The sequence below is a fragment of the Streptomyces sp. Y2F8-2 genome (assembly GCF_014905555.1).
Classification (GTDB): Bacteria; Actinomycetota; Actinomycetes; order Streptomycetales; family Streptomycetaceae; genus Streptomyces; species Streptomyces cynarae.
In genome coordinates this window covers 1-57671 of the sequence record NZ_BNGS01000007.1, presented here as the reverse complement: position 1 = coordinate 57671, position 57671 = coordinate 1, and the positions used below count along the sequence as shown (strand labels likewise).

Here is a 57671-nt window from a genome sequence, read left to right as displayed (position 1 = left end):
GCACCATCGTCAGCGGCGGCGTGGGCTTCGACGCACAGGTCCACGCCATCCGGGACGGGGTGCGCGAGGCGATCGTCACCACGATCGCCGAGGGGGCGTACGGGCGGCGCGACATCGCTGCGCTGGTGCGCACGGGACTGCTCGGCTGGGTGTGCGGCGTGGAGGGCGTGACCCTCGACTGGATCGACCGCCCGGTACTGTCCCGCGACACCATGTGCGACCTGCTCGCGAAGATGCTGGGCGGCACCCTGCGCGCGATCGAGGAACTGGACCCCGCGTACCCGGCCCCGCCTCCGGCCCGCCGACCGATCTGACCGCAACCGAAGACCGATCGACAACGGGAGGACCGGTCGACAACGGGAGGACCGATCGACCCCCGAGCGGTGCCACCCGGGGACAGGCGAAGCCGTCACGGGCTGGTCCATGGTGATTGCAGACAGTCCCGGGACGAGACCCCGTCCGTCGGATGTCGATCACGCCGCGGCACGGCATCCGCTTTCTTGAAGTAAGCGGTCGTTAACCGGTGACGCCGTGCCTCCGATCGGGCATACTCCAAGCGCCACAGCCGCTGGTCAGCCGCCTCCGCGACCCGGAGCGGCGAGCATCGGCCAGGCCCAGTGAGACCCGGCGGCGCCGCCCCACCCAAGGCGCATGTCCGCCGACGTGCCCAAGAGGGAGGAGAGCGTCGCCATGCCCGACCGCGCCCCGCAGCCGGTGGACCGACAACTGCCCACGGACGAGGCCCGGGATCTGATCTCGCTCGTCCGCGACATCGCGCAGCGCGAGATCGCCCCGAAGGCGGCCGAGGAGGAGCACTCCGGGCAGTTCCCGCGCGAGACCTTCCGCCTGCTCTCCGACTCCGGACTGCTCGGCCTGCCGTACGACTCCGAGTACGGCGGTGGCGACCAGCCCTACGAGGTCTACCTGCAGGTCCTCGAGGAGCTGGCCGCGGCACGCCTCACCGTCGGCCTCGGCGTCAGCGTCCACACCCTGGCCTGCCATGCCCTCGCGTACTACGGCACCAAGGAGCAACAGCTGGAACACCTGCCCGCGATGCTCGGCGGGGGCCTGCTGGGCGCCTACTGCCTCTCCGAGCCGTCGTCCGGGTCGGATGCCGCATCCCTGCGGACGAAGGCGGTTCGGGACGGCGACCACTGGGTGATCACCGGTACCAAGGCATGGATCACCCACGGAGGGATCGCCGACTTCTACACCGTGATGGCGCGCACCGGCGAGGAGGGTCCCCGCGGGATCACCGCGTTCCTCGTCCCCGGCGACGCCGAGGGACTGAGTGCCGCGGCGCCCGAGAAGAAGATGGGCATGAAGGGGTCGCCCACCGCACAGGTCCACTTCGACGGGGTGCGCGTGCCGGAAGCGCGGCGCATCGGCGACGAGGGACAGGGCTTCGCGATCGCGCTGTCCGCGCTCGACTCGGGGCGGCTCGGCATCGCGGCCTGCGCCATCGGCCTGGCCCAGGCGGCCCTGGACGAGGCCGTCGCGTACGCCACCGGGCGCCGGCAGTTCGGGCGGCCGATCTCGGACTTCGAGGGGCTGCGCTTCCTGCTCGCCGACATGGCGACACAGATCGAGGCGGGCCGGGCGCTGTACCTGGCGGCGGCACGGCTGCGGGACGCCGGGCGTCCGTTCGCCAAGCAGGCGGCCATGGCCAAGCTGCACTGCACCGACACGGCGATGAAGGTCACCATCGACGCCGTCCAGGTGCTCGGCGGGTACGGCTACACCGTGGACTTCCCGGTCGAGCGCTACATGCGGGAGGCCAAGGCGCTGCAGATCGTCGAGGGGACGAACCAGATCCAGCGCATGGTCATCGCCCGTCACCTCGCTGGTCCCGAGTCCCGCTGAACGACTCCTGGCCCGCCGCAAGCCGGCGCTGGCCGGCCGGGGGCGCCGCGAGCCGCACCCATTCCGGGTCGTGGCGCCCCGGGAGCGTGCGCCCGCGGTCGGCCCAGGCGCGCATCAGCGCGCGGTAGATGGGCGGATCCTGCGGCTGCGGCGGCGGCAGCGTCGCCGCCGGTACCGGAATGAACACCGGCCGCCGGGGTCCGGTCGCCGAATAAGTGGGGCTCATGCACGGAGCAACGCCGCGACGCCCGCCGAGGTCACCGACCCCGCTAATCGAGCGTGAGTTCCGCGGCGGATCGCCCGTGGAACCGCCACTGCTCGTGACGTGTCAGGCGGCCTGGCGGCGCAGTGTCGCGAGCCGCAGCGGGCGCGAGCCCGGGCCGCCGACGTGCGAGAACGGCTGCGTGCGCCAGTCGAGCCCCTGAGGGAGGGTCAGCAGCAGGGCGGTGTCCTGCTCCTGAGGCTCCAGGGACTCGTCCGCCGGGCGGGCGTCGGCCGCCGCACGGCCCGTACCGGAGCAGACCGTGAGACCGAACGGATTCCACGGCGAGGCGCACAGCGCGTGCTCGGGCAGGACCTCCTCCTCCGCCAGGAGCGCGATGGGCTGCGCGCAGTCCGGGCAGATCACCCGGTACATCTCGAAGGTGTCGTACGCGTCGAACTCATCGCCGTCGAGGGCGTCGGGTTCGACGCCCTCCGGCTCGGGCTCGATGACCGGCTGCTGCCGCTTGGGCACGGTACGACCAGGGCGCTTGGGATTCTGCATGGGTTTCTCCCCCTAGGGCTGGGCCGACAAGGCACTGCGGCCTCGACCACAGCAAGCACTTCCCGTCCCGTCTCCGGGGTAATCACGAGAGCATCACGAAGCCTGATCGGATACTGTGGCGTTCGTCACATGCCACTCGCAGGTGCCCGGCGCGGCCGCGGGTCACCCGGGCGGCTCACAGGCCGCTCTCACCAACATCACAAACCGGGTATGACCTGGGCTGCTGAGGTATCCGCGGAGTCAGGGCGCACTGTAGGTTCTAGCGCCATGGAGGAGCTGGACCGACAGATCGTGCAGCTGCTCGTCAAGGACGGGCGGATGAGCTACACCGACCTGGGCAAGGCCACGGGCCTGTCCACATCGGCCGTGCACCAGCGGGTGCGCCGGCTCGAGCAGCGGGGCGTCATCCGCGGGTATGCCGCCGTCGTCGACCCCGAGGCCGTCGGCCTGCCGCTGACCGCCTTCATCTCGGTGAAGCCGTTCGACCCCAGCGCCCCCGACGACATCGCCGAACGCCTCGCGGGCGTCCCGGAGATCGAGGCCTGCCACAGCGTCGCGGGCGACGAGAACTACATCCTCAAGGTCCGCGTGGCCACGCCGCACGAACTCGAGGAACTGCTCGCCCGGCTGCGGAGCCTCGCGGGGGTGTCGACGCGCACCACCGTGGTCCTGTCCACCCCCTACGAGGCACGGCCGCCCCGGATCTGATCGACCTCCCTGCGGGGCGTCCCCCGCCAGGGGCGACACTGTTGCCCATGAGTGAGCGCACCGCCGAGCCCCAGACCGTCCTCCTGCGCCGCGGAGAGGTCCACAGCCCCGCCGACCCCTTCGCCACCGCGATGGTCGTGGAGGCCGGACATGTCGCCTGGGTCGGTTCCGAGGGCGCGGCCGACGCCTTCGCGGAGGGCGTCGACGAAGTGATCGACCTCGACGGCGCCCTCGTCACTCCCGCGTTCACCGACGCGCACGTGCACACCACCGCCACCGGCCTCGCGCTCACCGGCCTCGACCTGTCCGGTGCCCCGTCCCTGACGGCCGCCCTCACCCTCGTACGGGACTTCGCCGCCGCCCGGCCGGCCGGCCGGGTCCTGCTCGGCCACGGGTGGGACGCGGCACGCTGGCCCGAACGGCGGGCGCCCCGACGGGAAGAGCTCGACGAGGCCACCGGTGGGCGTCCCCTGTATCTCAGCCGCATCGACGTCCACTCGGCCGCCGTCACCACCGCCCTGCTGGACCTCACCCCGGGCGTGCGCGACAAGGCCGGCTTCACGGACGGCGAGCCGCTCACCCGCGACGCCCACCACGCCGTACGAGCCGCCGCGTTCGCCGCGGTCACCCCCGCCCAGCGCGCCGAGGCCCAGCGCACCGCCCTCGCCCACGCCGCCTCCCTCGGCATCGGCTCGCTCCACGAGTGCGCGGGCCCGGAGATCTCCTCGCAGGACGACTTCACCGGGCTGCTGCGCCTCGCCGCCGAGGAACCCGGACCGCGCGTCGTCGGCTACTGGGCCGAGCAGGACGTCACCAAGGCCCGGGAGCTGGGCGCGCTCGGCGCCGCGGGCGACCTCTTCGTCGACGGCGCCCTCGGCTCGCACACCGCCTGTCTGCACCAGCCGTACGCGGACGCCGCCCACACCGGCACCGCCTACCTGGACGCCGCCGCGGTGGCCGCGCACGTCGTCGCGTGCACCGAGGCCGGGCTGCAGGCCGGGTTCCACGCCATCGGCGACGCCGCCGTCACGGCCGTGGTGGAAGGGGTGCGCGCCGCCGCCGAAAAGGTGGGCCTCGCCCGGATCCGCGCCGCCCGCCACCGCGTCGAGCACGTCGAGATGCTCACGCCCGAGACCATCGCGGCCTTCGCCGAACTGGGCCTGACCGCCTCGGTCCAGCCCGCCTTCGACGCGCTGTGGGGCGGTGAGGACGGCATGTACGCCGAGCGTCTCGGCGCCGCCCGGGCCCGCACGCTGAACCCGTTCGCGGCCCTGCTGCGCGCCGGCGTCCCGCTGGCGTTCGGCTCCGACAGCCCGGTGACCCCCCTCGACCCCTGGGGCACGGTCCGCGCGGCGGCGTTCCACCGCACCCCCGAACACCGGGTCTCCGTACGCGCCGCGTTCACCGCGCACACGCGCGGCGGCTGGCGGGCGATCGGGCGGGACGACGCGGGCGTTCTGGTGCCGGGCGCCCCCGCGGACTACGCCGTGTGGCGCACCGACGCACTCGTCGTCCAGGCCCCCGACGACCGGGTGGCCCGCTGGTCCACCGACCCCCGCTCCGGCACCCCCGGACTGCCCGATCTGACCCCCGGAACCGACCTTCCCGTCTGCCTGCGCACCGTGGTCGGAGGCCGGACCGTGTTCGTAGGGCCGGGCGAGTGATCTCCCGGGGTGGCGCCGCGGCGACGAGCCGTCAGAACCCCGTCGTGCGACCTGCGTATCCTCCGCTGCGACCAGGCCCTTCGCCGAAGACCCGCAGGTGGGGCGGCTGTTGACAGTGAGGCGCGGAGGGCCGGTAGGTTCGGCCGGGTCCACCACCGAATCGTCCGACCGGGGAACCTCCGCGCAGTCGCCCGAGCGCCGCTGGGTCAGGGATGGTGTGCCACGTCGGCGCATCACCACTGGGAGCCAGGCTCAGCGCCCGCGCCACGGCGAGGGCAACGTTCCGGTCGGTCGGCAGGGTGTGACCCGGGTGGGGCCCGGACGTCCAGTAGACAACGGCTTTCGGTCGATCCGCAGCCAGCGGGTCCCAGGTCGGCCCGAAGGGCGCCGGGCCCCGATCCGCAGCCGCCCTGGCCGTGGCGAGCAGTGGACCCGCTCTCAGCGCCGTGGGCACCAGTGCGACCGGCCGGTGCAGGCCGCCGACGCGGCGGACATTTTTACCCGGCTCTTATGGAATCGACACCTCCAAACGAACCCGCGGTGGCGGAGGCCCCTGCCGCGACCACTATGGTGGACCTCTGCGTACGGATGTGAAGGGGCAGCAGTGAACCACGGCGACGGGACCCTCGGGGCATCGGCCCAGGGCAAGCAGTTCGGTCCGCTAGGCACCGCCTTGGTGATCATTCCGACCTACAATGAGGCGGAGAACATCAAGACGATCGTCGGCCGAGTGCGGTCGGCGGTGCCCGAGGCGCATGTCCTCGTGGCCGACGACAACAGCCCCGACGGCACCGGCAAGCTCGCGGACGAACTCGCGGCCGACGACGATCACGTCCACGTCATGCACCGCAAGGGCAAGGAAGGGCTGGGCGCCGCGTACCTCGCCGGGTTCCGCTGGGGTCTGGAACACGACTACGGCGTCCTCATCGAGATGGACGCCGACGGCTCGCACCAGCCGGAGGAGCTGCCGCGCCTGCTGACCGCGCTCAAGAGCGCGGACCTGGTGCTCGGCTCCCGGTGGGTGCCGGGCGGGCGGGTCGTGAACTGGCCCAAGTCGCGCGAGTTCCTCTCCCGCGGCGGCAGCACCTACTCCCGTCTGGCCCTCGGACTCTCGCTGCGCGACATCACCGGCGGCTACCGCGCCTTCCGCCGCGAGACCCTCGAGGGCCTCGGGCTCGACGAGGTGGCCTCGCAGGGGTACTGCTTCCAGGTCGACCTGGCGCGCCGCGCGGTCAAGGCCGGGTTCCACGTCGTCGAGGTGCCGATCACGTTCGTGGAGCGGGAGCTCGGCGACTCCAAGATGAGCCGGAACATCGTCGTGGAGGCGCTGTGGCGCGTCACGGCGTGGGGCGCGGAGGAGCGCTTCGGCAAGGTCCTGGGCCGGGGCGGGAAGACGCGCCGGTAGAGGCACGGCGGCGTCACGGGCGCCGCTGAAGCCCCTTATCCCGCACTGAGCCGGGTCCGGGCACACTGGGAGCATGACGACTGGCGCTTCGACCTCTCCCCGCACCACCACCCGGCCCCGGCGCTCGAGGTTGCGCACCTTTCTACCGCTGGGCATCGCCGCGTGGCTGGTGCTGGAGATCTGGCTGCTGACCGTGGTCGCCGGTGCGACCAGCGGGTTCACGGTCTTCCTGCTGCTGGTCGCCGGCCTGGTGCTCGGCTCCGTGGTCACCAAGCGGGCGGGCCGCCGCGCCTTCCGGAACCTGAACGAGGCGCTGCAGAGGGGCGGCTCCCCGTCGAGGACCGGCGGCAACGGCCTGATGATGCTCGGCGGCCTGCTGCTGATGCTGCCGGGCTTGATCTCCGACGCTGCGGGTCTGCTCCTCCTGCTTCCGCCGGTCCAGAAGGCGGTCGGCCGTTACACGGAGCGCACGATCGACCGCAAACTCCGCCAGTCCCCGTACGGCAGCTTCGGTGACGCCTTCCAGCAGGCTCGTATGCACCGCCCCGACGGGAAGATCGTCCAGGGTGAGGTCATCAGGGACGAGCCCGAGGACACTCCGGGGGAGCCCCGCCCGCCCCTGCCCCGCTGACGTCAGGGCCGGCAGGCGGAGCTCCGCGGGGCCCGGTCCACCCGCGCCAGATATCAGTGGGCGCCGCACGTCACAGAGACGTACGGCGCCCACTGATATCTGGCGCGCGCAGTATTCCGCCCGACCCCGGAGGGGCTACGCGGACTTGCGGCTGTCCCGCGGATGCACCGCGATATTCATCGCGCCGGACCGCAGAACCGCGAGACGCTCCTCGAGGACCTCTTCGAGCTCCTCACGGGTGCGCCGCTCCATCAGCATGTCCCAGTGCGTACGCGCGGGCTTCGCCTTCTTCTCCTCCGGACCTTCGCCGTCCACGAGGAGCGCCTGGGCACCGCAGACCTTGCACTCCCACTCCGGCGGGATCTCCGCCTCGACCGAGAAGGGCATCTCGAACCGGTGCCCCTTCTCGCATGCGTACTCCACGGCCTGGCGCGGAGCCAGGTCGATGCCGCGGTCCGTCTCGTAGCTGGTCACCACGAGGCGCGTGCCGCGAAGAGCTCGCTCACTCATGAATCGTGCCTCCCGGGCTTGTCGCCCACAGGACAGGTGTCGCTGTCGTCGTCATCCGGTCAACGTCCGGTCGGCGGTAAAGATTCCCGTTCCGAGTCCCGTTCCGGGTCATGCGTCGCCGTCGTAGCCGCCCCTTGTTGTACCCACCGGCGCCCGGTTTGTCACATCTGCTAGCAGATGTCACCCAGCGTTTCGGCTCCTTTGACGCGCAGTAACGGTACGCCTGGCAGGCCAAACGCGTACACTACCGCCCTTTGCGCTCGGACGCTAAATCCTCTCGGGCACCGGATTGCCCGCGTCGCGCACCGCCTCGCGTACCGGAACCCGGGCCAGCAGCACGAACCCGAGGGCGAAGAACGCCACCAGCGAGATGATCGCCTCCCGGTAGCTCCCCGTCAGCTGGTACGTGACCCCGAACAGCAGCGGGCCCAGCCAGCTCATGCCGCGGTCGCTCATCTCGTACGCGGAGAAGTACTCGGCCTCCTTGCCGTGCGGAACCAGATGTGAGAAGAGCGACCGGGACAGCGCCTGGCTGCCGCCGAGGACCAGCCCGATGCAGGCCGCCAGCGCGAAGAACCCGGCCGGCGCGCCCGCGGGGAGGAAATAGCCGGCGGCGAGCGTCGCCGTCCAGGCGACCAGCGAGCCGAGGATCGTGCGCTTCGCGCCGTACGTCCGGGCCAGCCGGCCCATGCCCAGCGCGCCGCCCACCGCCAGCACCTGCACCAGCAGCACGGCGGCGATCAGCGTCGACTGGCCGAGGCCCAGCTCCTGGGAGCCGTACACCGACGCCTGTGAGATCACCGTCTGGATGCCGTCGTTGTAGATGAGGTACGCCAGCAGGAAGGCCAGGGTGAGCGGGGTGCGGCGCATGTCCCGGACCGTCGCGGCGAGTTGCCGCCAGCCGTGCACCGCCTCAGTCGTCGACGTCGTACGGCGGTCGCGCAGGCGTCTGAGCGGGATGATCGTGAAGGCGCCCCACCACAGGCCCGCCGAGGCCAGGCAGATGCGGACCGCCGTCGACTCCGAGACGCCGAAGGAGTCGTGTGCCGTGAACAGGACCAGGTTCGCGATCAGGACCAGCGAACCGGCCGCGTAGCCGAAGGCCCAGCCGCGCGAGGAGACCGCGTCACGCTCCTCGGGCGGGGCGATCAGCGGCAGATACGAGTTGTAGACCACCATCGAGACGGCCACCGACGCGTTCGCGACGATCAGCAGCAGGCCGCCGAGCAGATACCGGTCACCGTCCAGGAAGAACAGGCCCGTCGTGGCCGAGGCGCCCAGGTACGCGCACAGAGCGAGCAGCGGCTTCTTGCGGCCGGTGCGGTCGGCCGCCGCACCCGCGAGCGGCATCACGAGAATCGCCACGACGACCGAGGCCGAGACGCAGTAGGCGAAGAACGAGCCGGCGCGCACCGGGACCCCCAGCGGGTGGACATATCCGTGCGCGTCCGCCGCCGACTTGGCCACCGAGGTGAGATAGGGACCGAGGAACACCGTCAGCACGCTCGTCGAGTAGACCGAGCACGCCCAGTCGTAGAAGTACCAGCCGCGTTGTTCGCGCCGCCGCTCGGCGGCCTCGTCGCCGGCCTGTGCCCGCACGGTGCCGGTGCCCACCCGTGCCCTCGCTTCCCCGTGGAACGTGATCGTGCGCGGGGCGTTCAGACCCAGGTGCCCCGTTCTTCGAGGACCTTGCGCAGTGTGTCGATGTGATCGGTCATGATGCCATCCACTCCCAGGTCCAGGAGCCGGTGCATGCGATCGGGCTCGTTGATCGTCCACACGTGCACCTGCAGTCCGAGCGCGTGGGCGGTGCGCACGAAGCGGTGGTCGACCACGGGGATGCCCGACTGGGACTCCGGAACCTGGGCGGCGACCGCCGAGCGGCGCACCGCCGCCGGTACGCCCCAGGAGCGCAGCCGCAGGTTGAGGACACCGCGGGTGCCGTACGACGTCGCCAGGCGCGGTCCGGCCAGGCGCTGGGCGCGCACCACGCGTGCCTCGGAGAACGAGCCGACGCAGACCCGGTCCCAGGCATCGGTGCGCTCGATCAGGTCCAGCAGCGGCCCCAGCGCGGGCTCCGCCTTGACGTCCACGTTCCAGCGCACCTCCGGGAACTCCTCCAGCGCGTCCTCGAAGAGGGGCACCGGCTCGCTGCCCGCCACGCGCGCGTGCCGCACGTCCTCCCAGGGCAGGTCGGCGATCCGGCCCGCACCGTCGGTCACGCGGTTCAGGGTCGCGTCGTGGAACGCCACCAGCTTCCCGTCGGCCGTGGCGTGCACGTCCGTCTCGATATACCGGTAGCCCGCCGCCACCGCGCGCCGGAACTGCGCCATGGTGTTCTCCAGGCCGTGGGCCGCCCCGCCCCGGTGGGCGAAGGCGATCGGGCCGGGATGATCGAGGTAGGGGTGGCGTATGAGGGTGGTCACGGACGCAGTATCGCGCGCTCCGGTTGCCCGGCGGCAACGACCGTGCTGCGCCCCGATGCCGCGGGGGCGGCGAACACGCGCAGGAAGAACTGGGCGAGCGGTCCGATGGACAGCGCGTACACGATGGTGCCGATCCCGACGGTGCCGCCGAGGGCGAAGCCGGTCGCGACGACGGTGATCTCCACCGCTGTGCGTATCAGCCGGATGGAGCGGCCCGTGCGCCGGTGCAGTCCGGTCATCAGGCCGTCGCGTGGGCCGGGACCGAAGTCGGCGGCGATGTAGAGGCCCGTCGCCACGCCGTTCAGCACCACGCCGGCGACCAGGAGCGGCACGCGGACGGCCAGTGAGCGCACCTCGGGGAGCACGGCCAGGGTGGCGTCCATGGCGAAACCGATCACCAGCACGTTGGAGACGGTGCCGAGTCCCGGACGCTGCCTCAGCGGGATCCACAGCAGCAGGACGGTCGCGCCCAGGATCGTCAGTACGACGCCCATGCTGAGCCCGGTGAGCTCGGACAGACCCTGGTGCAGTACGTTCCACGGTTCCAGGCCGAGACCCGCCTTCACCAGGAGGGCGGAGCTCGCGCCGTAGAGGGCGAGACCGGCGTAGAGCTGGAGGAGCCGCCGTCCGCGACGGCTCCTCATGGACTTGTCAATGGACGGATCGCTCGGCGCGTCGGCAGACAAAACGTGCCCCCCTGTGGTGGTAGTGGCCTGACGCATGTCACTCTGTGGCTTGGAAAGACAACTCATCCATGGCCAATTCCGGGAAGGTGGACTGGGAATCATGGCGCAGTGGACCTCGGCGGTGGGCGCGGCACAGTTGGCCCGGCTGCTCACCTCCCAGCAGGACCGTCCCGCGGGCCCCGGCAGCCGCCGCCCGCCCGCCTATCGGGCACTGGCGGACGGCATCCGGCTGCTCGTGCTGGAGGGCCGGGTACCGGTCGCCGCCCGGCTGCCCGCCGAGCGGGAGCTGGCGCTCGCCCTGTCGGTGAGCCGTACGACGGTCGCGGCGGCGTACGAGGCGCTGCGCACCGAGGGGTTCCTGGAGTCCCGCCGCGGAGCGGGCAGCTGGACCGCCGTGCCGGCCGGGAACCCGCTGCCGGCGCGCGGCCTCGAACCCCTCCCGCCCGAGGCACTCGGCTCGATGATCGACCTGGGCTGTGCCGCGCTGCCTGCGCCCGAGCCCTGGCTCACCCGTGCGGTGCAGGGAGCCCTCGAGGAACTGCCGCCCTACGCGCACACGCACGGCGACTACCCGGCGGGCCTGCCCGCACTGCGGTCCATGCTCGCCGACCGCTACACGGCGCGCGGCATCCCGACCATGCCCGAGCAGATCATGGTGACCACCGGCGCCATGGGCGCGATCGACGCGATCTGCCACCTGTTCGCCGGGCGCGGTGAGCGCATCGCCGTCGAATCGCCGTCGTACGCCAACATCCTCCAGCTGATGCGGGAGGCGGGCGCCCGGCTCGTCCCCGTCGCCATGGCCGAGGGACTCGGCGGCTGGGACCTGGACCGCTGGCGCCAGGTGCTGCGCGAGGCCGCACCGCGGCTCGCCTACGTCGTCGCCGACTTCCACAATCCGACGGGCGCGCTCGCCGACGAGGACCAGCGCCGCCGCCTGGTGGAGGCGGCCCGCTCCGCCGGGACGGTCCTGGTCGTCGACGAGACGATGAGCGAGCTGTACCTGGAGGAGGAGCTCGAGATGCCGCGCCCGGTGAGCACCTTCGACCCCGCGGGCTCGACCGTCATCACCGTCGGCTCGGCGAGCAAGGCGTTCTGGGCGGGCATGCGCATCGGGTGGGTGCGCGCCGCCCCCGATGTCATCCGCAGCCTGGTCGCGGCCCGCGCCTACGCCGACCTCGGCACTCCGGTCCTCGAGCAGCTGGCGGTGAACTGGCTGCTGAGCACGGGCGGTTGGGAGCAGGCGGTGGACCTGCGGCGCGGCCAGGCCCGGGAGAACCGGGACGCCCTGGTCGCCGCCGTGCGCAAGGAGCTGCCGGCGTGGGAGTTCTCGGTGCCCCGGGGCGGCCTGACGCTGTGGGTGCGCACCGGCGGTCTCTCGGGCTCCCGTCTCGCGGAGGCCGGGGAACGGGTCGGGGTTCGGGTGCCGTCGGGGCCGCGCTTCGGCGTGGACGGCGCCTTCGAGGGCTATGTGCGACTGCCGTTCACGGTGGGCGGCGCGGTGGCGGAAGAGGCGGCGGTGCGTCTGGCGGCCGCGGCGCGCCTGGTCCAGACGGGCGCGTCGGGGCCGACGGAGGCTCCGCGGACGTTCGTGGCCTGATCAGGGGCCCGGTGCGGGGCTGCGGGTCAGCCCTCCACGGCCAGCGCCTCCGTCGGGACCGGCTCGACCGGTGCGCTGCGGCCAGCCGGCTTGTCGCAGTCGATCGGAGTGCTGGGGGCGATCGGTGCGCTTGGCGCGATCGGTTCGCCGGCGGCGATCGATTCGCTGCGGCGGGGGAGCAGGGCGAGGACCGCCTGCCGATGCTGTTCGTCGGCGGTGTCGTCGTACGGGTCCGGGGTGGCCGGTACCTGGAGGCGGTGGACCGGGCCCGAGCCCAGGCGGGCGTAACCGCGGCCGGGCGGCACGTCCTTGACGCGGGTGGTGTGCGGCGGCGCGCCGAGCACCGCCTCCAGCTCGCCGGGGGCCGCCGGGCCGAGCACCACACGTGCGCGGGTGTGCTGCAGGACCGCGTCGGACAGGCCGTCCAGGGCGTCCACCTGCTCGGCGACCACGACCGTGACGTTCGCGGCGCGCCCGTGCCGCAGGGGTACCTGGAGCAGGGCCTGGGGATCGGCGCGGCCGTCGGCGGCGGCGAGAGGCCCGAGGACGGTCGGCCGGTCCAGCAGAATCCACAGCGGGCGCCTGACGTCGTCCGGCGGGGGGTGCCCGGCCTGCCGGGCACGGTTGGCGGCGATCAGCCGCCGTTCCGTCTCATGGGTCGCCCACTCCAGGCTCGCCGCCGCCCCCGCGAGCCCGGACTCCACCGCCAGCACCCCGTCCCGGCCCGTCAGGAACGCGTACTCCCCGGTGCCGCCGCCCTCGACGATCAGCACGTCCCCGTGCTGCAGCGCCTGCAGGGCGATGGAGCGCACCAGCGTCGTCGTGCCGCTTGCCGGTGTGCCTGCGATCAGCAGGTGCGGCTCGGCGCACCGCGGGCCGGTGCGCCACAGCACCGGAGGCACGTCGCGTCGCTCCTCGCCGTGGGTGAGGGGGAGCGTGCGCTGGACGCCGGTCGGATCCGTGAAGCCGAGGACCGTCTCGCCCGGGGCGGTCACGAAGCGCTGCGCGGCGATGTCGGTGGGCAGGGGAGGCAGCACCGTGACCGTCAGTTCGTTGCCCTCCTCGTCCCAGGCGAAGTGGTACTCGCGGTCCCGGCCCGACTTGGCGTGCAGGAGCTGTTCGATCCGGGCCCGTGATGCGGGCTCGCCGTCGGTGAAGTAGGCGGGATAGCGGATGACGAGGCGGGAGACGCGGCCGGTGTCGTCGAACTCGCAGGAGGAGAAGGCCCGGGTGAAGTCCCCGCCGTGCGCGTACAGCGGAGCCGGGTCCTCGGCGGCCGAGAAGTACGGGACCAGAGCCTCGTACAGGGCGCCCAGCCGCTTGGTCTGCGCGGGGTCCGGGCCCGGGGGCGTCGTCGACCTGCTTTCCCGGCCCTTCCAGGCCGACGCCGCCATCAACGTGATGGCGGCGAGCAGCGGCCCGTACGGCACCAGCGCCACGACCAGGATCACGGAGGCCACCAGGAAGAGCAGCGGTCCCCGCCGGTCCTTCGGTGTGTCCGCCCACGTGCGCCGCCCGGCCGCGGCCAGCCGGCGCAGGCCGCGCGTGATGGTGATCAGCGGGTGGAGGACGTCGGTGGCGCCGCCGGCCGCCGCCCGTGCCAGCTCCCGGCTGCGGGCGATCCGGTCGCCGCCGTTGCTCAGAATGCGGGGGAGGGGACGCCGAGCCACGTCGTTCTCCTGAGGGTGTGTGCGGACGGGAGCCGGGTCAGAAGTTGAGCCCGCCGAGGAGGCCCGCGAGACTCGCCCCGCCGGCCTTGATGCTGGGGGCGATGGCGGTGCTCGAGAGGTAGAACCCGAAGAGCGAGCAGACCGTCGCGTGCGAGCCCTTCAGGCCGTCCTTGCGGAAGAAGAGGAAGACGATGGTGCCGAGCAGCACGACGCCCGAGATGTTCAGAATCATTGCTCTCTCCTGGTTCGTGGGGACAGTCACCATGAGTCCTTCCAGGCTCACAGAATGTATCCATACGATAAAAGGTGCAACTGGGTGAAATTCGCCGGATTTCCTTCGGTCGGCGGAGTCACCTCTGTCCCTTGACCAGCCCTGACGCCCGCCACGGGCCTCGTCGTGATCCTTGCCGAGTACGGTGCCGGTCATGTGACGCGGAAGCCAGTACGCTGGCGATTCACCCGTACGGGGCACCAGTACCGGGACCCGTCGGGCATCAGTACCAGCAGCCGTAGTGGAGAGGCGGTCCGGCCGATGAGTGAAGCCCCCGACCCCGAGGTCGTGGAGCTCGCGACCAAGATCTTCGATCTGGCACGCCGAGGCGAGACCGAGACGCTCGCGGCATACGTCGACGCGGGCGTTCCGGCCAACCTCACCAACGACCGCGGCGACACCCTGGTGATGCTCGCCGCCTACCACGGCCACGCCGACGCCGTCCGGGCCCTGCTCGAGCGCGGCGCGGAGGCCGACCGGGCCAACGACCGAGGCCAGACACCGCTCGCCGGAGCCGTCTTCAAGGGCGAGGCCGAGGTCATCCGGGCCCTCCTGGACGGCGGCGCCGACCCGGTCGCGGGGACGCCCTCAGCGATCGACACCGCCAGGATGTTCGGCAAGACGGACCTGCTCGAACTGTTCGGCGCACACTGATCCGAACACACTGACCAGCGGAAACGACGAAAACGGGGGAGGCGGTACCGGACCGCCCGAAATAAGGTCGCGGCAGCGCGAGAGCCCGGGTCATCATGACGTCGTGATTCACGGACGCGACGGCCGGGCAGGTGATGCCGCACCGCGCGGACCGTGATCGGTCCCCACGGGCCACCAACGAGAGGCAGAGGAAAATGGTCTTCAGCAAGCAAGAGACGGCGGGCGCCCCGACGTGTTGTCACGCGGCCAGGTAATGCATGTCCCCCGGTTGCGTCGACGCTTGATGTGAGGCTGTTTCCCATGTTCGAACCGGTCATAGCGCCCAGCGGCACGCTGCTCGGCCTGCTCCAGAGGGGCCGCGGCGACGGCACACTGCACGCGCTCACCGCCCCCCGCGCCGAGGCGCTCGCGGCTCTCGACCACTGTGTGCTGCGCGACCCCCGCCACGACTGGCAGGTGGAGAACCGCTCCCTGTACTACGCCCGGCTCTACCTCGACCTGGGCGGCGAGCTGGACGCCATCGAGGCGCACCTGTTCAGCGCCGAGGACGTCCTCGATGCCGACGAGTGCCGCACCGGACTCGCCCTCGCCGTCCTCGGGCACCTCGCCTCGTACGGCAGGCGCGACGCGCTCCACCTGCTGCGCAGGTACGCCGCCTCGGGCACCAACTGGGCCTGGGCGCTGGACGAGCTCGCCCTGCGCGACGACGACGCGGGCCTGCGCGCCCTGGCTGCTCCCGTCCTGGCCCGCTTCCCGGCCGACCGCGAGGGCGAGGCCGAACTCGCCGCCGCCGTCCGGGACGCCTTCGAGCCACGGCCCTGGCGGCTGTGGGCCGACGACCCCCGCGAATCCATCGCCTTGCGCGTGCGTGCCGCACAGGAGGCCGGCTGTTTCGACCGTTGGCAGCGGCAACTACGGCCCCAGGGGCCTCGCCCGGGGTGGAGCGTGCAGGCCGTCTTCGACTGGGCGCAGCAGGGCATCGAACGCGGTGCCGCGCTGCACGTGCCGGCCGCGCGCTGCCTCACCGCCGTCGCAGGCCCCGAGGATCGAGCCGAGATCGTCGAGGCCGCCCGCTCGGGTGGCGACGGAGCCCGCTCGACGGCTCTGCGGTACCTCGCCGACAGCAACGATCCGGACGCCCTCGAACTCATCGAGGATGCCGTGTCCACGGGTTCCGCGTTCGTCGTCGACGCGGCCGTGGACGCCTTCGAACGCATGCGCAGTCTCGCCGCCGTGGACCGCGCACGGGGCTGGGCCCGTCGGCCCGACGCCCTCGGGGCCGCCGCCGCGCGCATGCTCGCCTGCCGTGGCGGTGCCCAGGACAGCGACCTGGTCCTCGCGGCGCTTCGGGAGGCGGTTCGGGGCGAGGGCCCCGACGCGTCGACCCTGTGGACCCTCGTCGACGGCGCCGGACGGCTCGGCATCGCCTGCGCCGCACCCGTCCTGCGCCATGTCTACCGCGAGACCGCGTCCTCCCATCTCCGGGGGCGAGCCGCCCGCGCGCTGGCCGCCACCGACCCCTCCTTCGCCTCCGGGTTCGCCGTCGAATGCCTCTGGGACTGCGAGGAGTCCACCCGCGAGATCGCCGCACGGCACGCCGAGACGGGAGACGCCCGCGTCGTGGAGCGGCTGCGTCGGCTCGCCGCGGATCCCGCCGAGGAGGCCGAGGTGCAGACCGCCGTACGCAGCCGGATCGGGCCCGACATGCCTGCCGTATGAACATCCGGTGACCGGCGCGTCAGGAGTGCGTGGACACGGGCGGACCTGCTCGGCTGTGCAGCTCAACGCTCATGGGACGTTCCCCGGCCGGAAAGATCGACGTTGACGCGGCCACGTCCGGCGCGGCGAGAACACGGGTATGCGTGTCGTCATCGTGACCGAATCCTTTCCCCCCGATGTGAACGGCGTGGCCCACTGCGCGCTGCAGACCGCCCGGCACCTCGTCGATCGCGGTCATGCTCCCCTCGTCGTCGCTCCGGCCACCTCCCCCAGGTTCTCCACCGCGCTCGACCAGCAAGGCGCCCCCGCCGGCATCGGCACCGGGCCCGACGCCCTCGCGCCGTGCCCCGTCGTCCGTGTCCCCTCCCTACCGCTCCCCGGCTACCCCCAGGTGCGCGTGGCACTCCCCAGTCGACGCGTCGCCACGGCCATCACCGAACACCGCGCCGACATCGTGCACCTGGCCAGCCCCTTCATCCTCGGCGTCCGCGGCATGGCGGCCGCCGCCCGGCTCGGCATCCCCGCCGTCGCCATCTACCAGACCGATCTCGCCGGCTATGCCCGTACCTACATGGGCGCCGGTGAGGCGGCGGCCTGGCGGCGCATCCGCTCCGTGCACGCCGCCGCCGACCGCACCCTCGCGCCCTCCAGCGCGGCCCTGCACGACCTGGAGGCACACGGCGTGCCCCGGGTGCGGCTGTGGCCGCGCGGCGTCGACACCGCCCGATTCCGGCCAGGCCTGCGAGACGAGGCGATCCGCCGGGAACTCGCCCCGAACGGTGAGCTGATCGTCGGCTACGTCGGCCGGCTCGCTCCCGAGAAGCACGTCGAACTCCTCGCCGGCGCCTGCGGTCTGGACGGCGTACGCGTCGTCGTCGTGGGCGACGGGCCGAGCGAGACCACCCTGCGCGCCGCCCTGCCCGGCGCCGTCTTCCTGGGCCGCCGCACCGGCGACGAACTCGCCCGGATCTTCGCCTCCCTGGACGTCTTCGTGCACACCGGCCCCTTCGAGACGTTCTGCCAGACCGTGCAGGAGGCCATGGCGAGCGGCGTGCCGGTCGTCGCGCCCGCCGCGGGCGGCCCGCTCGACCTGGTGGCTCACGGCCGCACCGGACTGCTCGTGCCACCCGGGGACACGGCCGCCTTCCGGGACGCCGTGTGGTCCCTGGCGGCCGACCCGGCGCTGCGGGCCGCCTACGGGGCCGCCGCGCGCACTCTCGTCGAGGGCCGCACCTGGGCCGCCGTCGGCGACCAGCTCATCGGCCACTACGCGGACGTGCTCGCCGCGCGCCAGACGGTGGTGGCGGCATGAGCTTCGCCACCGAGCGGACCGGCGCCGGGCTGCGTATCGTGCGGCTCGCCAACTTCGTCGCCCCCGCATCCGGCGGTCTGCGCACCGCGCTGCGCGAGCTGGGCAAGGGCTTCAAGGAGGCCGGGCACGAGCCGGTGCTCATCGTGCCCGGCGAGCGCCACACCGACGAGACGACCGAGCAGGGGCGGGTCATCACCCTGCCGGGGCCGTTGCTGCCCGGCACCGGCGGCTACCGCGTCCTCGTGGACAAGCGCCGCGTCGCCGCCCTCCTGGAGACCCTCGACCCCGACCGTCTCGAGGTCTCCGACCGCACGACCCTGCGCTGGACCGGCAAGTGGGCCCGGCGCGCCCGGGTCCCCGCCGTGATGGTCTCCCATGAGACCGCGGACGGCGTCCTGCGCACCTGGGGCCTGTCCGAGACCATGTCCCGGCGCGCAGCCGACGCCCTCAACACCCGTACGGCACACACCTACGCGCGCGTGGTGTGCACCACCGAGTTCGCCGAGCGTGAGTTCGTGCGGATCGGCGCCCGCAACGTCGTACGGGCACCGCTGGGCGTCGACCTCGCACAGCGGCACCCGGCGCTGCGGGACGCGGGGCTGCGCGCACGGTACGCGCGCGGGGACGAGACGCTGCTCGTCATGTGCTCCCGGCTGTCCGTGGAGAAGAAGCCCGGCACGGCCCTGGACGCCCTGGAGGCCCTGCTGCACCGCGGATGGCGCGCGGTGCTGGTGGTCGCCGGGGACGGGCCGCTGCGGGCCCGGCTCGAACAGCGGGCGGAGGAGCGGCGGCTGCCCGTCACCTTCCTCGGCCACGTCACCGACCGGGACCTGCTCGGCGCGTTGCAGGCCACGGCCGACGTGTGCCTGGCCCCGGGACCCGCCGAGACCTTCGGGCTGGCCGCCCTGGAGGCGATGGCGTGCGGCACGCCCGTGGTGGCCAGCGCCCTCTCCGCGCTGCCCGAGGTGATCGGGTCGGCCGGGGCGACCGCCGTGAACACCGGTGAGACTTTCGCCGACGCGGTGGAGCTGCTCATGGAACGCTCCGAGTGCGAGCGCCGGGAGACGGCACGCGCGCGTGCCGAGTGCTTCGGCTGGAAGGCGGCGGTGGACGCGTTCCTCGCGGCCCACGACGCCCTGCCGTTCGACACTCCGACGGCGGCCGGTGACGCCCGCCCGCGGGAGGCGGCCCGGGAGGGCGTGCGATGAGACCCCTGCGGTTCGTCGCGCTCGGCGACTCGCTGACGGAAGGCGTGGGCGACCCCGTCGGGGACACCTGGCGGGGGTGGGCCGCGCTCCTCGCCGAAGGGCTCGCCCCGGCGGACAGCCCCGCGGAGTTCACCAACCTCGCCGTCAGCGGCGCCCAGACCCGGGATCTCCTGGAGCGGCAGACCCCGGCCGCGCTCGACCTGCGCGCCGATGTCGCCTCCGTGGTCATAGGCGTCAACGACACCCTGCGCTGCACCTTCGACATCCACGCCGTGGCCGCCCGTCTCGACCAGGTGTACGCCGCGTTCCGCGCGCACGGCACGGTGTTGCTCACGGCCTGCCTGCCCGACCCGGGGACGATGCTGCGGCTGCCCGGGGCCCTGGCGCGCCCGCTGGCGCGCAGGCAGCGGGCCGTCAACACGGTCGTGCACGCGCTGTCCGAACGGCACGGGGCGGTGCACCTGCACGCGGCGGACGGGGACTGGATCAGCGACCGCGCGATGTGGAGCGCGGACCGGCTGCATCCGGGGGAGCGCGGGCACCGGCAGCTCGCCCTGCGCTTCCACGAGCTGCTCGCCGAGGCGGGCCTCGCCACCGGTACCGCGCCCTCGGCGGACCCCGAGGCCCCGGCGCCGAGCCGCTCGGCGAACCTGCGGTGGCTGGCCACCGCAGGGACGGGCTGGGTGGCCAGGCGGTGCACCGATCTGCTGCCGCAGCTGCTCACACTGGCCGCCGACGAGGTCCGTCACAAGGCCAGGGGGACCAGTGCCCGGCTGGACCTGACGGCCTCGCACGCGGTGGCCTCCGCGCTGGCCGCGCTGTCGGTCGTGGAGCAGCCGGACGCGGCGTGAGCCCCGCCTACCGGCGGCTCACGGCCGTGAACCGCACGGGGGTGCCCGGGGCCGCCTGGGCGGCGGCCGCGAGGTCGGCGGTGCGGACGACCGCGATCACCGGGTACCCCCCGGTGGTCGGATGGTCGGCCAGGAAGACGACCGGGCGGCCGTCGGGCGGCACCTGCACCGCGCCCAGCACCATGCCCTCGCTGGGGAGTTCACCGTTCCGGGCACGCTCCAGGGCGGGGCCTTCGGTGCGCAGGCCGATGCGGTTGCTCGCGGCGGACACCCGGTACGCGCGCGTGACGAGCGTGCGGAGTGCGTCCCGGGTGAACCAGTCGGCGCGCGGCCCGAGCGTCACCCGCAGCACCAGCTCGGCCGGCGGGCCCGGCTGGGGAACGGCGTCCACGCGCGCGTGAGGGCCGGTCGGCACCCCCAGGGGCAGTACGGCACCGTCCGCGAGCGGGGGCGGGCCGAGCCCGGAGAGCAGGTCGGTGGAGCGGCTGCCGAGCACCGGGTCCACGGCCACTCCGCCCGCGATACCGATGTAACCGCGTACTCCGGCCCGTGCAGGCTCCATCTCCAGCAGCGCCCCGCCCGGCACGCGGACCGGCGCTCCCCACGGGGCGGGGCGGCCGTCCACGGTGACCGCGCAGGGCGCGCCGCCGACCGCGACGGTGACCGCCGAACGCGGGCGCAGTGCGCAGCCGTTGAGCGTGGTCTCCAGGACGGCGGCTTCCGGTGGGTTGCCGACCAGCCGGTTGACGAGTGCCGCCGCGGGCGCGTCGAGCGCCCCGGAACGCGGCACCCCGAGATGGGCGTGGCCGGGCCGGCCCCGGTCCTGCACGGTGGTCAGCAGCCCGGCGCGTACGACGACGAGAGCACGGTCCGCCATCAGGACCCCACCGGGACGAAGCGGACGCTGACGCCCGGGGTGAGCAGCGCGGCCGGCACGCGCGCGTGGTCCCACAGCACCGCGTCGGTCGTGCCGATGAGCTGCCAGCCCCCCGGCGACGAGCGTGGATAGACCCCGGTGTACGGGCCCGCGAGCGCCACCGAACCCGCCGGGACGGCTGTGCGCGGGGTCGCCCGGCGTGGCACGTGGTAGCGGTCCGGCAGGCCGGTGAGATAGCCGAACCCCGGCGCGAACCCGCAGAAGGCGACCCGGAATTCGGCCGCCGCGTGGATCCGCGCCGCCTCCTGCCGCGACACGCCCCACGCGGCGGCCACCTCCGGGAGATCGGGACCGTCGTACCGTACGGGGATCTCGACCGGCTTCTCCGCGCGCGTGGCGACCGGCGGGATGGCCCACCCGGCGATCCGGGCCGCGAGCCGGGCAGGGTCGGCGACGCCGTCGAGGAGGACCGTGCGGGCCGCGGGGACGACCTCACGCGCGGCCAGCTCGCCGGAGGCCCGACGGCGCAGCAGCTCGGCGTGCAGGGCCTGTGCCTCGTCGCCGCTGGAGAGCTCGACCAGCAGCGCCTCGTCCCCGACGGGCAGCACCCTCATGCGAAGGCCTCCACACGCACGCCCCAGGCCTCCAGCTCGGCGCGCACCCGGCGGGCCAGGTCGACCGCGCCCGGCGTGTCGCCGTGCAGGCACAAGGAACGTGCGCGCACCGGGATCTCGCGCCCCGAGTGGGCGGCGACGGTTCCGGAGCGGGCGAGGCCCACCGAGCGCGCGACGACCGTGTCGGGGTCGGTGATCACCGCTCCGTCCCGGCCGCGCGGCACGAGCGTGCCCTCCTCGGTGTAGGCGCGGTCCGCGAACGCCTCCGTGACGACCGGGAGCCCGGCCTTGCCGGCCACCTCCAGGAAACGCGACCCGGGCAGCCCCAGCACGGGCAGCGTCGCGTCGGCGAGCAGCACGCCGTCGACGACCGCCTGGGCCTGCCGCTCGTCGTGGACCACCCGGTTGTAGAGCGCGCCGTGCGGCTTCACGTACGCCACACGAGAGCCCGCCGCGCGCGCGAAGACCTCCAACGCGCCGATCTGGTACGCCACTTCGGCGGCCAGTTCGTCGGGCGGCACATCCATCGAGCGCCGCCCGAAACCGGCCAGGTCGCGGTAGGAGACCTGGGCGCCGATCCGTACGCCGCGCTCGGCCGCCAGTTCGCACACCCGGCGCATGGTGGCCGCGTCCCCCGCGTGGAACCCGCAGGCCACGTTGGCGCTCGTGACGACCGACAGCAGCCGCTCGTCGTCGGTGAGCTGCCAGCGGCCGAAGCCCTCGCCGAGATCGGCGTTCAGATCGATCATGGTCCCTCCTGGTGGGGCGCCGTCGGGCGACGCGGTACCGGTCGTCCTCGAACGACGTGGCACCGGTCGTCGTCAGACCACGCGGTACTGGTCGTCGCGCGCGTCGGTGATGAACATCTGTCCCGGCGCGTGGGTGATGGCGAACGGCGGGCGCGAGGCCATCACCGCGGCCTGCGGGGTCACGCCGCAGGCCCAGAACACCGGGATGTCGTCCGGTTCGGCGTCCACCGGGTCGCCGAAGTCGGGCCGGCGGAGGTCCTCGATGCCGAGGGCCGACGGATCGCCGCAGTGTACGGGGCCGCCGTGCACCGCGGGGAGCAGGCTGCTCTCCCGGATCGCGGCGGGCAGGTGCCGTGGCGGGACCGGGCGCATGGACACCACCATGGGGCCGTGCAGCCGCCCTGCCGGACGGCAGGGGCGGGCGGTGACGTACATCGGGACGTTGCGGCCCTGCTCGATGTGGCGCAGGGGCACGCCCGCCTCGCCGAGCGCCCACTCGAAGGTGAAGCTGCACCCGATGAGGAACGACACCAGGTCGTCCCGCCAGTGGGAGCGCACGTCCGTCGGTTCGTCCACCAGTACGCCGTCCCGCCACACCCGGTAGCGCGGCAGATCGGTCCGCAGGTCGGCGCCCTGCGCGAGGACGGTCGTGGGGGAGCCCGCGTCGGTGACGTCCAGGACCGGACAGGGCTTGGGGTTGCGCTGGCAGAAGAGCAGGGCGTCGTACGCCCAGTCGGCGGGCACCGAGATCAGGTTGACCTGGGTATGGCCCGCGGCGACCCCGGCGGTGGGGCCGCTCAGTCCCTCCCGGACACGGGCCCGCGCGTCCTTCGCGCTCCACGCGTGCGCGTGCTCGTCGACGAGGATCAGGGGTCGGTCTTCCGTGAGGGTCGGGGAGTGGTCTTCCGTGCGGTTCACCGCAGCTCCTTCCCGCGCGTCTCGGGCAGCCCCAGCAGCGCCAGCGCCGCGATCCCGTACCCGATCGCCCCGAAGACCAGCGCACCGCCCACGCCCCAGCTGTCGGCCAGGAAGCCCACCAGGGTCGGGAAGGCGGCGCCCACCGCGCGACCGGCGTTGTAGGTGAAGCCCTGTCCCGTGCCGCGCACCGCCGTCGGGTACAGCTCGCTCAGGTACGACCCGAAGCCGCTGAAGATGGCCGACATGCAGAACCCGAGCGGGAAACCGAGCACCAGGAGCAGGGTGTTGGCGCCGCTCGGGATGTTCGCGTACGCCAGGATGCAGATCGCCGACAGCAGGGCGAAGAGCCAGATGTTGCGCCTGCGGCCGAGCCGGTCGGTGAGGTGGCCGCCGGTGAGATAGCCGAGGAAGGCCCCCGAGATCAGGAACGTCAGGTAGGAGCCGGTGCCGACGACCGACAGGCCCCGTTCCGACTTCAGGTACGTCGGCACCCAGGTCGCCAGTGTGTAGTAGCCGCCCTGGACACCGGTGGAGAGCAGACCCGCGAAGACCGTCGTGCGCAGCAGGCCGGGCTGCCCGTCCCTGCCCGGCCTGAAGATCGCGGCGAAGGAGCCCTTCTGTGCGCTCTGTTCGCGCTGGGCCGTCGCCTCCGGGGCGTCGTGCACCCGGCGGCGCATCCAGATCACCAGCAGCGCGGGCAGCGCGCCGGTCCAGAACATCACCCGCCAGGCCAGGTCGTCGCCCAGGAACGAGAAGACCAGGGTGTAGACGACCGCGGCCAGCGCCCAGCCGACGGCCCAGGAGCTCTGGATCGCGCCGAGCGTACGGCCCCGGTGCCGGGCGCTCGCGTACTCGGCGACCAGGATCGCGCCGACCGCCCACTCGCCGCCGAAGCCGAGGCCCTGCAGGGCACGGAAGACCAGCAGGGTCTCGTAGGTCGGAGCGAAGCCGCAGGCGACCGTGAAGACGGCGTACGTCACCACGGTGATCATCAGGGCCTTCACCCGTCCGACGCGGTCGGCGACCACACCCGCGACGGCGCCGCCGACCGCCGAGACGACCAGGGTGACCGTGGTGAACAGGCCGGTCTGGCCGCTGTCCAGATGGAAGTACGCCGCCAGCGCGACCATGCTCAGCGGCAGCGTGAAGTAGTCGTACGAGTCCAGGGCATAGCCGCCGAAGGCGCCCGCGAAGGCACGGCGGCCACGCGGGCCGAGGGCGCGCAGCCAGCCCAACGCGCCGTCGTCAGCGCCGCGTTCACCTGCGTCGGAGCGGGCGTCGGCGGTCGGGGCCGGGGAGGAAGGAGTCGTGCTCATGGGCACCTCGCAGTGAGGGACGGAGGGTGCTTGCGGGATGAGCGGGAAGGTGCTTGCGGGATGAGCCGGAGGGTGCGGGAGCCGCAACGCCACGGTGAGCGGAGCGGTGCCGTGCCCAGCACGGTAGAGGATCGTTGAACGATCCTTCAATACCCATGTTGTCTCGTCCTTGTCTCTGCGCTTGAATTCCGGGCATGGCAGAGGAGCTGACGGGACTGGCCGACGACCGCGCGCTGCTGGGGCGCACCAGCACCGCCGAGCGGGTGTCGGACATCCTCAGGAGCCGTATCGCCGAGGGCTACTTCCCGCCCGGCACCCGGCTGTCGGAGGACAGCATCGGCGGTGCGCTCGGCGTCTCGCGCAACACGCTGCGCGAGGCGTTCCGGCTGCTCACACACGAGAGGCTGCTCGTCCACGAGTTGAACCGGGGCGTCTTCGTACGGGTCCTGACGGTGGACGACGTCAAGGACATCTACCGCACCCGCACGCTCGTCGAGTGCGCCGTCGTGCGGGGCCTCGGGCAGCCGCCGTACGCCCTCGAAGGTCTCGCGGCGTCGGTCGCGGAGGGGCAGCGGGCGGCGCGCGAAGGTGACTGGAAAGGCGTCTCGACGGCCAACATCCACTTCCACCGTGAACTGGTGGCGCTCGCCGGGAGCGAACGCACGGACGAACTGATGCGCAGCGTCTTCGCCGAACTGCGCCTGGCGTTCCACGTGGTGGCGGACCCGCGCCGGCTGCACGAGCCCTACCTGGCTCGCAACGAACAGATTCTCCGGACCCTGCAGGCGGGGCGGCGCGAGACGGCCGAGCAGCTGCTGGCGGCCTACCTCGACGACTCACGAGCAGGCCTGGTCGAGGTGTACGGGCGCCGGGTGGCCGACACGGGTCAGGGACGCGGGGCTTGACATCGGCGGCTCTGCCGCAGGGCGCGGCCGGCGGAGCGCACCCGGCGATTTGGGTCGTTGTCAGACCCAGGACCTAATCTGTGCACCGTGACTTCGCCTGCATCGACGGATCGTGTTCCGCCCCAGTTCAGCACGGGGCCGCGCCCCGCTTCGGGGCCGGCCGCCGACGAGGGGCTGGCCCGGCGGCTGCGCGCGCTCGCCTGCACCGCGCCGCTGCACGACCTGGATGCGCGCAAGGCCAACCTCGCGGGTGAGTACTCGGTGTACGGCATGGCGGAGATCGCCCTCGCCGCCATCGACCTGGTCACGCTGAACATGGACTTCGACACGGGCGCGGACCACGACCAGATAGTCGCCCGCCTCATCCCGCGCATCGCCGCCCAGGCACCGCAGCGCCCGCCCGCCGAACACGAGCGCGTGGCCCGCTGGGTCCTGGAGAACCTGATCAACGTCGGCAGCGTCGACCGCGGCTTCCGGGCCGTCTACGGCACGTTCGCCCCGGACGGCACGTACGTCCGCCGCGACTACGACTTCAAGCTGATCGAGGAGGTCCCGGGCTACGGCGGAGGCGTCTACCTGCGGACGACGGACGAGGCGGTCAACGTCCTCGTCGGCGCCCTCGACACCGATGTCACCAGCGCCCAGATCGCCGCCGAGGTCAAACTGGAGGTGCTGATCAGCCGGGGCCGCCTCGCCGACGCCCAGCTCGCCGCCGAGCAGGCGCGCTACCGGACCGTGCAGTACTCGGAGTCCCTGCGCAAGGCCCTGGACGCCACCCGGCGCAACGTCCGCGCGGTGGACTGGCTGAACGCGGTCCCGGACATGATCACCGAGGCCCTCGACCACGTCGCCGAGCGCTACCGCCACGAGAACGCGATCCTCACCAACATCCGCAAGGCCCGAGACGAGTCCGAGGACCCCGACCAGAAGCGGCGCGCCGCCGAACTCGTCGACATCGTCAAGGACTGCATCCGCCGGCACACGCAGCTGCAGTCCCGGCTCCTGGAAGCGGGCCCGCTGTTCCGCGCCGAGCAGGACCGGCAGGCGTTCGCCACGCCCGTCACGACGTCCGGGATCGACCTCTACGGACATCTCGTCGCGCCCGTGCTGCCCCTGGCGCTTGAGCGGGCGACCCGCGTCACGGACGCCTTCTTCACGCACGGTACGGGACTGCGTACGCCGTTCTCCGTGCGGGTCTCAGACCTCGTCGACCTGCTGCTGACGCCTCCGGTGGAGCGCGAGCACCTGGGCGCCGAGATGCCCGAGCCGGACCTGATCGCCACACCGGACGACAGCAGGTTCAGCGAGGAGCAGCTGGCCGCCGCCATGGAACTGCTCGACCTGCCGGCGGACGCGCCGCGGCGGCTGTCGGGGCTGTTGGCCGAGGCGCGCCGCAAGGACCCCGACCTGCCCTATCTGGTCGCCCTGCTGGCAGTGCACGCGGCGAGCCCGCCGGTGGGCACGGCGTACCGGCAGGGGGAGGAGAAGCTGCTGTTCGCGGTGGACGACGGCACGGAGCTGGACGACCCGGAGTTCGGCGGGGCCGACCTGATCGTGGGCACGGCCCTGCTGGACGCGGCGGGCATGGCGGCGGACCGGACGGAAGCGGCGTGATGCCGATGACCACGATGACCACGAACAAGCAGCAGTGCACCAAGGAGCCCCAACCGTGACCGAGCACGTCGAGTGGAGTGAGCCGGACGCCGCCGCCACACCGGTGAGCAGCGCCGTGACCCCCGCCGACGCCGCCGACGCGGCGCGGCTGGTCGCCTTCGGCCTGCAGCCCAAGCTGCAGCCCGCACGCGACCAGGAGTACGCCGACCTGCTGCGCCGTTACCGCGAGGACCCGCCGTTCGCGCGGCTCGCCGACGCCGTCGCCACCGGGCTGGGCCTGATCGTCCTGGAGGTGTCCCCGCGCGCGGGCATGGCCGTCACGGCGGCCGAGGACTCGGTGTTCGCGGTCCGCATGGGCGACTACGCGCGTCGCACATCGGCCGACTCCGCCGACCGCTTCCTGCACGGGCTCGCCCATCTGGCCGTCGCCGCCCTGGCGTTCCCGCGCCCCGAGGACCTCGCCGACGACGGCTACATCGGGCGCGTCACGGTCAACGGCGTCGACGCCTTCGTCCGCCAGGCCTGCCGCCGCCTCGAGGAGCGGGCCGAGGAGCAGGGGGAGAACACCGACCCGGCCACCGACGCGCCCGGCCTCGAGGCCGCCTGGCGGGTCTGGGCCAGACGCAGCGCGACCGGGGCCACCAAGGACGCGCGCCGGCCGGCCGCCTCGACCACCGGCATCGTCGCGAAGGCCGTCGCGTTCCTCACCGACTCCGGATTCCTCCAGCGCACGGGCGACGAGAACGGCGGCACGTACCGCACCACGGCCCGCTACCAGCTCCAGGTGCGCGACATGGCCGGAAGCGCCGCCATGGCCGAACTCCTCGAACTCGGCGTCGTCCCGGTCACCGACGGCACGGCGACCCTGCTGCCCGCCGAGGACACCGACGATCTGGAGCTCGTGGCCGACGCCGGACTGCCGTTCCACTCCTGAAACAACCGCACTCTTCCGCACACCAGCAAGACTTGAGACGAGAGTCCGCCGCCATGTACGAGCTGTCCCGGGTCCGCCTCTACTCCATCGGCCCGGCCGGTGCGCGCTACGCCGACACCGTGCTGGACCTGCGGGGCGTGGGTGATCCGGTGCCTGAACCCGCGCCCGCCCAGGCGGAGTTCTTCGAGGAGGAGCCCGTCGGGCCGCCGCGCAGGCCCGCCCCCGCGGGCGTGCTCTTCCTGGAGAACGGCGGCGGCAAGTCCGTCCTGCTCAAGCTGATCTTCTCCGTGATGCTCCCGGGTCACCGCAACACGCTCGGCGGTGCCAGCTCCGGTGTGCTGCGCAAGTTCCTGCTCGCCGACGACTGCGGACACGTGGCCCTGGAGTGGCAGCACGTGCAGACCGGCGAGTGCGTCGTCGTCGGCAAGGTCAGCGAGTGGCGCGGGCGCCAGGTCTCCAATGACCCGCGCAAGTTCGCCGAGGCCTGGTACTCCTTCCGCCCGGGCCCCGGACTCACCCTGGACAACCTGCCCGTCGCCGAGTCCACCGCCGTACGGCCGCCCGTCGAGGGCACCTCCGGGGCGCAAGGGCGGCGCCGCACGATGAAGGGCTTCCGGGACGCCCTCATGGAGGCGGGCAAGGCGTACCCGCACCTGGAGGTGCACTGGGAGGAGATCCACGACCGCTGGAACGAGCACCTGACGGACCTCGGCCTGGACCCCGAACTGTTCCGCTACCAGCGGGAGATGAACGCGGACGAGGGCGAGGCCGCCGGTCTCTTCGCGGTCAAGAAGGACTCCGACTTCACGGACCTGCTGCTGCGCGCCGTCACCGACACCCGGGACACCGACGGACTCGCCGACCTGGTCAGCGGTTTCGGCAACAAGCTGGGCCGACGAGCCGAGCTGATCGCCGAACGGGACTTCACCGCCGGGTCCGTGGACCTGCTCGGGCGTATCGTCGACGCCGCCGAGGCCCGCTCGCGGGCGCGCGACATCCACGCGGGCGCCGAGCGGCGAACGCGCACGCTGGCGCGGCGCCTGTCCGCGCGGGGGGTGCAGGAGCGGATGCGCGCCGCCGACCTCGCCGAGCAGGTCACCGCGGCCGCGCACGCCGTCACCCAGGCCGAGACCGCCCGCGAGCGCAGCGCGCTCGTCGCGGCCGAACTCGCCTACCGGCACGCCTCCTTGGCGCTCGCCGGTGCCGAGAAGACCGCCGCCGCGCAGAAGCGCGAACTGGCCGACGCCCGTCAGCTCCACTCCGCGTGGCAGGCCGCCGAGGCCGTGCTGCGGCACCGTGCCGCCGCCGACCGGGTGGCGCGCGTGTCGGCCGCCATCCAGGAGGCCGAACGGGACGCCGCGCCCGCGCTCGCCGCCCGCGCCAAGGCCGCCGTCGATCTCGTACGGGCGCTGCACGCGGCCGCCGAGAGCGCCGAGTCCCTCGCCAACGAGGAGGAGGAGCGGTCCGCCGCCCTGCAGGAGGTGAGCGAGTCCGCCTACCGGGACTCGACCTCCGCCGCCACCGAGGCGCAGCGCGCCCGCAGCGAGGCCGGGCATCTGCGCCAGCGGCTCACCGAGGTGGAGCAGGAGACCGCCGAGGCGGTGCGCGCGGGCTGGCTGGACGACAGCGCACCCGACGCCGACCCGGCGCGGGCGGCACTCGCTGCGAGCGACGCCGAGAAGACCGCCGTCGCCGCCTGGGACGTCGCACGTGAGGCCTCCCGCCGGGCCTCCGAGCACGCGCGCGAGGCTGCCACCGCCGAGTCCCGGGCGGAGCTGACGGCGGCCCGCGCCGCGGACGCGGCCACGGCCGCCGAGCGGGCGTACGAGGCCGAGCGGCGCACCGCCGAGGCGCTGGCGGCCGAGGAGCGTCTGGCGGAACTGCTGGGCCTGTCCGGCACCGGCGCACGCCCCCGGGTCCCCGGGCCCCGGCGCGACGAGGACACCGGCGAGGCCGACGCCCTGACGGCAGCGGACGGCGCCCTCACCGCCGAGGAACTGGATCGCTTCGCCGACGAACTGCGCCAACTGCTCGACGACTCCGTATCCTCCGCCGAGCGACAGCTCTTCGAAATGCGGACCGCGGCGGCCGACGACGCCCGCATCCTCGGCGCCCTCGGTGACGGCGGGCTGCTGCCTCCCGGCCCGGACGTGCTCGCGACCGTCGAGTACCTCGGCGAGCACGGCATTCCCGCGCTGCCCGGCTGGCGCTACCTCGCCCAGGCCGTCGACCCGGCCGACCACGCGCGCGTGCTGGCCGCCCGCCCGGAGTTGGTCGACGGCGTGATCATCACCGACCCCGACTCGCACGCCCGGGCCCGTCAGACGCTGAGCGAGGCCGCACTGCTGCCCCGCTCGGCCGTCGCCGTCGGCACCGCCGCCGCGCTGCTCGCCCCGACCCCGCCCGTCGACGAACGCGACAACAGCGGCGATGTGTTCCTCGTCCCGCCGAACCCGGCCATGCACGACGAGCACGCCGCCGACGAGGAGCGGCAGGCGCTGCGCGCCCGCGCCACCGAGCGGGACGAGGAGATCCGGACGCTCGCCGCCCGGCTCGGCAAGGACCGGGAGCTCGCGGCCCGGCTCGCCTCCTGGCGCACGGGATGCCCGGCGGGCCGGCTCGCCGAGCTGGCGCAGGCCGCCCGGGACGCCCGCGCGTTCGCCGAGGAGACCGAGGCCGAACTGGCCGAGGCACGCACCGCCCGCGCCGAGGCCGAAGAGACGGCTGCCGAGGCCGCCCAGGTGCGCGACGAGCGCCAGGAGGCGGCGCAGAAGGCCCGCCGCGCCGCCGATGCCCTCGCCGGACTCGCCTTCCGGCTGCGCGAACGCGCCGGCTGGCAGGTCAAGCTGCGCGAACTCGCCGACGAGGCGGTCGAGGCCGAGGCCCGCGCCCAGGCCTGCCTGGAGCGGGCCCGCGCCGCCGATGAGGACCGGCGCGCCGCCCAGCGCGCCGCCGACGACGCCCGCCGCACGGCGCGTGCGCTGCGCGCCGAGCGCTCCGAGATCGCGGGAGCCCCCGACGACGTACCGGAGGACGACACGGACGCGCCGAAGGCGTCCCTGCCCGCCCTCCGCGAGGCCTACCGGGCCGCCTCCCAGGTCTACGAGAAGGTCGGTGTCGGTGCCGACCTGCGCGCCGAGCAGGCGCGGGCCGAGAGCGACGAGTCCGCCGCACGCGCCGAACTGGACCGGCTCAGCAACAAGGTGCGCACCCGCGCCGAACAGCTCCTCGCCTCCCCGGACGGCTCCGACGGGCCGTCCCGGCAGGCCGCCGCCGCCCGCGCCGAGGAGCTGGTGCAGCTCCTGGAGACCCGGATGTCCTCCGCCAGCGAGCAACTCGGCCGGCTGCGCGGGGAGGCCGAGCGGCACGCACCCGAGAACGGCGAAGCCCACACCGAACTCCCCGAGGAGCTGGTGCCGCGCGACACCGAGCACGCCCAGAGCCTGTTGCGCACCGCGACGGCCGAACTCGCCTCCCGCACCGAGGCCCTGACCCAGGCCCGAGACGCCCATGCCGAACTCCTTCAGGCCCACCGGGCCGCCGAGGACGCGGCGAGCGGCTTCGAGGAGATCGCCGCGATGCTCCGCGACCTGCTGCGCGAGCACGCCTCGGAGGAGGAGCACGAGGAGCCGGAGCCCTACCCGGGCACCCTGGAGGAGGCCCGGAAGGCCGCCGCCGAGGCCCGCCGCTCCCTGCGTGGCTGCGCCGCCGACCTGTCCGCCGCGGAGGCCGCCGTACGGGAGGCGAGCGACGTACTGGTACGGCACGCCAACTCCACACGGTACGAGCAGGTCCGGACACCCGCCCGCCAGCAGATCCGCGAACTGCCCGCATCCGCGCTGCCGGAGCACGCGCAGCGCTGGGCAGAGGCCTTCGCGCCCCGACTGCGGGTTCTGACGGACGAGTTGGCCCAACTGGAACGCAACCGGGACTCCATCGTCGACCGGCTGCGCGGGCTCGTGGAGTCCGCGCTGGCGACCCTGCGCTCTGCCCAGCGACTGTCCCGGCTGCCCGAGGGACTCGGTGAGTGGTCGGGGCAGGAGTTCCTGCGGATCCGCTTCGAGGAGCCCGACCAGGCCACGCTCATCGAACGGCTGGGCGAGGTCATCGACGAAGCGACCCGCGCGGCCGTCAAGAAGAACTCCGACCTGCGCCGCGACGGCATGTCCCTTCTCCTGCGCGGCGTCAGCGCGGCACTCCAGCCCAAGGGCGTCGCCGTGGAGATCCTCAAGCCGGACGCCGTGCTGCGCGCCGAGCGGGTGCCGGTCGGGCAGATGGGAGATGTCTTCTCGGGCGGCCAGCTGCTCACCGCGGCCATCGCGCTGTACTGCACGATGGCCGCCCTGCGCTCGAACGACCGGGGTCGCGACAAGCACCGCCACGCGGGCACGCTCTTCCTGGACAACCCCATCGGACGCGCCAACGCGACGTACCTACTGGAACTCCAGCGGGCCGTCTCGGACGCGCTCGGGGTGCAACTCCTCTACACCACCGGACTGTTCGACACGACGGCGCTCGCCGAGTTCCCGCTGGTCATCCGGCTGCGCAACGACGCCGACCTGCGGGCGGGCCTGAAGTACATCCGGGTGGAGGAACACCTCCGGCCGGGACTGCCGCAGCAGCCCCAGGCCGGAGAGGCGGTGCACAGCGAGATCACGGCGACCCGGATGTTCAAGCGGCCCGCGTGACTGCCCGCGTGACCGCGGGGCGGGCCCACTTGCGGTCCGCCCCAGCGCGCGCCCTGCTGTCGCGTGCCGTCCCAGGCACGAGGGGCCCTCATTCCGTCACGGATGCGACAACTGCCCGGCCCCGCCCCGTCGGCGTATGCGCGCCTGAGCCCGCTCCGCCACACGTGCCCGGCGGCGGGCCGCGCGGCGTTCACGGCGCAGGGCGCGGGCCGTGCTGCTCGGGGCGGAGACCACTCCATAGCGCTGGTTCCACATCTGACGCGTCACCCAGACGTCCAGCGCGCCCCACGTCGCCACCACCGTGCTCGCCACACTGCTGAGCACCATGGGGAACGCCAGCCAGGAGTCGGCCAACGTGCACAGCACCGCGATCACCGCCTGGATCAGCGTCACCGCGATGATGAGGACCGCCCGGACCGCCGCCGTCCGCACGGGATCCGGCAGCCGCCGCCGACGCGCGGGCTCCTCCACCCACAACGGCCGGTAGGACGGCGCGTCCCGCTGCTCCACGCCCGCCGTGGTGTCGCGATCCGGTGCCTGGGGGCCCCGTCGCGCTGCTGTGGGCTCCGCGGCGCCCGTCCCGTGTGCCCCGCGCCGCTCCGCCGTGTCCATCAACCCGTCACTCCCCACCGCCCGCAGACCACTCGTCCCGGTGTCATCCGACACCGACTCCCCAGTGGCTGCCCGGCTTGCGCTGTTTTACGCCGCCCGAGTGCGGCATGCGGCGCCTGTGGCCGATTCCGCCCCCAATTCCCATACAGGAGGACGATCGTTGTTCCCCGAAGATTCCCAGCGAACGAAAAATTCCGGCCAAGGAGCCCCCAATTCCCGGCCGGATAGCCCGCCGCACCGCGTGCCGGTTGCGGGGAGGCGATGTGCCGTAATGGCAGGACAACTGCCCACCTGCTGCTGGCCTTCCGCGGGCGGCGCGCCCGCTCGCTCCTTCGAGATAGCCGTGGGTCGGTAGTAGGCTCACGCCGTTTGTTGACGCACATGTGTGCCCCCGGGACGGAGGGGGGCCGAGCTGGGGGAGGCCATGCGCTTTCGCGGGAAGTCCATCCGCCGGAAGATCGTGGCGCTGCTTCTCGTGCCGCTGCTGTCCCTGACCGCCATCTGGGCCTTCGCGACGGTCCTCACCGGCCGTGAGGCCCAATCGCTGTTCAACGTGTCCCATATCGTCGAAGAGGTCGGCTACCCCACCGAGGACACCGTCCGCGTCCTGCAGCAGGAGCGCCGCCAGACCCTCGTGTATCTCGCCGACCCACGCGCCTCCGACTCCCTCGCCGCGCTGCGCCGCAGCCGCGCCGCCACCGACGAGATGGTGACCAAGCTCCGTCGCAACAGCAAGGACGAGGACCTGCAGGAGGACATGGGGCAGGGCACCGCCGAGCGCCTCACCTCCATCCTGGACGCCCTGGACGGCATGACGTCGCTGCGCCGCAGCGTCGAGGACGGCACCGTCAACCGCTCCCAGGCCCTCGACCTCTACAACCGTCTCGTCGACCCCTGCTTCACGCTGCTGGCCAATCTCCACCTCCTCGACAACGTGGAGATGGACAAACAGGGCCGCGCCCTGGTCAACGTCTTCCGCGCCCGCGAACTGCTCTCCCGCGAGGACGCCCTCCTCGGTTCGGCACTCGTCGCCGGCCGGCTCACCCGCGACGACATCCACGACGTCTCCGTCCTCGTCACCCAGCGCTCCCTGATGTACGACGTCAGCCTGCCGCTGCTGCCGGCCTCGGAGAGCCAACGCTTCCAGCGCTACTGGAAGAACGCCGGCACCGCGCCGCTGCGCGTGGCCGAACAGGCCGTCGTCGACGCCGTTCCCGGCAACCCGCACGGCGTCACCGCCAAGAGCTGGGACGAGGCCGCCGGCCAAGTCCTGGACCGACTGGACCGGATGAGCACGCAGGCCGACGACCGCTACCAGGATCGCGTCCGCCCCCTCGCCGTCAACGTCGTCATCAAAGCGGCCATCCCCGGCGTCCTGGGCCTCATCGCCCTGCTGGTCTCCCTGGTCATGTCCGTCCGGATCGGTCGTGCCCTCATCCGCGACCTGCGCCGCCTGCGCCTCGAGGCCCACGAGGCGTCCGGGGTGCGGCTGCCCAGCGTCATGCGCCGCCTCTCGGCGGGCGAACAGGTCGACGTCGAGACCGAGGTGCCCCGCCTGGAGTACGACAAGAACGAGATCGGCGAGGTCGGCCAGGCCCTGAACACCCTGCAGCGCGCCGCCGTCGAGGCCGCGGTCAAGCAGGCCGAGCTGCGCGCCGGTGTCTCCGAGGTCTTCGTCAACCTCGCCCGCCGCAGCCAGGTCCTGCTGCACAAGCAGCTCACCCTGCTCGACGCCATGGAGCGCAGGACGGACGACACCGAGGAACTCGCCGACCTGTTCCGCCTCGACCACCTCACCACGCGCATGCGCCGCCACGCCGAGGGTCTCGTCATCCTCTCCGGCGCCGCCCCCTCCCGGCAGTGGCGCAAGCCCATCCAGCTCATGGACGTGGTCCGCGCGGCCGTCGCCGAGGTCGAGGACTACGAACGCATCGAGGTGCGCCGGCTGCCCCGCGTCGCCGTCACCGGGCCCGCCGTCGCCGACCTCACCCACCTGGTGGCCGAGCTTCTGGAGAACGCCACGGTGTTCTCGCCGCCGCACACCGCCGTGCAGGTCGTCGGCGAGCGCGTCGCCAACGGCTTCACCCTGGAGATCCACGACCGCGGTCTCGGCATGACCGCCGAGGCGCTCATCGACGCCAACCTGCGACTGGCCGAAACGCCGGAATTCGAGCTCTCCGACACCGACCGGCTCGGCCTCTTCGTGGTCAGCCGGCTGGCCCGGCGGCAGGGCGTCCGCGTCTCCCTCCAGCCGTCCCCGTACGGCGGCACCACGGCCGTCGTCCTCATTCCCGACACACTCCTCACCGACGACGTCCCGGACACCAACGGCATCGGCTTCCGTCTCGACCGCGCCCTGCCCGACACGGCGTCCGGCACCCGCAAGGACCGCACCTCGGCACTGCCCCACGCCCCCGTCAGACTCCCGGGTGTCCCCGCGTCGATCCTGGACGGCCCCGTCGAGCTCGAAGCCCCCATCGACCTGGACGCGATCGACGACTTCGCGGGCGCCCTCGACGACCGGGACGACGAACCCGGCGTCTTCCGGCCCCGCCGCTCCCTCGCGGACGTCCCGCGCGAGCAACACCAGCAGGCACGCGACTCACGGCGCGAGGCCGCCCGCCCCGGCGACACCGACCATCCTGGTGCCCCGGTACCGCTGCCGCGCCGCCGCGCCCCCAAGCTGGTCAGCTCCCACGGCCGCCCGGTGACCGGACAGGGACCGCGGCCGTCCGCGGCCGACGAGGAGCAGAACCCGCTCGACCGCGGTGGGAAGGAGCTCCAGGATGACCGTCGGCTGTCCGGCCACTCCGGGGAACCCAAGGCCGGTGCCGTACGTTCATACGATGATCGCGCCGAGGTGCCTGCTCTGCCCCAGCGGCGCCGCACCCGGCCCCCGTCCGGCCCGGACGGGACCACGGTCAACCGGGACGCGGCGGCCGGAGGGGCGGACACGGGCGCGGGCCCGCTGCCCCGCCGGATACGGCAGGCCAGCCTCGCCCCGCAGTTGAAGGACGGGCCCGGCCGGCGCGCCGAACGCGAGCAGTCGGGCGCCGCCGACCGGGCGGGGCGCGCCGAGCGCGACGCCGACGAGGTTCGCAGCCGTTTCGCCTCGCTCCAGCGGGGCTGGCAGCGCGGCCGCGAGGAGAACGCCGCGGGCGACGAGGCCCAGGACGGCTCAGCACGAGGAACGACAAAGGGGGACGGTCGATGACCGCACCGAAGGCCGCAGGGCCCACCGCGACCAACAAGGCGTCGGGGGAGCTGAACTGGCTCCTCGACGACCTGGTGGAGCGCGTCGCCAGCATCCGCAAGGCGCTCGTGCTCTCCAGCGACGGTCTGCCCACAGGGGTCTCCCAGGAGCTGAGCCGCGAGGACAGCGAACACCTGGCCGCGGTCGCCTCCGGATTCCACAGCCTCGCCAAGGGCGTCGGCCGCCACTTCGACGCCGGCGGGGTCCGCCAGACCATCGTCGAACTCGACGAGGCGTTCCTGTTCGTCACCGCCGCAGGCGACGGCAGCTGCCTCGCCGTCCTGTCGGACGCCGACTCCGACGTCGGGCAGGTGGCCTACGAGATGACCCTTCTCGTCAAACGGGTCGGCACGCATCTGGGGTCCGCTCCGCGCACCGATCTGCCCTCGGGCGGGTAGTGGGACGGTATGAGCCCAGACGGTCAGGGAAGCAGCCACTGGTTCGACGACGAGGCCGGACCGGTAGTCCGTCCGTACGCCATGACGCGCGGCCGCACCAGCCACGAGGTGCAGCACCGCCTCGACCTGATCGCGGTGGTCGTCACCGAGCCGCACGTGAACGATCCCGAGGGGGACCCGTCGCTGTCCCCGGAGCACGTGGACATCGTCGAACGGTGCCGTGACACCCCCCAGTCGGTCGCCGAGCTCGCCGCCGAGCTCGATCTGCCCGTCGGCGTGGTGCGGGTTCTCGTCGGGGACCTGGTGGACGAGGAACTGGTCCACGTCTCCCGTCCCGTACCGCCCGCCGAGCTGGTGGACGAGAGCATCCTGCGCGATGTGATCAACGGCCTGCGAGCCTTGTGAGCCGGGGTGCCCGCGCGCTCCGGCCGAGTGCGCGGGCACCCCGGCGGGCGGCGCCGACGTGCCCTTCCGCGCCCGGACCGGCGCCGGAACCCCCGTCCCGATATGATCCAAGTGATCGTCGGCCACCCACCGCAGCGTGCCGATCACCGACCGGCGGGCAGGGTTCCGAGCAGCGCGATCGGAGAGACGGACGTGACCACGGGCTGGCAGTTCTGGGTCGACCGCGGCGGCACCTTCACCGACGTCGTCGCGCGCCGCCCGGACGGCCGGCTGCTCACCCACAAGCTGCTGTCGGACAACCCCCACCGGTACGCTGACGCCGCTGTCGCGGGCGTACGCGCACTCCTGGAGGACGGCGGCCCCGTCGACGCCGTCCGCATGGGCACCACCGTCGCCACCAACGCCCTGCTGGAACGCAAGGGTGAACGCACCCTCCTCGTCATCACCCGCGGCTTCCGTGACGCCCTGCGCATCGCTTACCAGAACCGCCCGCACATCTTCGCCCGCGCGATCGAGTTGCCCGAGCTGCTGTACGAGCGGGCCGTCGAGGTCGACGAACGCATCACCGCCGACGGCACCGTCCTGCGCGCCCCCGACCTGGACGCCCTCGCCGGACCGCTGCGGGAGGCGTACGGCGACGGGATCCGCGCGATCGCCGTGGTCTGCATGCACAGCCATCTGCACCCGGCCCACGAGCGGGCCATCGGCGACCTCGCCGCCCGTATCGGCTTCCCGCAGATCTCGCTGTCCAGCGAGGTCAGCCCCCTGATGAAACTGGTGCCGCGCGGCGAAACGACCGTCGTCGACGCCTACCTCTCGCCCGTCCTGCGCCGCTACGTCCAGCACGTCGCCGACGAACTGCGGGGCGTGCGGCTGATGTTCATGCAGTCCAACGGCGGACTGGCGGAGGCCGGGCAGTTCCGCGGCAAGGACGCCATCCTGTCCGGGCCCGCGGGCGGCATCGTCGGCATGGCCCGGATGTCGCAGCTCGCCGGTCACGACCGTGTCATCGGCTTCGACATGGGCGGCACCTCCACGGACGTCTCGCACTTCGCCGGCGAGTACGAACGCGTCTTCACCACGCGGATCGCCGGAGTGCGGCTGCGGGCCCCCATGCTCGACATCCACACGGTCGCGGCGGGCGGCGGCTCGATCCTCCACTTCGACGGCTCCCGCTACCGCGTAGGGCCGGACTCGGCGGGCGCGGACCCAGGACCCGTCTGCTACCGCGGCGGCGGCCCGCTGACCGTCACCGACGCCAACGTGATGCTCGGGCGCATCCAGCCCGCCCACTTCCCGCGCGTGTTCGGCCCCGACGGAGACCAGTCCCTGGACGACGCGCTCGTCCGCGAGCGCTTCGCCGCCCTGGCCCGCGACATCCGCGAGCGGATCGGGGACGAACGCACTCCCGAGCAGGTCGCCGAGGGCTACCTGCAGGTCGCCGTCGCCAACATCGCGGGCGCCGTCAAGCGGATCTCGGTACAGAAGGGCCACGACGTCACCCGCTACGCGCTCACCACCTTCGGCGGGGCAGGCGGCCAGCACGCGTGCCTGGTCGCCGACTCCCTGGGCATCCGCACCGTCCTCGTACCGCCCATGGCGGGCGTGCTCTCCGCGCTCGGCATCGGGCTCGCCGACACCACCGCCATGCGTGAACAGTCCGTCGAGGCACCCCTGGAGCCCGCCTCGATGCCCGGCGTCCTGAAGACCGCCGACGACCTCGAGAGCGCCGCCCGCGCCGAACTCCTCGCCGAGGACGTGCCCGAGGACCGCATCCGGGTCACCCGCCGCGCCCAGCTGCGCTACGACGGCACCGACACCGCGCTCACCGTCGAGCTGACCGAACCCGGCACGATGCGGCACGCCTTCGAAGAACGTCATCGCGCCACGTACTCCTTCGCGCTCGACCGCCCGATCGTCGTCGAAGCCCTCTCCGTGGAAGCCACAGGCGTCACCGAACCCCCCGATCTCTCCGCCCTCGCCCCGTACGAAGGCCGCTTCGCCGCGCCCGAGACCGTCCGCCTCCACACGGGCGGCGCCTGGCGCGACGTACCTCTCCACCGCCGGGAGCATCTGCCTCCCGGCGAAGCCGTCACCGGCCCGGCGATCATCGCCGAAGCCAGTGCGACGACCGTCGTCGACGACGGCTGGCGTGCCGTCGCCCGAGACGACGGGCATCTGGTCATGGAACGCGTGGCGATTACGGAGAGTTCCCACCCGGACACGGAAGTCGATCCGGTCCTGCTCGAGGTCTTCAACAACCTGTTCATGTCGATCGCCGAACAGATGGGCGCCCGCCTCGAGTCCACCGCCCAGTCCGTCAACATCAAGGAGCGTCTGGACTTCTCCTGCGCCCTCTTCGACCCCGAGGGCAACCTGGTCGCCAACGCGCCGCACATCCCCGTGCATTTGGGCTCGATGGGGACCAGCGTCAAGGAGGTCATCCGCCGGCGCGGCGAAAGCATGCGCCCCGGCGACACCTACGCCGTCAACGACCCCTACCACGGCGGCACCCACCTGCCCGACATCACCGTCATCACGCCCGTCTTCGACACGGACGGTGACCGGATCCTCTTCCACGTCGCCTCCCGCGGTCACCACGCTGAGATCGGCGGCATCGCGCCCGGCTCCATGCCCGCGCGCAGCCGCACCATCGAGGAGGAGGGCGTCCTCTTCGACAACTGGCTGCTCGCCGAGGGCGGCCGCTTCCGCGAAGAGGAGACGCTCCGTCTGCTGACCGAGGCGCGCCACCCGTCACGCAACCCGGAGACCAACCTCGCCGACCTGCGCGCCCAGATCGCCGCCAATCGCAAAGGCGTCGACGAAGTCGGCCGCATGATCGAGGACTTCGGGCTCGACGTGGTGCAGGCGTACATGAAGCACGTCCAGGACAATGCCGAGGAGGCCGTGCGCCGCGTCATCGACGCCCTGGACGACGGCGAGTACGCCTACGAAACCGACTCCGGCGCCGTCATCCGCGTCCGGGTCCGCGTGGACCGCGAGAACCGCTGCGCGGCCATCGACTTCACCGGCACGTCCGCGCAGCTCCCGACCAACTTCAACGCACCGTTGTCGGTGGTGAATGCCGCCGTCCTGTACGTCTTCCGGACTCTGATCGCCGACGACATCCCCCTCAACGACGGCTGTCTGCGGCCCCTCGACATCATCGTCCCGCCCGGCTGCCTGCTGGCCCCCGAGTACCCGGCCGCCGTCGTCGCCGGGAACGTCGAGACCTCCCAGGCCATCACCGGGGCCCTGTACGCCGCGCTCGGGGTGCAGGCCGAGGGCTCCGGCACCATGAACAACGTCTCCTTCGGCAACGACCGGTACCAGTACTACGAGACGGTGGCCTCCGGATCCGGCGCCGGTGACGGCTTCCCGGGCGCGCCCGTGGTGCAGACCCACATGACCAACTCGCGCCTGACGGACCCGGAGGTCCTCGAGTGGCGCCTGCCGGTCCTGCTCGAGGAGTTCGCGGTGCGCCGCGGCAGCGGTGGCGCCGGACGGTGGCGCGGCGGGGACGGTGCCGTGCGCCGCATCCGCTTCCGGGACTCCATGACCGTCTCCACGCTCTCCCAGCACCGCAGGATCCCGCCCTACGGCATGGCGGGCGGCAGGCCCGGAACACTCGGCGCCAACCGGGTGGAGCGCGCGGACGGGACCGTGGTGCGCCTCGCCGGCAGTGATGCGGCGGACGTGGGCCCGGGCGACGTACTCGTCATCGAAACCCCCGGCGGCGGAGGTTACGGACCGCCGCCGTCCGATCCCCGTCGAGCAGGAGAAGAGAACGATGATCTTCGGGCGCAGTGAGCGCGGCAAGCCTCCGGTCGAGCCCGTCACGCTCAAGATCCTCGTGGCCGGCGGTTTCGGGGTGGGCAAGACGACCCTCGTCGGCGCGGTGAGCGAGATCAGGCCGCTGCGCACCGAGGAGGTGCTCACCGAGGCGGGCCGCCCGGTGGACGACACCCGTGGTGTGGAGGGCAAGCACACCACCACCGTCGCCATGGACTTCGGCCGCATCACCCTCCGCGAGGACCTGGTCCTCTACCTGTTCGGGACGCCCGGCCAGGACCGCTTCTGGTTCCTGTGGGACGAACTGGCCGCCGGTGCACTGGGCGCCGTCGTCCTCGTCGACACCCGCCGCCTGGAGGACTGCTTCGCCGCGGTCGACTACTTCGAGCGCCGCTCCATCCCGTTCGCCGTCGCCGTCAACTGCTTCGAGGGCGCCACCCGCCACCCCGCCGAGGACATACGGCAGGCCCTCGACCTGGACGACGACGTACCGGTCGTCCTCTGTGACGCCCGCGAGCGGGAGTCCGTCAAGGAGGTGCTGATCGAGGTCGTCCGGCACGCCGGGACACACGCGGCCGACGGCCGCGCGAGCGTCGCCACCTGATCCCGCGGACACGCAGGGACGGCCCGTACCCCCGCCGACCGGGGTACGAGCCGCCGTGGCGCACGCGCGCGTGGCTCAGGCGAGACGCACGCGCGCGTGGCTCATGGGAGACGCACGCGCGTGTCGACGTGCGGGTCAGTCCCCCTCGTCCTCCTGCCAGCCGAAGCTCTTCTCCACGGCCTTGCGCCAGTTGCGGTACTCCCGGTCGCGGACCGACGCCTCCATGGCGGGCGTCCACTCGACGTCCTTCTGCCAGTGCGACTTGAGCTCGTCGAGGTCGTTCCACACCCCGGTCGCGAGGCCTGCCGCGTACGCGGCGCCCAGGCAGGTCGTCTCGGAGACCTTCGGCCGGATCACCGGCACGCCGAGCACGTCCGCCTGGTGCTGCATCAGCAGGTTGTTCTTCGTCATGCCGCCGTCGACCTTCAGGGTGGTGATCGGCACCCCGGAGTCCTGGTACATGGCGTCCACGACCTCACGCGTCTGCCAGCTCGTCGCCTCCAGCACCGCCCGCGCCAGGTGTGCCTTGGTGACGTAGCGGGTCAGCCCGGTGACCACCCCGCGCGCGTCGGAGCGCCAGTAAGGGGCGAACAGGCCGGAGAAGGCGGGCACGATGTACGCCCCGCCGTTGTCGTCGACGCTCGCCGCAAGCGTCTCGATCTCGTCCGCGGTGCGGATGATGCCGAGCTGGTCGCGGAGCCACTGCACGAGCGCACCGGTGATCGCGATCGACCCCTCCAGGCAGTAGACCGGCGCTTCGTCACCGATCTTGTAGCCCATGGTCGTCAACAGCCCGTTCTTCGACGGCACCGGCCTGTTGCCGGTGTTGAGCAGCAGGAAGCTGCCCGTGCCGTAGGTGTTCTTGGCCGTCCCCACGTCGTAGCAGGCCTGCCCGAACACCGCCGCCTGCTGGTCGCCCAGCGCGGAGGCGACGGGGACGCCCGCGAGTTGGCCGACAGCGGTTCCGTACACCTCGGAGGAGGACCTGATCTCCGGGAGGATCGCCTCCGGGACGTTCATGGCGGACAGGATGGATGTATCCCACTGGAGCGTCTGGAGGTTCATCAGCATTGTGCGCCCCGCGTTGGTGACGTCGGTGACGTGCCGTCCGCCGTCCGTTCCGCCGGTCAGGTTCCAGATCAGCCAGGAGTCGATGGTGCCGAACGCGATCTCGCCGCGCTCGGCCCGTGCCCTGAGCCCGGGCACGTTGTCCAGCAGCCAGGCCGCCTTGGGCCCGGAGAAGTAACTCGCGAGCGGTAGCCCGGTCTGCTCGCGGAAACGGTCCTGCCCATCGGGGCCGCCGAGTTCGTTGCACAGCGCGGCCGTCCGGGTGTCCTGCCAGACGATCGCGTTGTGCACCGGCTTGCCCGTGGCGCGGTCCCACAGGACCGTGGTCTCGCGCTGGTTGGTGATGCCGAGCGCGGCTATCTGGTCGGCGCGCAGCCCGGCCTTGGCGATGGCGCCCGCGACCACCGCCTGCACCTTGGACCAGATCTCCGTGGCGTCGTGCTCCACCCACCCCGGCTTGGGGAAGATCTGGCGGTGTTCACGCTGGTCCACTGCGACGATCCCGCCGCTGTGGTCGAAGACGATGCAGCGGCTGGATGTGGTGCCCTGGTCGATAGCGGCGACGTACTTGCGGTCGTGGTCCGTCATGACGTCCCCTTCGTCAAAGGGTCAGAAGGCTGCTTTGTACACAAGGGCCGACAGCGCACCGCCGATCAGCGGTCCTACCACCGGGATCCAGGCGTAGCCCCAGTCCGACCCGCCCTTGTTGGGGATCGGCAGCAGGGCGTGGGTGATGCGCGGGCCGAGGTCCCGGGCGGGATTGATCGCGTATCCGGTGGGCCCGCCGAGGGAGAGGCCGATGCCGACGACGAGCAGGGAGACGAGCAGGATGCCGATGCCCGAGCCGTACGCTGTCGTGCCGGGGATGATGCCGATGCCGGTGCCGAGGTTCTTGCCGAAGAACAGGATGGGCAGCACCAGACCCACGGTCGCGATGATCTCGGTGATCAGGTTGGCGACCGGATTGCGGATCTCCGGGGCGGTGGAGAAGATCCCGAGCGTGGGCTGGGCCCTGTCCTCCTCGGCGTTCGCCTGGAACTGGGCGAAGTAGACGAGCCAGGTCAGCACGGCGCCGAGGATCGCCCCCGCCATCTGGCCCAGCAGGTAGTACGGGACGTCTTCCCACTTGGTGATGCCGGCGATGGCGAGGCCGATGGTCACCGCCGGGTTGAGGTGTCCGCCGGACTTGGGGGCGGCGGTGTAGGCGCCCGCGAGGACGCCGAAGCCCCAGCCGAAGGCGATGACGACCCAGCCCGCGCCTTTCGCCTTGGAGTAGTGCAGGGTGACGGCGGCGCAGACTCCCGCGCCGAACAGGATGAGTACGGCCGTGCCGATCAACTCGCCGATGAAGATGCTTGCATGCGTCATGGCGGCTCCTAGGCCCTCGCCCGGGGTCCGTCCGGCCCCGTGTCGGTCCTCCGTGCAGGGTTGCGTTTCCCTTGGCGACTTCAGCCGAAGGCAGGGAGGGTCCCGAACCCCGCCCGGCGTCCGCGACGAGCGTGCCTGTGCAGCGGAACCGCCCGTGGGGGGACAACCCGTTGGTACCGGTGTGGGCCTCGGGTCGCATGACCGAAGACGCCCGAATGCGGCGATGCCGACTGACATCCGGAAGTGTTCTCCCGCACCCACGGAGCGTCAAGGCAGGCGACGTAAACGGTGGGCAGGCATCCGCAGGATCGGGGAGAGCAGCCAGGCGTGGAGTGGTGTCAGCGGCCAGCCGGCACGCCCGCCGGAGCCGGAGCCGGGAGCGAGCCGCGGCGGATCTCGTGGCCCGGCAGACCGGCTCGGCCCAGGACCCAACTCGCGCCGCGCAGCGCCTTCGCCGCCTGTTTGAGGGGGGCCAGGCACGCCGCCGCCTGACGGTGGTCGGTCACGCTGCCGGGTGCGCACACGACCGTGGCCAGCGACAGCGTGACCGTGCGCCCGCCCGCCGACCAAGGTGAGTCCAGCACCGACGCCGCCAGCGGGTCGAGCCTCTCGGGATCGGCCAGCACCAGGAAGTCGTCCCCGCCGATGTGCCCCACCCTGGTGCTCCCCGACGCCGCGCCCTGCAACGCCCGCCCGACCGCACGAATGAGCTCGTCACCGGCGGCGAACCCCGCCCCGTCGTTGACCTGCTTGAAGTGGTCGACGTCCAGCCAGCTCAGCGCGAACACCCGTCCGTCCGCGATCCGCCGGTCCACCTCACCGGTGATGGCGTCCGACCCGGGCAGCCGGGTCAGCGGATTGAGCCCCGCCGCCTCCTCGACCCGGCTCTCGGCCAGCGCCCGTACGAGGTCCGCGAGCCGTACGACGCCCACACACCGCCCCTGCCGGTCGACCACCGCCACGTCGTCCGAGGTGCGGTCCCGCTCGCCGTCCGCGACCACGTCGAGCACCTCCCAGGCCGTGGCGCCGATGCCGACCGTGCGCGGCGGATCACCCAGCTTCGCGGCGGGCCGGTCGGCGTACAGCGCATGCCCGTACCGCCCCGACATGGACAGCAGGAACCGCGAACGGTGCACAGAGCGGACCGGCACCCCGCCCTGGTCCACCAGCAGCACACCGGACACCTCCGGTGACCCGGTGAGCAGCGCCCGTACCTGACCCGCCGAGGCCGTCGCGGGCAGCAGCGCGGCGGGCCGCAGGAACTGCCGCACCGACGGCCCGCCACGCGGGGTCGCGGGCACGGAAGGGGCCATCATCGGAACGTATACGTCCACGGCAGGCCGCCGGGACGGCGGCGCGAACAGATCACCCTGTGCCAACTGCGCGCCCGCCGCCCGTACCGCCGCACACTGTGTCTCGGTCTCCACACCTTCGACCGACAGCAACGCGCCCAGTTGTTCGCAGAGCGTCCCCATGGCCCGCACCGCGGCCGGTCGCGTCAGCAGGGACGCGTCGAGCTTCACCAGATCCGGCGCCATGTCCGCCAGCAGGCGCAACGGTGCATCGCCGTCGCCGACTCCGTCCGCGCAGATCCGGAAACCCTCGCCCCGCAGTACGCCCACGGCGTCCAGCAGGGCCCGGTGCGGTACGTGCGTGTAGGGCGGACCGACGTCGACCGTGACTTCCCACGGCAGCCGCCCCGCCTGGTGCACGGCCTGTCGCAGGGCCGTGAGGCCGCCGAGATCGGCGAGCGTCGCCGCGAACACGTTGACGTGCAGCGGCAGGAGAGTCTCCTTGCGCGCTGCGGCGCCGACCGCCAAGGCGGCCAGACTGCCGTCGAGTTCAGGGTCCCGGCGGGCCTGTGCGAGGACATCGCCGGTCTCCGGGCGCGCGAGGATCTCCAGTGCCGCCACCCCTCCGGTCGTCAGATTGACCACCGGCTGGAAGGCGAAGCGGATGCTGTCCGTCCAGGAGGGCACGACAGCATGATGGCGTCCTCAGCACCTGCCGAGGCCCAGTTCATGACCTGTTCACACAGCATTCCCGAGTGGTCACACAGCGTACGGATGTCGCCGGGTCACCGCACCGCGATCACCGCGGACCCGTGTCCGAACAGCCCCTGGTTCGCGGTGATCCCGATCCGTGCCCCCGCCACCTGGCGGTCGCCCGCCTCACCCCGCAACTGCCAGGTCAGCTCGCACACCTGGGCGATCGCCTGCGCCGGGACGGCCTCACCGAAGGACGCCAGGCCGCCGCTCACGTTGACGGGTATGCGCCCGCCGAGCGCCGTGGCTCCCTCTCTCAGCAGCTTGGCCCCCTCGCCCCGCGCGCACAGGCCCAGGTCTTCGTACCACTGCAGTTCCAGGGCGGTGGACAGGTCGTAGACCTCGGCGAGGGAGAGGTCCTCGGGCCCGATCCCCGCCTCCTCGTAGGCGGCTCGCGCGATCGACGCGCGGAACGTCTCGGACGCCGGCTCGACCGCCACAGCCGAGTCCGTGGCGATGTCGGGCAGGTCCAGCACGGTATTGGGATAGCGGGGCGTCACCGTGGACACCGCCCGGATACGCACCGGCCGCGCCGCTCCGTGCCGGTGTGCGAACTCCATGCTCGACAGGACGAGCGCCGCCCCGCCGTCCGAGGTCGCGCAGATGTCGAGGAGCCGCAGCGGGTCGGCCACCACCGCCGAGGCGGCGACCTCATCGGCGGTGACCCGCTTGCGGTACCGGGCGTGGGGATTGAGTGCTCCCATGGCCGCGTTCTTCACCTTGACCCGGGCGAAGTCGTCGACCGTGTCCCCGTGGACGGCCATCCGGCGGCGTGCGTACAGACCGAAGTACGCCGGGTTGGTCGCCCCGAGGATCCGGAACCGCAGCCAGTCCGGATCGTCGGGCCGGTCACCGCCCGCGGGGCGGAAGAACCCCGTGGGGGCCGCGTCGGCGCCGACCACCAGCACCACGTCCGCGAGCCCCGAAAGGATCTGAGCCCGTGCGGTGCCGACCGCCTGCGCCCCCGAAGCGCACGCCGCGTACACGCTCGTCACCCTCGCCCCCTGCCAGCCGAGCGCCTTGGCGAACGTCGCCCCCGCCACGTACCCGGGATAACCACCCCGCACCGTGTCCGCGCCCACGATCGAGCCGACGTCCCGCCAGTCGATCCCCGCGTCCGTGAGCGCCGCCCGCGCGGCCACCGTGCCGTACGCGACGAAGCCGCGTCCCCCTTTGCCCCACGGGTGCATGCCCGCGCCGAGCACCGCCACGTCGTCCGTCATCCCGTCACCCCCGTCGGCCGCCAGTGCCATGTCGTCCAGGTCGTCTCCGCGTCCTCGTGCAGCACACCGGGGACGACCTCCGCCTCCATGCCCACCGCCAGATCGGCGACGGCCACCCCCGGAACCGCCTGCCCGAGCACCACGATCCGCTCTGCTTCCAGTTCCACCGCGATCAACGCGTAGGGCCGCCAGGGAAGTTCCGGATTCGTCACATAGGGTGACGGTGGTCGGTAGCGAGTGTCGGTGTACGACCAGATTCGCCCTTGTTTGGAAAGTGACAGTTCGATGAGGTCGCCGCCCGTGCAGCCGGGGTTGCGGCAGAAGGCGTCCTCGCGCGGAAAGAACACCGACCGGCAGGCGGAGCACCTTGTGCCGACAAGACGGAAGTCTTCTCCCTCACCCGTGAACCATCCGGCCACCACAGGGGTGCGGATGTGTGCCATGGCCCCTCCCCGAGCACTGATCTGACGGAACGTCAGGAGTCTGCCACGTACTCCGGGAAATCGGCAGACGCGCCGCAGAACGGCGCAGGCGCCCTTCCCCCGCCGAACCCCGACTGATAAATGCAAGGGACATGACACGTTCCTCGGCCGTCGTACGAAGCCTCGTCACCGCGCTCGCCGCATTCCTCGCCGTCGTCTCCGCCTCGGCCACCGCTCCGGCCGCGCCGCAGCCCAAGGCGCCCCCGGACTTCGTCGCGCTGAGATCCGTGGACCCGACGATCCTCCAGGAGATCCGGTACTTCACCCCGCACAACTTCGTCGGTGAGCGCATCGACGGCTACCAACAGCCCCTGTGCCTCCTCACCCGCCCGGCCGCCGAGGCGCTCCACAAGGCACAGGCCGAGCTGGTGCGCGAGGGCTACACGCTCAAGGTCTACGACTGCTACCGGCCGCAACGCGCCGTCGACCACTTCGTGCGCTGGGCCAAGGACCTCGACGACCAGAGGATGAAGGCCGAGTTCTATCCGCGGGTCGACAAGACCCGCCTGTTCGCGGACGGCTACATCGCGGAGAAATCCGGGCACAGCCGCGGATCCACCATGGACCTGACGATCGTGCGACGGCCTGTCAGGCCGACCCGTCCCTACGTCCCCGGCCGGCCGCTCGTGCCGTGTTACGCGCCGAAGGCCGAGCGCTTTCCCGACAACTCCGTCGACATGGGTACGGGATTCGACTGCTTCGACACACTGGCCCACACGGACGACCCCCGGATCGTCGGCGAGCAGCGCGCCAACAGACAGCTCCTGAAACGCACCCTCGAGGGCCTAGGCTTCGTCAACCTCGCCGAGGAGTGGTGGCACTACACCTTCAAGCCAGAGCCCTACCCGGACACCTACTTCGACTTCCCCGTGTCCATGAAGTCGCTGACGTCCTCCCCTTGAGCCGCTCCCGGAAGACGCCGCACAGATGATCGGATACAGTCCGCCACGTGTCCGAATCCCCGATCCCGTCCGCCGTCGACTCCGTGCCGGACTCCCACTGTTCGAGCTGCGGAGCGCCCTACGGAGAGGGCATCTCCGGCTGGCCCCGCACCTGCGCCGCCTGCGGCACGGTGGCCTACCGCAACCCGCTGCCCGTCGCGGTCGCCCTCCAGCCCGTGTACGACACCAAGGGCACGTCCCTCGTCGTCATCACCCGGACCGTCCCGCCCGCACGCGGCGGCATCGCGCTGCCCGGAGGGTTCATCGACCACCGGGAGGACTGGAGGCACGCCGTCGTCCGGGAGCTGAAGGAGGAGACCGGCATCGGCGCCGTCGCCCGCGACGTGCGGCTCGTCGACGCGATGAGCTCGCCCGACGGCCACCTGCTGCTGTTCGGGCTTCTTCCGGAGCGTCCGGCCGCGGACCTGCCCCCGTCCACCGGTACGGACGAGACGGAGGGCTGGCAGCTCCTGCGCCGACCCGCCGAACTCGCCTTCCCCCTGCACACGCTGGCAGTGCAGGGGTGGTTCGAGGGCCGCTACGTGTGAGCCCACGCGGGACGCGCAGCACAGCCTCGCGCGTCCCGCCCGGGTCACGCGTGGTCCAGGCCCCGTACCCGCACCGGATACACGGGATCGCTGCGGCCTTCGTCCGTCTCCCGCCGGACCACCACCCGGCGCCCCTTCCACCGCGTCACATAACGCTCGATCTCCGGCTCCTCCCAGCCGTCGCCCGCGTCCGGCACCACGATCCCGCCCCCGGACCGCCCCCGCGCGGGCGCCCAGACCTCCAGCTCCAGGCCCCCGTCGGCACCCCGCACGGGCAGGACGGCGCCCGCACGCGCGAACACCGGGATCCGCCCCAGGGGCGCGTCGACCACCTTGTGGCTCGCCCCTTCGTACACCGCCTCGGTCACCGTGTCGTACCAGCGGCCGGGCGGCAGCAGCACCGTCCGCCGGACCGCGCCGGCCTCCAGCACCGGTGCCACCAGGAGGCTGTCGCCGAGCAGGAAGGCGTCTTCACAGTTCCTCAGTGCCCTGTTCTCGGGCGCGCCCCACCACAGGGGCCGCACATAGGGCGCACCCGTGCGGCGCGCCAGATGCGCCAGGGTGACGAAGTACGGCAGCAGCCGCCGTCGCTCGGCGAGCGCCACGCGCGCGTGCTCCAGAACGTCGTCGCCGAACTCCCAGGGCTCCCGTCGCCCGGCGCGCAGACTCGCGTGGGTGCGGAACAGCGGCAAGTAGGCGGCGAGTTGCAACCAGCGCAGATACAGCTCCGGCGACGGAGTCCCGTCGAAGCCGCCGACGTCCGGCCCGGAGTACGGCACACCGCACAGCCCGAGTCCCATCACCAGCGACAGCGAGGCGCGCAACCCCGGCCAGCCCGTGGCCACGTCCCCGGACCAGGTCCCGCCGTAGCGCTGCATGCCGACCCACCCGGAGCGGGAGAAGAGGAACGGCCGCTGATCGGGGACGAGACCGCACAGCCCCTCGTACGCGGCCCGCGCCATGCACAGGGCGTACACGTTGTGGGCCTCGCGGTGGTCACCGCCCCGGCCCTCCAACGCGTGCCGGGCCGAGCGCGGCAGGGTGTTCTCCCCGAAAGCAGTGAACGACACCGGCTCGTTCATGTCGTGCCAGAACCCCGCGAAGCCCTGGGCGAGGCGCTCCTGGTACAGCCCGCCCCACCACTCACGCACGCGCGCGTGCGTGAAGTCGGGGTAGACGCTCTCACCGGGCCACGCGACCCCTTCCACCGGTCGCCCCGACGCGTCCCGCACGAACGCGTCCCTCGCGTGCCCGCTGTCGTACACGGGATCGCCCGGCTCGGCCTTCACCGCGGGGTCGACGATCGACACCAGGCGGATCCCGTCCCGGCGCAGATCCTCGGCGAGCACCGGCAGCTTCGGGAAGCGGTCCCGGTCGACGGAGAACACCCGGTGGCCGTCGAGGTGATCGATGTCGAGATGGACGGCATCTAGTGGAAGGTCGCGCTCCGAATAGCCGGCGACGACCCGGCGCACCTCCTGCTCGCTGCCGAAGCCCCACCGCGCGTGATGGTGCCCCAGTGCCCAGGCCGGCGGCACGGCCGGCACCCCGGTCAGCGACACCCAGACGCGCAGCACGCGCGCGGGGGTGCCCACCATCACCCAGCAGCGCAGCGGCCCGCCGTCCATCCGCACCTCACAGGCTCCCGCCCGATCGTGCCCGGAGCCCGCACCCTCCTCGCCCTCGCGCAACGTCACCGTGCCGTCCCACGAGGTGTCGTGGAAGACCAGGTGCGTGCCCGCGTCGGCCACCACCATCTGGACCGGCATGGTGATGTACAGGGGGTCGTCGCCGGGCCCGAACGGCCGCCCCGGGTCCGTGTTCCACAGCCGGTACGTCCCGTCGCGCAGTCGCGGCCCCCCGACCCGTCCGCCGAGCCCGAAGAAGCGCGCGTCGGGCGCCACCTCCGCCCGCTGCATCCAGCGCGCGCCGCCCCCGCCCGCCGGCTCCCACCACCGGGGCGGCAGGTCCCGGCGCAGGGTCACGCCACCGGGGGTACACACCTCGATCGCTCCGTGCCGCGACACCACGACCGTGACGCGCTCCGCCACGACACGCCAGCCGCCATCCTTGTCCGGCTCCAGCACCGCCCGCGGATCCGGCTCCGGACAGCGGCCCGCGAGGGCGTAGGACGGCTCCGGCGCCACCCCGTCCCAGCCCCAGAACACGGCCCCGTTCACGGCGACCATGACCCGCAACTCGGTGCGCGCGAACCGGACGACACCCCCGCCCGGCCCGGGCTCCACGTCCCGCACGAGCCCCGGCACCCGCGCCCGCTCCGCGCCCCGCCGCGGCAACCCGGTGGCATCGGCACGCCGCCTGCGCCAGGCGGCCCGCACGGTGCGCAGGCCCCCTGCCGCACCCCCCGAACCGACCGCTTTCACCGAACGCACCAGGTCACGACCGTCCATGCTGCTCACCCTGCCACTGACGTCCTCGTACAGGGGTACCGTTCAACTGCCGTTCACCTGTGTTCTGAGCACAGCGTCGCGATGCCGACTATGTGGGGCACACCCTGGTGCAGAAGTCGATCACATGGCATCGTCCGTGTCAGCCGCGTGACGCGCACACCCCAGCACGTGCGCGGACCACGCACACGACGCGTACAGTCCGGGAGCCGCCCCATGACCTCAGCGAACCCCACGCCTCTCTGGCAGCCCGACGCCGACCGCATCGCCCGGGCACAGATCACCCGGTTCCAGGCCTGGGCGGCAGAACGCCACGGAGCACCCGCCGAGGGCGGCTACCCAGCGCTGCACCGCTGGTCGGTGGACGAGCTGGAGACCTTCTGGAAGGCCGTCACGGAGTGGTTCGACGTGCGGTTCTCCACGCCGTACGCGCGCGTGCTCGGCAACCGTTCCATGCCGGGCGCCGAATGGTTCCCCGGGGCGACCCTGAACTACGCCGAACACGCCCTGCGCGCGGCAGCCACCCGAGCCGACGACCCCGCCCTGCTGGCCGTCGACGAGACCCACGAGCCCCGCCTGGTCACCTGGTCCGAGCTGCGCCGCCAGGTCGGCTCGCTCGCCGCCGAACTGCGCGCTCTGGGCGTACGCCCCGGAGACCGCGTCAGCGGCTACCTGCCCAACATCCCCGAGGCCGTCGTCGCCCTCCTCGCCACGGCTGCCGTCGGTGGCGTGTGGACCTCCTGCGCACCCGACTTCGGAGCCCGCAGCGTCCTGGACCGCTTCCAGCAGGTCGAACCCGTCGTCCTGATCACGGTCGACGGCTACCGCTACGGCGGCAAGGAGCACGACCGCCGAGAGACCGTCGCCGAACTCCGCCGCGAACTGCCCACCCTGCGAGCCGTCGTCCACATCCCGCTCCTCGGCACCGACGCCCCCGAAGGCGCCCTGGAATGGTCGGCCCTGACCTCGGCGGACGTCGAGCCCGTCTTCGAGCAGGTGCCCTTCGACCACCCGCTGTGGGTGCTGTACTCCTCTGGCACCACCGGCCTGCCCAAGGCCATCGTCCAGTCCCAGGGCGGCATCCTGATCGAGCACCTCAAGCAGCTCGGCCTGCACTGCGACCTCGGCCCCGAAAGCTGCCTCTTCTGGTACACGTCCACCGGCTGGATGATGTGGAACTTCCTCGTCTCCGGCCTGCTGACGGGCACCATGATCGTCCTGTACGACGGCAGCCCCGGCCACCCCGACACCGGCGCCCAGTGGCGCGTCGCCGAACGCACCGGGGCCACGCTCTTCGGCACGTCCGCCGCGTACGTCATGGCCTGCCGCAAGGCAGGCGTCCACCCGGCCCGCGACTACGACCTCACGACGGTGCAGTGCGTGGCCACCACCGGCTCGCCGCTGCCACCGGACGGCTTCGCCTGGCTGCACGACGAGGTCCGCGACGACCTGTGGATCGCCTCCGTCAGCGGCGGCACCGACGTGTGCTCCTGCTTCGCGGGAGCCGTACCGACTCTTCCCGTGTACATCGGCGAGCTCCAGGCGCCCGGCCTCGGCACCGACCTGCAGTCCTGGGACCCCAGCGGCAAGCCCCTCATCGACGAGGTCGGGGAGCTGGTCGTCACCAACCCCATGCCCTCCATGCCGATCCGCTTCTGGAACGACCCCGACGGCAGCCGCTACCACGAAAGCTACTTCGCCATGTATCCGGGAGTGTGGCGCCACGGCGACTGGATCACCGTCACCACCCGCGGTTCCGTGATCATCCACGGCCGCTCGGACTCCACGCTCAACCGCCAGGGCGTCCGCATGGGATCTGCCGACATCTACGAAGCCGTGGAACGCCTCCCCGAGATCAGGGAGTCCCTCGTCATCGGCATCGAACAGCCCGACGGCGGCTACTGGATGCCCCTGTTCGTCCACCTGGCCCCCGGGGCCGTCCTCGACGACGCCCTGCTGAACCGCATCAAGCAGACCATCCGCGAACAGCTCTCACCGCGCCACGTCCCCGACGAGATCATCGAAGTCCCGGGCGTCCCGCACACCCTCACGGGCAAGCGCATCGAGGTCCCGGTCAAACGCCTCCTGCAGGGCGCCCCGCTGGAAAAGGCCGTCAACCCTGGCTCCATCGACAATCTCGACCTGCTCCATTTCTACGAGGACCTGGCCCGCAAACGCGCCTGACGCACCCAGTCCCGCACCCGCGACGGCCTGCCGGCCACCTCGACCGGCAGGCCGTTGTCAGCGCCACCCGCTACGTTGAGTGAGCACGAATCACTGTACGTAGGGGGAATCATGCCGCACACCGAGCAGCGGACCATGCGACGCGTCCTGCGCCGCGAGATCGCCGGCACCATCGGCCTGCTGACCGACGAACACGACTTCACCGCGATGCGGCGCTACCGCACCTTCACCTTCGATGACCACACGACCTACCTGCAGCAGGTGGAAGCCCTGCTCAGGACCCTCGCCGCGCAGGGCAGCCACACGACGGTCGCCCTCTTCGACCCCGAGGAGTACGCGGAGTTCTGCGCCCACAACGGCCTGGAACCGGACGCCCCGTCCAGCCGCACCCGCTTCACCGCAGGACTGGCCGCCACCGGACCAGCCATCCCGTACGAAGGACAGCCCCTGACCGAACTCGTCCCCGACCTGATCGACGAGGCAGTACGGCAGGCCACCTGGCAATACGCGACCAATGTGCTGGCCCGGCTGGGCGCGTGCGCCTCCTGCGGCGAGGACATCGGGCGCTCAGCCTTCGCGCACGCCTCCCACCTTCTCGCCCGTATCCTCGACACCGCGAGCCCCGGGCACCGACACCTCGTGTGCAGCGTCTCCGCCGCACCCGAGACACTCGTCGCCGTGCTCCACGCGGACGAGGCCCCCGACGGCACGGCCCGCCTCGACGAGACCGAGGCACTGGAATTCACCAGCGTCCTCGCGCTCGGCATCGCCACCCACAGCGCCGGCGGCCTCGTCATGCGCACCACAGCGCCCGGCAGCCCTGACCGTGTCTACGGGTGGCGCTTGCGCGGCGAACGACTGCAACCACTCACCGCCGCAGAGGTCTTCGACGCCTACTGCACCGACATCGAGTCCGGTGATCTGGTCTCGCCCGAATCCGGTGTCGACTACTGCACCCCACCCGACCTCGGAGACGACGGCCTCACACCCGGCCACGCCCATTGAACGGGCGAGGGGCGCCCCACCAGAAGGCGGAGCGCCCCTCGCCGTACGACGCCGGAACGACGACCTCGTGCCGACTACTCGCCGGACAGCACCGTCTGAGCCGCCCTGCGCGCCTCGTCGGCGGTGTCCGCGGCACGCGCGGCCGCCGCGGCACGCTCGCACTGCGCCAGCGTGTACTTCGCCAGCGTCGCCCGGACATAGGGAATCGACGCAGCACCCATGGACAAGGAGGTGACGCCCAGACCGGTCAGCACGCACGCCAGCAGCGGATCCGACGCGGCCTCACCGCAGACACCGCAGCTCTTGCCCTCGGCCTTCGCCGCCTCCGCGGACAACGCGACCAGGTCGAGCAACGCCGGCTGCCACGGATCCTGCAGACGCGACACCGCACCCACCTGACGGTCCGCGGCGAACGTGTACTGCGCGAGGTCGTTGGTTCCCAGCGACAGGAACTCGACCTCCTGCAGGATCGAGCGCGCCCGCAGCGCGGCCGACGGGATCTCCACCATGGCACCGAACTTCGCCCGCAGCCCGGCCTCACGGCACGCGTCAGCGAACGCCTTGGCGTCGGTGCGGTCGGCGACCATCGGCGCCATGACCTCCAGGTAGACCGGCAGCCCCTCCGCGGCCTTCGCGAGCGCCGTCAGCTGGGTGCGCAGCACCTCCGGGTGGTCGAGCAGCGTCCGCAGACCGCGCACACCCAGCGCCGGGTTCGGCTCGTCCGCCGGGGTCAGGAAGTCCAGCGGTTTGTCCGCACCCGCGTCCAGCACCCGCACGACGACACGGCCCTCGGGGAACGCCTCGAGGACCTGCCGGTAGGCCTCGATCTGCTTCTCCTCGGACGGCGCCTTCTTGTTGTCGTCGAGGAACAGGAACTCCGTACGGAACAGACCGACACCCTCGGCACCCGCCTCGACAGCGGCCGGCACGTCCGCCGGACCTCCGACGTTCGCCAGCAGCGGCACCTTGTGACCGTCGGCCGTGGCACCCGGCCCGGTCGAGGCCGCCAGGGCCGCCTTGCGCTCCGCCGCCGCGGCCTCCAGCTGCGCCTTCTTCTCGTCGCTCGGGTTCACGAATATCTCGCCCGTGCTGCCGTCGACTGCGATCACCGTGCCCTCGGCGAGCTCACCCGCACCCGGCAGCGCCACCACGGCGGGAACGCCGAGTGCCCGCGCCAGGATGGCGCTGTGGCTCGTCGGCCCGCCCTCCTCGGTGACGAAGCCGAGCACCAGGGACGGATCCAGCAGGGCGGTGTCCGCCGGCGCGAGATCCCGGGCGACCAGTACGTACGGCTCGTCGCTGTCCGGCACACCCGGCATGGGCACCCCGAGCAGACGCGCGACGATGCGGTTCCGCACGTCATCGAGATCGGCCACACGCCCGGCGAGGTACTCCCCGGCGCCCGCCAGCAGCTCCCGGTACGCGGCGAACGCGTCGTACACGGCCCGCTCCGCCGAGCTGCCGACGGCTATACGACGCTCCACGTCGGCCATCAGCTCGGGGTCCTGGGCCATCATGGCCTGGGCCTCCAGCACCGCCTGCGCCTCGCCGCCCGCGAGATTGCCGCGCGCGGTCAGATCGGCTGCCACGGCTTTCACGGCCTGGCGTGCGCGCCCCTGTTCACGCTCCGCCTCCTCCGCCGGGATCTGCTTCGCCGGGGGCTCGAGCACCGCCGTCCCCATGTGCCGAACCTCGCCGATCGCCACACCGTGGCTCACACCGACGCCTCGCAGCGTTGTCTCCATCTCACCCGTCTCCGAATCATGCGGCGGGTCCCGCCACCGCGATGGTTGTCTGTTGTGCCGTTCAGTTACGGCGCCGGCATCACTGCCAGGAGAAGAGCTGGTCGCCCGCCTTCACGTCGCCGTCCTCACGGAGACCGGACAGGGAGTCGGCCGTGGCCTCGAGCGCCACCACCGGGCACACCGGGGACTTGCCGGCCTGCTCGACGGCGGCCGGGTTCCAGCGCACGACGGCCTGACCACGCGCGACGGTGTCGCCCTTGTTGACGAGCAGCTCGAAGCCCTCGCCGTTCAGCTGCACGGTGTCGATGCCCAGGTGGGTCAGAACGCCGTGTCCCTCTCCGTCCACCACGACGAAGGCGTGCGGATGAAGGGACACGATGACGCCGTCCACGGGGGAGACGGCCTCCATGGGCTCACGTACGGGGTCGATCGCCATGCCGGGACCGACCATCGCTCCTGAGAAGACGGGGTCGGGCACTGCGGCCAGTCCGATCGCACGTCCGGCGAGAGGGGACGTCACGGTGGTCATGGAAAGCCTCCCAGGGGTGGAGATCCGAACGGGCCGTCACTGCCAGTCCCGGACGGCGCACTGGGCAGCAGCGTATGTCATATGAACTGCCGGTTCCGCATGAGACGTACGGGTTGGCGGCCCTTGGAACATGGCGCGAGCGATTTGCACCCGCTCCCGGGCCGGTGTACAGTCGTACTCCTGCCTGGGGCGGAGCGATGCGACCGAGCGTCGTTGGCCGGGCAGCACTCAAACTTGTCAGATCCTATCTCGGGATCCGTTTTGCATGTCTGCAGGGCGGTGGTCAGAGAGACGGAAAAACACTGATAGAGTTTGGAACACCGAAGGGAAGCGCCCGGAGGAAAGCCGAGAGAGTGAGTCTCTCCGGTGAGTACAAAGGAAGCGTCCGTTCCTTGAGAACTCAACAGCGTGCCAAAAGTCAACGCCAGATATGTTGATACCCCGTCCGTCGGATGATTCCGATGGTCGAGGTTCCTTTGAAATAACACAGCGAGGACGCTGT

At 72.3% G+C, this 57671-nt stretch carries 47 protein-coding genes (1 of these 47 running past the window's edge); 25 read left to right on the top strand and 22 right to left on the bottom strand.

The genetic code is table 11. The features are described 5' to 3' along the window. Together SY2F82_RS23430 and SY2F82_RS23425 are read left to right on the top strand one after the other, a co-directional pair. Positions 1-314, top strand: the 3' end of a protein-coding gene (locus tag SY2F82_RS23430) for a TetR/AcrR family transcriptional regulator (protein WP_200421147.1). Its footprint begins 346 nt before the window's first position; 314 of the gene's 660 nt are visible here — the last part of the coding sequence; the start codon falls outside the window, past its left edge; its stop codon occupies positions 312-314. Positions 315-690: 376 nt separating this feature from the next. Beyond that, entirely contained in the window at positions 691-1863 is a 1173-nt protein-coding gene (locus SY2F82_RS23425; RefSeq protein ID WP_200421488.1) for an acyl-CoA dehydrogenase family protein, read from the top strand. On the opposite strand, the gene SY2F82_RS39725 is transcribed toward SY2F82_RS23425, so the two are convergent. Together SY2F82_RS39725 and SY2F82_RS23420 are read right to left on the bottom strand one after the other, a co-directional pair. Further along, positions 1826-2089, bottom strand: coding sequence for a hypothetical protein (locus SY2F82_RS39725; protein WP_308437786.1), 264 nt, complete (start codon positions 2087-2089; stop codon positions 1826-1828). The genes SY2F82_RS23425 and SY2F82_RS39725 overlap by 38 nt on opposite strands. Positions 2090-2191: 102 nt before the next feature. Then, the gene (locus SY2F82_RS23420; protein ID WP_200421146.1) at positions 2192-2629 is read right to left on the bottom strand and encodes a hypothetical protein; all 438 of its coding nucleotides are present in this window, start codon (positions 2627-2629) and stop codon (positions 2192-2194) included. Positions 2630-2896: 267 nt separating this feature from the next. On the opposite strand from SY2F82_RS23420, the gene SY2F82_RS23415 reads away from it, so the two are divergent. From SY2F82_RS23415 to fxsA, 4 genes are all read left to right on the top strand, one after another. Continuing rightward, entirely contained in the window at positions 2897-3337 is a 441-nt protein-coding gene (locus tag SY2F82_RS23415; protein ID WP_110626847.1) for an Lrp/AsnC family transcriptional regulator, read from the top strand. 47 nt (positions 3338-3384) lie between these two features. Then, on the top strand, positions 3385-5001 hold the full coding sequence (locus SY2F82_RS23410; RefSeq protein ID WP_200421145.1) for an amidohydrolase: 1617 nt from the start codon (positions 3385-3387) through the stop codon (positions 4999-5001). A 604-nt stretch (positions 5002-5605) separates the two neighbouring features. Beyond that, entirely contained in the window at positions 5606-6406 is an 801-nt protein-coding gene (locus SY2F82_RS23405) for a polyprenol monophosphomannose synthase (RefSeq protein ID WP_200421144.1), read from the top strand. A 73-nt stretch (positions 6407-6479) separates the two neighbouring features. Further along, on the top strand, positions 6480-7037 hold the full coding sequence (gene fxsA, locus SY2F82_RS23400; RefSeq protein ID WP_200421143.1) for an FxsA family membrane protein: 558 nt from the start codon (positions 6480-6482) through the stop codon (positions 7035-7037). Positions 7038-7172: 135 nt separating this feature from the next. Here fxsA and SY2F82_RS23395 read toward each other — a convergent pair whose 3' ends face one another. The 4 genes from SY2F82_RS23395 to SY2F82_RS23380 all read right to left on the bottom strand — a co-directional run bounded on the left by SY2F82_RS23395 (position 7173) and on the right by SY2F82_RS23380 (position 10695). Then, positions 7173-7547 (bottom strand): RNA polymerase-binding protein RbpA, encoded by a 375-nt coding sequence (locus SY2F82_RS23395; protein WP_099500427.1) that lies wholly within the window; start codon positions 7545-7547, stop codon positions 7173-7175. A gap of 267 nt (positions 7548-7814) precedes the next feature. Beyond that, complete coding sequence (locus SY2F82_RS23390; RefSeq protein WP_200421142.1) at positions 7815-9161, bottom strand: MFS transporter; 1347 nt, start codon at positions 9159-9161, stop codon at positions 7815-7817. A gap of 44 nt (positions 9162-9205) precedes the next feature. Beyond that, on the bottom strand, positions 9206-9973 hold the full coding sequence (locus SY2F82_RS23385; RefSeq protein ID WP_200421141.1) for a glycerophosphodiester phosphodiesterase: 768 nt from the start codon (positions 9971-9973) through the stop codon (positions 9206-9208). Continuing rightward, positions 9970-10695 (bottom strand): YitT family protein, encoded by a 726-nt coding sequence (locus SY2F82_RS23380; RefSeq protein WP_200421140.1) that lies wholly within the window; start codon positions 10693-10695, stop codon positions 9970-9972. The genes SY2F82_RS23385 and SY2F82_RS23380 overlap by 4 nt, the downstream gene beginning before the upstream one ends. Before the next feature lie 64 nt (positions 10696-10759). On the opposite strand from SY2F82_RS23380, the gene SY2F82_RS23375 reads away from it, so the two are divergent. Further along, positions 10760-12259 carry a PLP-dependent aminotransferase family protein gene (locus SY2F82_RS23375; protein ID WP_200421139.1) on the top strand — a complete coding sequence of 500 codons (1500 nt, stop codon included), beginning with the start codon at positions 10760-10762 and terminating at the stop codon, positions 12257-12259. A gap of 26 nt (positions 12260-12285) precedes the next feature. Here the strand turns inward: SY2F82_RS23375 and SY2F82_RS23370 are convergent, their stop codons facing one another. After that, the gene (locus tag SY2F82_RS23370) at positions 12286-13929 is read right to left on the bottom strand and encodes a hypothetical protein (protein ID WP_200421138.1); all 1644 of its coding nucleotides are present in this window, start codon (positions 13927-13929) and stop codon (positions 12286-12288) included. A gap of 37 nt (positions 13930-13966) precedes the next feature. Further along, on the bottom strand, positions 13967-14161 hold the full coding sequence (locus SY2F82_RS23365) for a hypothetical protein (protein ID WP_103842281.1): 195 nt from the start codon (positions 14159-14161) through the stop codon (positions 13967-13969). A 300-nt stretch (positions 14162-14461) separates the two neighbouring features. On the opposite strand from SY2F82_RS23365, the gene SY2F82_RS23360 reads away from it, so the two are divergent. The 5 genes from SY2F82_RS23360 to SY2F82_RS23340 all read left to right on the top strand — a co-directional run bounded on the left by SY2F82_RS23360 (position 14462) and on the right by SY2F82_RS23340 (position 19944). After that, the gene (locus SY2F82_RS23360; protein ID WP_200421137.1) at positions 14462-14854 is read left to right on the top strand and encodes an ankyrin repeat domain-containing protein; all 393 of its coding nucleotides are present in this window, start codon (positions 14462-14464) and stop codon (positions 14852-14854) included. Positions 14855-15154: 300 nt separating this feature from the next. After that, positions 15155-16573 (top strand): HEAT repeat domain-containing protein, encoded by a 1419-nt coding sequence (locus SY2F82_RS23355; protein ID WP_200421136.1) that lies wholly within the window; start codon positions 15155-15157, stop codon positions 16571-16573. Between the two features lie 139 nt (positions 16574-16712). Further along, complete coding sequence (locus SY2F82_RS23350) at positions 16713-17885, top strand: glycosyltransferase family 1 protein (RefSeq protein ID WP_200421135.1); 1173 nt, start codon at positions 16713-16715, stop codon at positions 17883-17885. Beyond that, the gene (locus SY2F82_RS23345) at positions 17882-19093 is read left to right on the top strand and encodes a glycosyltransferase (protein WP_200421134.1); all 1212 of its coding nucleotides are present in this window, start codon (positions 17882-17884) and stop codon (positions 19091-19093) included. Before SY2F82_RS23350 ends, SY2F82_RS23345 begins: the two co-directional genes overlap by 4 nt. Then, complete coding sequence (locus tag SY2F82_RS23340; RefSeq protein ID WP_200421133.1) at positions 19090-19944, top strand: SGNH/GDSL hydrolase family protein; 855 nt, start codon at positions 19090-19092, stop codon at positions 19942-19944. The genes SY2F82_RS23345 and SY2F82_RS23340 overlap by 4 nt, the downstream gene beginning before the upstream one ends. 7 nt (positions 19945-19951) lie before the next feature. On the opposite strand, the gene SY2F82_RS23335 is transcribed toward SY2F82_RS23340, so the two are convergent. The 5 genes from SY2F82_RS23335 to SY2F82_RS23315 form a co-directional block, all read right to left on the bottom strand. Next, positions 19952-20821, bottom strand: a complete 870-nt coding sequence (locus SY2F82_RS23335; protein ID WP_200421132.1) for a biotin-dependent carboxyltransferase family protein — start codon at positions 20819-20821, stop codon at positions 19952-19954. Next, entirely contained in the window at positions 20821-21435 is a 615-nt protein-coding gene (gene pxpB, locus SY2F82_RS23330) for a 5-oxoprolinase subunit PxpB (protein WP_200421131.1), read from the bottom strand. The genes SY2F82_RS23335 and pxpB overlap by 1 nt, the downstream gene beginning before the upstream one ends. After that, entirely contained in the window at positions 21432-22184 is a 753-nt protein-coding gene (locus SY2F82_RS23325; protein WP_200421130.1) for a LamB/YcsF family protein, read from the bottom strand. The genes pxpB and SY2F82_RS23325 overlap by 4 nt, the downstream gene beginning before the upstream one ends. A gap of 72 nt (positions 22185-22256) precedes the next feature. Then, positions 22257-23102, bottom strand: coding sequence for a putative hydro-lyase (locus tag SY2F82_RS23320; protein ID WP_200421129.1), 846 nt, complete (start codon positions 23100-23102; stop codon positions 22257-22259). Beyond that, a complete protein-coding gene (locus SY2F82_RS23315) occupies positions 23099-24418 on the bottom strand; it encodes an MFS transporter (protein WP_200421128.1) in 1320 nt (439 codons plus the stop codon). The genes SY2F82_RS23320 and SY2F82_RS23315 overlap by 4 nt, the downstream gene beginning before the upstream one ends. 194 nt (positions 24419-24612) lie before the next feature. Here SY2F82_RS23315 and SY2F82_RS23310 point away from each other — a divergent pair, with 194 nt between their 5' ends. From SY2F82_RS23310 to SY2F82_RS23295, 4 genes are all read left to right on the top strand, one after another. Beyond that, positions 24613-25323, top strand: a complete 711-nt coding sequence (locus tag SY2F82_RS23310; protein ID WP_200421127.1) for a GntR family transcriptional regulator — start codon at positions 24613-24615, stop codon at positions 25321-25323. Between the two features lie 87 nt (positions 25324-25410). Next, positions 25411-26937: a hypothetical protein gene (locus SY2F82_RS23305; RefSeq protein WP_200421126.1), complete on the top strand. Its 1527-nt coding sequence runs from the start codon at positions 25411-25413 to the stop codon at positions 26935-26937. A gap of 55 nt (positions 26938-26992) precedes the next feature. Continuing rightward, positions 26993-27871 carry a hypothetical protein gene (locus SY2F82_RS23300; RefSeq protein WP_200421125.1) on the top strand — a complete coding sequence of 293 codons (879 nt, stop codon included), beginning with the start codon at positions 26993-26995 and terminating at the stop codon, positions 27869-27871. A 53-nt stretch (positions 27872-27924) separates the two neighbouring features. After that, on the top strand, positions 27925-32559 hold the full coding sequence (locus SY2F82_RS23295) for a hypothetical protein (RefSeq protein WP_200421487.1): 4635 nt from the start codon (positions 27925-27927) through the stop codon (positions 32557-32559). Between the two features lie 96 nt (positions 32560-32655). Here the strand turns inward: SY2F82_RS23295 and SY2F82_RS23290 are convergent, their stop codons facing one another. After that, positions 32656-33171: a hypothetical protein gene (locus SY2F82_RS23290; protein WP_200421124.1), complete on the bottom strand. Its 516-nt coding sequence runs from the start codon at positions 33169-33171 to the stop codon at positions 32656-32658. Positions 33172-33595: 424 nt separating this feature from the next. Between SY2F82_RS23290 and SY2F82_RS23285 the strand changes: the two genes are divergently transcribed. The 5 genes from SY2F82_RS23285 (at position 33596) to SY2F82_RS23265 (ending at position 41623) form a co-directional block, all read left to right on the top strand. Then, positions 33596-36385: a nitrate- and nitrite sensing domain-containing protein gene (locus tag SY2F82_RS23285; protein ID WP_200421123.1), complete on the top strand. Its 2790-nt coding sequence runs from the start codon at positions 33596-33598 to the stop codon at positions 36383-36385. Beyond that, a complete protein-coding gene (locus tag SY2F82_RS23280; RefSeq protein ID WP_200421122.1) occupies positions 36382-36822 on the top strand; it encodes a roadblock/LC7 domain-containing protein in 441 nt (146 codons plus the stop codon). Before SY2F82_RS23285 ends, SY2F82_RS23280 begins: the two co-directional genes overlap by 4 nt. 9 nt (positions 36823-36831) lie before the next feature. Then, positions 36832-37227, top strand: coding sequence for a DUF742 domain-containing protein (locus tag SY2F82_RS23275; protein ID WP_200421121.1), 396 nt, complete (start codon positions 36832-36834; stop codon positions 37225-37227). Between the two features lie 102 nt (positions 37228-37329). Beyond that, positions 37330-41037, top strand: a complete 3708-nt coding sequence (locus SY2F82_RS23270; RefSeq protein WP_200421120.1) for a hydantoinase B/oxoprolinase family protein — start codon at positions 37330-37332, stop codon at positions 41035-41037. Further along, positions 41018-41623, top strand: coding sequence for an ATP/GTP-binding protein (locus tag SY2F82_RS23265; RefSeq protein ID WP_200421119.1), 606 nt, complete (start codon positions 41018-41020; stop codon positions 41621-41623). Before SY2F82_RS23270 ends, SY2F82_RS23265 begins: the two co-directional genes overlap by 20 nt. A 135-nt stretch (positions 41624-41758) precedes the next feature. Here SY2F82_RS23265 and glpK read toward each other — a convergent pair whose 3' ends face one another. The 5 genes from glpK to SY2F82_RS23240 all read right to left on the bottom strand — a co-directional run bounded on the left by glpK (position 41759) and on the right by SY2F82_RS23240 (position 47749). Further along, the gene (gene glpK, locus SY2F82_RS23260; protein ID WP_200421118.1) at positions 41759-43279 is read right to left on the bottom strand and encodes a glycerol kinase GlpK; all 1521 of its coding nucleotides are present in this window, start codon (positions 43277-43279) and stop codon (positions 41759-41761) included. Positions 43280-43300: 21 nt separating this feature from the next. Beyond that, positions 43301-44059 (bottom strand): MIP/aquaporin family protein, encoded by a 759-nt coding sequence (locus SY2F82_RS23255; protein WP_200421117.1) that lies wholly within the window; start codon positions 44057-44059, stop codon positions 43301-43303. Positions 44060-44397: 338 nt separating this feature from the next. Then, a complete protein-coding gene (locus SY2F82_RS23250; protein ID WP_200421116.1) occupies positions 44398-46038 on the bottom strand; it encodes a GGDEF domain-containing protein in 1641 nt (546 codons plus the stop codon). 98 nt (positions 46039-46136) lie between these two features. After that, positions 46137-47327: a lipid-transfer protein gene (locus SY2F82_RS23245; RefSeq protein WP_200421115.1), complete on the bottom strand. Its 1191-nt coding sequence runs from the start codon at positions 47325-47327 to the stop codon at positions 46137-46139. Then, the gene (locus SY2F82_RS23240) at positions 47324-47749 is read right to left on the bottom strand and encodes a Zn-ribbon domain-containing OB-fold protein (protein WP_200421486.1); all 426 of its coding nucleotides are present in this window, start codon (positions 47747-47749) and stop codon (positions 47324-47326) included. Before SY2F82_RS23240 ends, SY2F82_RS23245 begins: the two co-directional genes overlap by 4 nt. 152 nt (positions 47750-47901) lie before the next feature. Here SY2F82_RS23240 and SY2F82_RS23235 point away from each other — a divergent pair, with 152 nt between their 5' ends. Then, positions 47902-48711, top strand: a complete 810-nt coding sequence (locus SY2F82_RS23235) for a M15 family metallopeptidase (protein WP_200421114.1) — start codon at positions 47902-47904, stop codon at positions 48709-48711. 47 nt (positions 48712-48758) lie between these two features. Next, a complete protein-coding gene (locus SY2F82_RS23230) occupies positions 48759-49298 on the top strand; it encodes an NUDIX domain-containing protein (protein WP_200421113.1) in 540 nt (179 codons plus the stop codon). A 44-nt stretch (positions 49299-49342) separates the two neighbouring features. Here the strand turns inward: SY2F82_RS23230 and SY2F82_RS23225 are convergent, their stop codons facing one another. Beyond that, entirely contained in the window at positions 49343-51709 is a 2367-nt protein-coding gene (locus tag SY2F82_RS23225) for a glycoside hydrolase family 31 protein (protein ID WP_200421112.1), read from the bottom strand. A 213-nt stretch (positions 51710-51922) separates the two neighbouring features. Here SY2F82_RS23225 and SY2F82_RS23220 point away from each other — a divergent pair, with 213 nt between their 5' ends. Further along, positions 51923-53890, top strand: coding sequence for an acetoacetate--CoA ligase (locus SY2F82_RS23220; RefSeq protein ID WP_200421111.1), 1968 nt, complete (start codon positions 51923-51925; stop codon positions 53888-53890). A gap of 111 nt (positions 53891-54001) precedes the next feature. After that, complete coding sequence (locus SY2F82_RS23215) at positions 54002-54895, top strand: hypothetical protein (RefSeq protein ID WP_200421110.1); 894 nt, start codon at positions 54002-54004, stop codon at positions 54893-54895. Between the two features lie 74 nt (positions 54896-54969). Here the strand turns inward: SY2F82_RS23215 and ptsP are convergent, their stop codons facing one another. Both ptsP and SY2F82_RS23205 read right to left on the bottom strand, forming a co-directional pair. Further along, positions 54970-56640: a phosphoenolpyruvate--protein phosphotransferase gene (ptsP, locus tag SY2F82_RS23210; protein WP_200421109.1), complete on the bottom strand. Its 1671-nt coding sequence runs from the start codon at positions 56638-56640 to the stop codon at positions 54970-54972. A gap of 79 nt (positions 56641-56719) precedes the next feature. Continuing rightward, entirely contained in the window at positions 56720-57169 is a 450-nt protein-coding gene (locus SY2F82_RS23205; protein ID WP_200421108.1) for a PTS glucose transporter subunit IIA, read from the bottom strand. Positions 57170-57671 lie beyond the last annotated feature (502 nt).

What these genes read in the sequence shown, in the direction of transcription:
- SY2F82_RS23335 (WP_200421132.1), bottom strand. Translation starts at nt 20,821, where the DNA reads ATGGCGGACCGTGCTCTCGTCGTCGTACGCGCCGGGCTGCTGACCACC.
- SY2F82_RS23355 (WP_200421136.1), top strand. Translation starts at nt 15,155, where the DNA reads ATGTTCGAACCGGTCATAGCGCCCAGCGGCACGCTGCTCGGCCTGCTC.
- pxpB (WP_200421131.1), bottom strand. Translation starts at nt 21,435, where the DNA reads ATGAGGGTGCTGCCCGTCGGGGACGAGGCGCTGCTGGTCGAGCTCTCC.
- SY2F82_RS23245 (WP_200421115.1), bottom strand. Translation starts at nt 47,327, where the DNA reads ATGACGGACGACGTGGCGGTGCTCGGCGCGGGCATGCACCCGTGGGGC.
- SY2F82_RS23395 (WP_099500427.1), bottom strand. Translation starts at nt 7,547, where the DNA reads ATGAGTGAGCGAGCTCTTCGCGGCACGCGCCTCGTGGTGACCAGCTAC.
- SY2F82_RS39725 (WP_308437786.1), bottom strand. Translation starts at nt 2,089, where the DNA reads ATGAGCCCCACTTATTCGGCGACCGGACCCCGGCGGCCGGTGTTCATT.
- SY2F82_RS23295 (WP_200421487.1), top strand. Translation starts at nt 27,925, where the DNA reads ATGTACGAGCTGTCCCGGGTCCGCCTCTACTCCATCGGCCCGGCCGGT.
- ptsP (WP_200421109.1), bottom strand. Translation starts at nt 56,640, where the DNA reads ATGGAGACAACGCTGCGAGGCGTCGGTGTGAGCCACGGTGTGGCGATC.
- glpK (WP_200421118.1), bottom strand. Translation starts at nt 43,279, where the DNA reads ATGACGGACCACGACCGCAAGTACGTCGCCGCTATCGACCAGGGCACC.
- fxsA (WP_200421143.1), top strand. Translation starts at nt 6,480, where the DNA reads ATGACGACTGGCGCTTCGACCTCTCCCCGCACCACCACCCGGCCCCGG.
- SY2F82_RS23235 (WP_200421114.1), top strand. Translation starts at nt 47,902, where the DNA reads ATGACACGTTCCTCGGCCGTCGTACGAAGCCTCGTCACCGCGCTCGCC.
- SY2F82_RS23365 (WP_103842281.1), bottom strand. Translation starts at nt 14,161, where the DNA reads ATGATTCTGAACATCTCGGGCGTCGTGCTGCTCGGCACCATCGTCTTC.
- SY2F82_RS23220 (WP_200421111.1), top strand. Translation starts at nt 51,923, where the DNA reads ATGACCTCAGCGAACCCCACGCCTCTCTGGCAGCCCGACGCCGACCGC.
- SY2F82_RS23420 (WP_200421146.1), bottom strand. Translation starts at nt 2,629, where the DNA reads ATGCAGAATCCCAAGCGCCCTGGTCGTACCGTGCCCAAGCGGCAGCAG.
- SY2F82_RS23345 (WP_200421134.1), top strand. Translation starts at nt 17,882, where the DNA reads ATGAGCTTCGCCACCGAGCGGACCGGCGCCGGGCTGCGTATCGTGCGG.
- SY2F82_RS23270 (WP_200421120.1), top strand. Translation starts at nt 37,330, where the DNA reads ATGATCCAAGTGATCGTCGGCCACCCACCGCAGCGTGCCGATCACCGA.
- SY2F82_RS23215 (WP_200421110.1), top strand. Translation starts at nt 54,002, where the DNA reads ATGCCGCACACCGAGCAGCGGACCATGCGACGCGTCCTGCGCCGCGAG.
- SY2F82_RS23325 (WP_200421130.1), bottom strand. Translation starts at nt 22,184, where the DNA reads ATGATCGATCTGAACGCCGATCTCGGCGAGGGCTTCGGCCGCTGGCAG.
- SY2F82_RS23375 (WP_200421139.1), top strand. Translation starts at nt 10,760, where the DNA reads ATGGCGCAGTGGACCTCGGCGGTGGGCGCGGCACAGTTGGCCCGGCTG.
- SY2F82_RS23280 (WP_200421122.1), top strand. Translation starts at nt 36,382, where the DNA reads ATGACCGCACCGAAGGCCGCAGGGCCCACCGCGACCAACAAGGCGTCG.
- SY2F82_RS23315 (WP_200421128.1), bottom strand. Translation starts at nt 24,418, where the DNA reads ATGAGCACGACTCCTTCCTCCCCGGCCCCGACCGCCGACGCCCGCTCC.
- SY2F82_RS23205 (WP_200421108.1), bottom strand. Translation starts at nt 57,169, where the DNA reads ATGACCACCGTGACGTCCCCTCTCGCCGGACGTGCGATCGGACTGGCC.
- SY2F82_RS23285 (WP_200421123.1), top strand. Translation starts at nt 33,596, where the DNA reads ATGCGCTTTCGCGGGAAGTCCATCCGCCGGAAGATCGTGGCGCTGCTT.
- SY2F82_RS23380 (WP_200421140.1), bottom strand. Translation starts at nt 10,695, where the DNA reads ATGCGTCAGGCCACTACCACCACAGGGGGGCACGTTTTGTCTGCCGAC.
- SY2F82_RS23290 (WP_200421124.1), bottom strand. Translation starts at nt 33,171, where the DNA reads ATGGACACGGCGGAGCGGCGCGGGGCACACGGGACGGGCGCCGCGGAG.
- SY2F82_RS23340 (WP_200421133.1), top strand. Translation starts at nt 19,090, where the DNA reads ATGAGACCCCTGCGGTTCGTCGCGCTCGGCGACTCGCTGACGGAAGGC.
- SY2F82_RS23275 (WP_200421121.1), top strand. Translation starts at nt 36,832, where the DNA reads ATGAGCCCAGACGGTCAGGGAAGCAGCCACTGGTTCGACGACGAGGCC.
- SY2F82_RS23425 (WP_200421488.1), top strand. Translation starts at nt 691, where the DNA reads ATGCCCGACCGCGCCCCGCAGCCGGTGGACCGACAACTGCCCACGGAC.
- SY2F82_RS23360 (WP_200421137.1), top strand. Translation starts at nt 14,462, where the DNA reads ATGAGTGAAGCCCCCGACCCCGAGGTCGTGGAGCTCGCGACCAAGATC.
- SY2F82_RS23255 (WP_200421117.1), bottom strand. Translation starts at nt 44,059, where the DNA reads ATGACGCATGCAAGCATCTTCATCGGCGAGTTGATCGGCACGGCCGTA.
- SY2F82_RS23225 (WP_200421112.1), bottom strand. Translation starts at nt 51,709, where the DNA reads ATGGACGGTCGTGACCTGGTGCGTTCGGTGAAAGCGGTCGGTTCGGGG.
- SY2F82_RS23410 (WP_200421145.1), top strand. Translation starts at nt 3,385, where the DNA reads ATGAGTGAGCGCACCGCCGAGCCCCAGACCGTCCTCCTGCGCCGCGGA.
- SY2F82_RS23310 (WP_200421127.1), top strand. Translation starts at nt 24,613, where the DNA reads ATGGCAGAGGAGCTGACGGGACTGGCCGACGACCGCGCGCTGCTGGGG.
- SY2F82_RS23265 (WP_200421119.1), top strand. Translation starts at nt 41,018, where the DNA reads ATGATCTTCGGGCGCAGTGAGCGCGGCAAGCCTCCGGTCGAGCCCGTC.
- SY2F82_RS23350 (WP_200421135.1), top strand. Translation starts at nt 16,713, where the DNA reads ATGCGTGTCGTCATCGTGACCGAATCCTTTCCCCCCGATGTGAACGGC.
- SY2F82_RS23415 (WP_110626847.1), top strand. Translation starts at nt 2,897, where the DNA reads ATGGAGGAGCTGGACCGACAGATCGTGCAGCTGCTCGTCAAGGACGGG.